The 57671-nt window shown below is 58.7% G+C and carries 49 protein-coding genes, 1 tRNA gene and 1 pseudogene; 30 read left to right on the top strand and 21 right to left on the bottom strand.

The window, feature by feature from the left end:
- Nucleotides 1–64: 64 nt before the first annotated feature.
- The gene (locus PMI18_RS12275) at nt 65–886 is read right to left on the bottom strand and encodes a c-type cytochrome (RefSeq protein WP_007902180.1); all 822 of its coding nucleotides are present in this window, start codon (nt 884–886) and stop codon (nt 65–67) included.
- A 639-nt stretch (nt 887–1525) separates the two neighbouring features.
- Between PMI18_RS12275 and PMI18_RS12280 the strand changes: the two genes are divergently transcribed.
- The 3 genes from PMI18_RS12280 to PMI18_RS12290 all read left to right on the top strand — a co-directional run bounded on the left by PMI18_RS12280 (nt 1526) and on the right by PMI18_RS12290 (nt 5743).
- The gene (locus tag PMI18_RS12280; protein ID WP_007902166.1) at nt 1526–2731 is read left to right on the top strand and encodes an acetyl-CoA C-acetyltransferase; all 1206 of its coding nucleotides are present in this window, start codon (nt 1526–1528) and stop codon (nt 2729–2731) included.
- A 24-nt stretch (nt 2732–2755) separates the two neighbouring features.
- Nucleotides 2756–4900, top strand: coding sequence for a 3-hydroxyacyl-CoA dehydrogenase NAD-binding domain-containing protein (locus PMI18_RS12285; protein ID WP_007902164.1), 2145 nt, complete (start codon nt 2756–2758; stop codon nt 4898–4900).
- A gap of 108 nt (nt 4901–5008) precedes the next feature.
- A complete protein-coding gene (locus PMI18_RS12290) occupies nt 5009–5743 on the top strand; it encodes an amidotransferase (RefSeq protein WP_007902162.1) in 735 nt (244 codons plus the stop codon).
- A gap of 93 nt (nt 5744–5836) precedes the next feature.
- Here the strand turns inward: PMI18_RS12290 and PMI18_RS12295 are convergent, their stop codons facing one another.
- The 3 genes from PMI18_RS12295 to PMI18_RS12305 form a co-directional block, all read right to left on the bottom strand.
- The gene (locus tag PMI18_RS12295) at nt 5837–6808 is read right to left on the bottom strand and encodes a magnesium and cobalt transport protein CorA (RefSeq protein ID WP_007902160.1); all 972 of its coding nucleotides are present in this window, start codon (nt 6806–6808) and stop codon (nt 5837–5839) included.
- Between the two features lie 148 nt (nt 6809–6956).
- A complete protein-coding gene (locus PMI18_RS12300) occupies nt 6957–7679 on the bottom strand; it encodes a lysophospholipid acyltransferase family protein (protein WP_007902158.1) in 723 nt (240 codons plus the stop codon).
- A gap of 214 nt (nt 7680–7893) precedes the next feature.
- Entirely contained in the window at nt 7894–8583 is a 690-nt protein-coding gene (locus PMI18_RS12305) for a crotonase/enoyl-CoA hydratase family protein (RefSeq protein ID WP_007902156.1), read from the bottom strand.
- A 308-nt stretch (nt 8584–8891) separates the two neighbouring features.
- Here PMI18_RS12305 and PMI18_RS12310 point away from each other — a divergent pair.
- Nucleotides 8892–8981 (top strand) — tRNA-Ser (locus PMI18_RS12310).
- Nucleotides 8982–9296: 315 nt separating this feature from the next.
- Nucleotides 9297–9479 carry a hypothetical protein gene (locus PMI18_RS12315; RefSeq protein ID WP_007902153.1) on the top strand — a complete coding sequence of 61 codons (183 nt, stop codon included), beginning with the start codon at nt 9297–9299 and terminating at the stop codon, nt 9477–9479.
- A gap of 57 nt (nt 9480–9536) precedes the next feature.
- Here the strand turns inward: PMI18_RS12315 and PMI18_RS12320 are convergent, their stop codons facing one another.
- Nucleotides 9537–9839 carry an XRE family transcriptional regulator gene (locus PMI18_RS12320; protein WP_007902151.1) on the bottom strand — a complete coding sequence of 101 codons (303 nt, stop codon included), beginning with the start codon at nt 9837–9839 and terminating at the stop codon, nt 9537–9539.
- Nucleotides 9840–9849: 10 nt separating this feature from the next.
- Nucleotides 9850–10191, bottom strand: a complete 342-nt coding sequence (locus PMI18_RS12325) for a type II toxin-antitoxin system RelE/ParE family toxin (protein ID WP_007902150.1) — start codon at nt 10189–10191, stop codon at nt 9850–9852.
- Between the two features lie 377 nt (nt 10192–10568).
- On the opposite strand from PMI18_RS12325, the pseudogene PMI18_RS0129605 reads away from it, so the two are divergent.
- From PMI18_RS0129605 to PMI18_RS30440, 8 genes and pseudogenes are all read left to right on the top strand, one after another.
- Nucleotides 10569–11849, top strand: a pseudogene (locus PMI18_RS0129605) (serine hydrolase domain-containing protein).
- 93 nt (nt 11850–11942) lie between these two features.
- The gene (locus PMI18_RS12330; RefSeq protein WP_007902143.1) at nt 11943–12263 is read left to right on the top strand and encodes a YbjQ family protein; all 321 of its coding nucleotides are present in this window, start codon (nt 11943–11945) and stop codon (nt 12261–12263) included.
- A gap of 146 nt (nt 12264–12409) precedes the next feature.
- Nucleotides 12410–12604: a hypothetical protein gene (locus tag PMI18_RS31565; protein WP_007902142.1), complete on the top strand. Its 195-nt coding sequence runs from the start codon at nt 12410–12412 to the stop codon at nt 12602–12604.
- Between the two features lie 350 nt (nt 12605–12954).
- Nucleotides 12955–13320, top strand: a complete 366-nt coding sequence (locus PMI18_RS12340) for a hypothetical protein (protein ID WP_007902140.1) — start codon at nt 12955–12957, stop codon at nt 13318–13320.
- Nucleotides 13321–13506: 186 nt separating this feature from the next.
- On the top strand, nt 13507–13932 hold the full coding sequence (locus PMI18_RS12345; RefSeq protein WP_007902137.1) for a hypothetical protein: 426 nt from the start codon (nt 13507–13509) through the stop codon (nt 13930–13932).
- Nucleotides 13933–14060: 128 nt separating this feature from the next.
- Nucleotides 14061–14231, top strand: coding sequence for a hypothetical protein (locus PMI18_RS31250; protein WP_007902135.1), 171 nt, complete (start codon nt 14061–14063; stop codon nt 14229–14231).
- Nucleotides 14232–14339: 108 nt separating this feature from the next.
- Nucleotides 14340–14555, top strand: coding sequence for a hypothetical protein (locus PMI18_RS12350; protein ID WP_007902132.1), 216 nt, complete (start codon nt 14340–14342; stop codon nt 14553–14555).
- A gap of 101 nt (nt 14556–14656) precedes the next feature.
- Complete coding sequence (locus tag PMI18_RS30440; RefSeq protein WP_007902130.1) at nt 14657–15022, top strand: hypothetical protein; 366 nt, start codon at nt 14657–14659, stop codon at nt 15020–15022.
- A 154-nt stretch (nt 15023–15176) separates the two neighbouring features.
- Here the strand turns inward: PMI18_RS30440 and PMI18_RS12355 are convergent, their stop codons facing one another.
- Nucleotides 15177–15581: a hypothetical protein gene (locus tag PMI18_RS12355; protein ID WP_007902129.1), complete on the bottom strand. Its 405-nt coding sequence runs from the start codon at nt 15579–15581 to the stop codon at nt 15177–15179.
- A 2-nt stretch (nt 15582–15583) separates the two neighbouring features.
- Nucleotides 15584–20452 carry an RHS repeat-associated core domain-containing protein gene (locus PMI18_RS12360; protein WP_007902127.1) on the bottom strand — a complete coding sequence of 1623 codons (4869 nt, stop codon included), beginning with the start codon at nt 20450–20452 and terminating at the stop codon, nt 15584–15586.
- 263 nt (nt 20453–20715) lie between these two features.
- Between PMI18_RS12360 and PMI18_RS12365 the strand changes: the two genes are divergently transcribed.
- Nucleotides 20716–21411, top strand: a complete 696-nt coding sequence (locus tag PMI18_RS12365; protein ID WP_007902125.1) for an HAD-IA family hydrolase — start codon at nt 20716–20718, stop codon at nt 21409–21411.
- Between the two features lie 183 nt (nt 21412–21594).
- Here PMI18_RS12365 and PMI18_RS12370 read toward each other — a convergent pair whose 3' ends face one another.
- Complete coding sequence (locus PMI18_RS12370; protein ID WP_033036554.1) at nt 21595–22341, bottom strand: 3-oxoacyl-ACP reductase family protein; 747 nt, start codon at nt 22339–22341, stop codon at nt 21595–21597.
- Between the two features lie 124 nt (nt 22342–22465).
- Here PMI18_RS12370 and PMI18_RS12375 point away from each other — a divergent pair, with 124 nt between their 5' ends.
- Nucleotides 22466–23389: a LysR family transcriptional regulator gene (locus tag PMI18_RS12375; RefSeq protein WP_007902118.1), complete on the top strand. Its 924-nt coding sequence runs from the start codon at nt 22466–22468 to the stop codon at nt 23387–23389.
- Between the two features lie 133 nt (nt 23390–23522).
- Here the strand turns inward: PMI18_RS12375 and PMI18_RS12380 are convergent, their stop codons facing one another.
- The 3 genes from PMI18_RS12380 to PMI18_RS12390 form a co-directional block, all read right to left on the bottom strand.
- On the bottom strand, nt 23523–24251 hold the full coding sequence (locus PMI18_RS12380) for an aspartate/glutamate racemase family protein (protein WP_007902113.1): 729 nt from the start codon (nt 24249–24251) through the stop codon (nt 23523–23525).
- A gap of 59 nt (nt 24252–24310) precedes the next feature.
- Entirely contained in the window at nt 24311–25852 is a 1542-nt protein-coding gene (locus tag PMI18_RS12385) for an NCS1 family nucleobase:cation symporter-1 (protein ID WP_007902112.1), read from the bottom strand.
- Between the two features lie 524 nt (nt 25853–26376).
- A complete protein-coding gene (locus PMI18_RS12390) occupies nt 26377–27117 on the bottom strand; it encodes a phosphoadenylyl-sulfate reductase (RefSeq protein ID WP_007902111.1) in 741 nt (246 codons plus the stop codon).
- Between the two features lie 174 nt (nt 27118–27291).
- Between PMI18_RS12390 and thrH the strand changes: the two genes are divergently transcribed.
- Nucleotides 27292–27909 carry a bifunctional phosphoserine phosphatase/homoserine phosphotransferase ThrH gene (gene thrH / locus PMI18_RS12395; RefSeq protein WP_007902109.1) on the top strand — a complete coding sequence of 206 codons (618 nt, stop codon included), beginning with the start codon at nt 27292–27294 and terminating at the stop codon, nt 27907–27909.
- 110 nt (nt 27910–28019) lie between these two features.
- Here the strand turns inward: thrH and pabB are convergent, their stop codons facing one another.
- The 4 genes from pabB to rloA all read right to left on the bottom strand — a co-directional run bounded on the left by pabB (nt 28020) and on the right by rloA (nt 32649).
- A complete protein-coding gene (gene pabB / locus PMI18_RS12400) occupies nt 28020–29357 on the bottom strand; it encodes an aminodeoxychorismate synthase component I (RefSeq protein WP_007902106.1) in 1338 nt (445 codons plus the stop codon).
- Between the two features lie 228 nt (nt 29358–29585).
- Nucleotides 29586–30572: an alpha-L-glutamate ligase-like protein gene (locus tag PMI18_RS12405; RefSeq protein ID WP_007902105.1), complete on the bottom strand. Its 987-nt coding sequence runs from the start codon at nt 30570–30572 to the stop codon at nt 29586–29588.
- A complete protein-coding gene (gene rloB, locus PMI18_RS12410) occupies nt 30572–32107 on the bottom strand; it encodes an osmotic stress tolerance membrane protein RloB (protein WP_007902104.1) in 1536 nt (511 codons plus the stop codon). The genes PMI18_RS12405 and rloB overlap by 1 nt, the downstream gene beginning before the upstream one ends.
- Before the next feature lie 5 nt (nt 32108–32112).
- Complete coding sequence (rloA, locus tag PMI18_RS12415; protein WP_007902103.1) at nt 32113–32649, bottom strand: retropepsin-like aspartic peptidase RloA; 537 nt, start codon at nt 32647–32649, stop codon at nt 32113–32115.
- A gap of 297 nt (nt 32650–32946) precedes the next feature.
- Here rloA and PMI18_RS12420 point away from each other — a divergent pair, with 297 nt between their 5' ends.
- The 6 genes from PMI18_RS12420 (at nt 32947) to prpD (ending at nt 41550) form a co-directional block, all read left to right on the top strand.
- A complete protein-coding gene (locus tag PMI18_RS12420) occupies nt 32947–33669 on the top strand; it encodes a GntR family transcriptional regulator (protein WP_007902102.1) in 723 nt (240 codons plus the stop codon).
- Nucleotides 33666–34556 (top strand): methylisocitrate lyase, encoded by an 891-nt coding sequence (prpB, locus tag PMI18_RS12425; protein WP_007902093.1) that lies wholly within the window; start codon nt 33666–33668, stop codon nt 34554–34556. The genes PMI18_RS12420 and prpB overlap by 4 nt, the downstream gene beginning before the upstream one ends.
- Before the next feature lie 139 nt (nt 34557–34695).
- Nucleotides 34696–35823 (top strand): bifunctional 2-methylcitrate synthase/citrate synthase, encoded by a 1128-nt coding sequence (gene prpC, locus PMI18_RS12430; RefSeq protein WP_007902092.1) that lies wholly within the window; start codon nt 34696–34698, stop codon nt 35821–35823.
- Nucleotides 35824–36031: 208 nt separating this feature from the next.
- The gene (acnD, locus tag PMI18_RS12435) at nt 36032–38626 is read left to right on the top strand and encodes a Fe/S-dependent 2-methylisocitrate dehydratase AcnD (RefSeq protein WP_007902091.1); all 2595 of its coding nucleotides are present in this window, start codon (nt 36032–36034) and stop codon (nt 38624–38626) included.
- Between the two features lie 52 nt (nt 38627–38678).
- Entirely contained in the window at nt 38679–39869 is a 1191-nt protein-coding gene (gene prpF, locus PMI18_RS12440) for a 2-methylaconitate cis-trans isomerase PrpF (protein WP_007902090.1), read from the top strand.
- A gap of 196 nt (nt 39870–40065) precedes the next feature.
- The gene (gene prpD / locus PMI18_RS12445; RefSeq protein WP_007902089.1) at nt 40066–41550 is read left to right on the top strand and encodes a 2-methylcitrate dehydratase; all 1485 of its coding nucleotides are present in this window, start codon (nt 40066–40068) and stop codon (nt 41548–41550) included.
- Nucleotides 41551–41674: 124 nt separating this feature from the next.
- On the opposite strand, the gene ppsR is transcribed toward prpD, so the two are convergent.
- Nucleotides 41675–42493, bottom strand: a complete 819-nt coding sequence (gene ppsR / locus PMI18_RS12450; protein ID WP_007902088.1) for a posphoenolpyruvate synthetase regulatory kinase/phosphorylase PpsR — start codon at nt 42491–42493, stop codon at nt 41675–41677.
- 174 nt (nt 42494–42667) lie between these two features.
- Between ppsR and ppsA the strand changes: the two genes are divergently transcribed.
- From ppsA to PMI18_RS12485, 8 genes are all read left to right on the top strand, one after another.
- Complete coding sequence (gene ppsA, locus PMI18_RS12455; RefSeq protein ID WP_007902087.1) at nt 42668–45043, top strand: phosphoenolpyruvate synthase; 2376 nt, start codon at nt 42668–42670, stop codon at nt 45041–45043.
- A gap of 189 nt (nt 45044–45232) precedes the next feature.
- The gene (locus PMI18_RS12460; RefSeq protein ID WP_007902086.1) at nt 45233–46222 is read left to right on the top strand and encodes an alpha/beta fold hydrolase; all 990 of its coding nucleotides are present in this window, start codon (nt 45233–45235) and stop codon (nt 46220–46222) included.
- Between the two features lie 174 nt (nt 46223–46396).
- Nucleotides 46397–46888 carry a ribonuclease E activity regulator RraA gene (gene rraA, locus PMI18_RS12465; protein ID WP_007902085.1) on the top strand — a complete coding sequence of 164 codons (492 nt, stop codon included), beginning with the start codon at nt 46397–46399 and terminating at the stop codon, nt 46886–46888.
- Nucleotides 46889–46913: 25 nt separating this feature from the next.
- Entirely contained in the window at nt 46914–47909 is a 996-nt protein-coding gene (locus tag PMI18_RS12470; RefSeq protein ID WP_007902082.1) for a zinc transporter ZntB, read from the top strand.
- 63 nt (nt 47910–47972) lie between these two features.
- Nucleotides 47973–48221 (top strand): hypothetical protein, encoded by a 249-nt coding sequence (locus tag PMI18_RS12475; protein ID WP_007902080.1) that lies wholly within the window; start codon nt 47973–47975, stop codon nt 48219–48221.
- 2 nt (nt 48222–48223) lie between these two features.
- Nucleotides 48224–49048 carry a mechanosensitive ion channel family protein gene (locus PMI18_RS12480; protein ID WP_007902078.1) on the top strand — a complete coding sequence of 275 codons (825 nt, stop codon included), beginning with the start codon at nt 48224–48226 and terminating at the stop codon, nt 49046–49048.
- 86 nt (nt 49049–49134) lie between these two features.
- Nucleotides 49135–49725 carry an RNA polymerase sigma factor SigX gene (gene sigX, locus PMI18_RS0129600; protein ID WP_033036550.1) on the top strand — a complete coding sequence of 197 codons (591 nt, stop codon included), beginning with the start codon at nt 49135–49137 and terminating at the stop codon, nt 49723–49725.
- A gap of 107 nt (nt 49726–49832) precedes the next feature.
- Nucleotides 49833–50867: an OmpA family protein gene (locus PMI18_RS12485; RefSeq protein WP_007902075.1), complete on the top strand. Its 1035-nt coding sequence runs from the start codon at nt 49833–49835 to the stop codon at nt 50865–50867.
- A 172-nt stretch (nt 50868–51039) separates the two neighbouring features.
- On the opposite strand, the gene cobA is transcribed toward PMI18_RS12485, so the two are convergent.
- From cobA to nirB, 4 genes are read right to left on the bottom strand one after another with little or no spacing between them, the layout of a single operon-like run.
- Nucleotides 51040–51807 carry a uroporphyrinogen-III C-methyltransferase gene (cobA, locus tag PMI18_RS12490; protein ID WP_007902073.1) on the bottom strand — a complete coding sequence of 256 codons (768 nt, stop codon included), beginning with the start codon at nt 51805–51807 and terminating at the stop codon, nt 51040–51042.
- 10 nt (nt 51808–51817) lie between these two features.
- On the bottom strand, nt 51818–54535 hold the full coding sequence (locus PMI18_RS12495; RefSeq protein WP_007902070.1) for a nitrate reductase: 2718 nt from the start codon (nt 54533–54535) through the stop codon (nt 51818–51820).
- Complete coding sequence (gene nirD / locus PMI18_RS12500; protein WP_007902067.1) at nt 54535–54852, bottom strand: nitrite reductase small subunit NirD; 318 nt, start codon at nt 54850–54852, stop codon at nt 54535–54537. The genes PMI18_RS12495 and nirD overlap by 1 nt, the downstream gene beginning before the upstream one ends.
- Nucleotides 54849–57302 carry a nitrite reductase large subunit NirB gene (gene nirB, locus PMI18_RS12505; protein WP_007902066.1) on the bottom strand — a complete coding sequence of 818 codons (2454 nt, stop codon included), beginning with the start codon at nt 57300–57302 and terminating at the stop codon, nt 54849–54851. Before nirB ends, nirD begins: the two co-directional genes overlap by 4 nt.
- Between the last annotated feature and the right edge of the window lie 369 nt (nt 57303–57671).

Here is a 57671-nt window from a genome sequence, read left to right as displayed (position 1 = left end):
CGGAGCGTCCGTGGAGGCATTCCCACGCAGAGCGTGGGAACGATCACTGACAGGAAGGATGTCTTCAGGGCTTCACCTTGCGCCCCGCCATGTGCTTCAAATACCCCACCAATAACTCCAGATCCCCCTCCGGCAACACCGTCGTCGCGAACGCCGGCATCTTCGCCTGTGGCCACTGACGCAAGCTCTGCGGATCACGAATGTAGCGTTTGAGGAAATCCGCGCCGAAGTACTCGGTCGGGTTGAACGGAATATTCAGGTCCGGCCCGAACTGCGCATCCCCCGCGCCATTGAGTCGATGACACGCCAGGCAGTTCTTCTGAAACAGCGCAAAGCCCTTGTTCACTGGATCGTCCGCCTTCAGCGCAGGGTCGGGCAGCAGGGCAGGGAAGCGCTCGGCCACCGGGGCCATGCGCTTGATGCTCGCTACTTCGAACGGCCATTGCTCGGGGCTGATATTGCCCGTTTGCGGATCGGTCCAGACCAGGTAAAACGGCCCCGCACTGGGCTTGCCCTCTGACAACGGTGGCCACGGCCTGGCCGGGTCTTCAATCGCCAGCCAGGCCCGCGCGCCTTGGGTATTGAGCAACGGTGCGGCGGCCAGTTCGGCGGCAAAACCGTCCAGGGCAACGGCTTGCAGATGATCGTCAGGCTTGATGCCCGTCAACAACGCCGCCAACGGCACGGCGCGATAGCTCATGTCCCGTTTGTAGGAAACGTCGTTAGTGATCGTGATGGTCTGAACCTGAGGATGCTTGAGCAATTGCTCGGTCTGCCAGGTGCGAGAACTCGCGCCCAGCTCAAGATTCAGCTGTGCGGCAGACAGAGGCATGCTGAGCAGCAAGGCCCAAAATAGAATGAGCGTTTTCAAGTGATCGCCGTCCATGTCGTGGAAGTGCCGCAAAGGTTGGCACAGCCACGCTGACCCGGGTAGCGAGCCAATTACATTTTTATCAGGCGAAATGAAAACCCTGATGCTCGATCAGCCAATCACCTTGGTCAGGTTCGGCAAAATCAACAACAGTGTAGTGGCGAATAGAATGAGCCCGGCTTGACGAACTTTCGATTGCTTGAACATGGCTTGACCGCCTTTTTTGTTATTTCCTGATGCCTGCCTGCCTATCTCCATGACGGCAGAGCGCTGCACTTCCTTGTAGGACGAGTGCCTCGGCAAAACCCGACGACAACTTCGTACAGGTTTACCTTAGGGCCCGCGTCACGATTGGCTTAGATCCATTTCGTATGTGCTGAGCACTCATCGCTTTTAAAAAGGCATGAGGCTTATGGCCAGCTTCTTGGGCGCCCGTTTGCTAGACAGCTTGGTGACGGGAATCGGTTTATCCGATAGCAGACTACCGTTCGTCTGAGCGTGACCGTCAACGCCAATGAGCGCTGTGGTCATTGAATCCACGGCTGCTCGGCATAAGGTGAGGGCATAAAGATCAGGGTCACACGGGACTCCTGCAGGAGCCGCCGAAGGCTGCGATCTTTTGATCTTCATTCACCATCAGGTTTCGAGGACGTCATGACCCAGGCTTTGATATTCGACGCGTTACGCACGCCCCGTGGTAAAGGCAAGGCCAATGGCGCCTTGCACAGCGTCAAGCCAGTGAATCTGGTGGCCGGATTGTTGACGGCGCTGCAGCAGCGCACGTCCCTGGACACCAGTCAGGTCGATGACGTGGTGCTCGGCTGCGTGACGCCCATCGGCGATCAGGGCTCCGACATCGCCAAGACCGCCACGCAGGTAGCCGATTGGGACGTCAGCGTGGCCGGCATGCAGCTCAATCGCTTCTGCGCGTCGGGTCTGGAAGCGGTGAACCTCGGTGCGATGAAAGTGCGTTCCGGCTTCGAAGACCTGGTGGTGGTCGGTGGCGTCGAGTCGATGTCCCGCGTGCCCATGGGCAGCGATGGCGGGGCTTGGGCGCTGGACCCGGAAACCAATTTGCACAACCACTTCACGCCCCAGGGCGTGGGTGCGGACCTGATCGCCACGATTGAAGGTTTCAGCCGTCAGGACGTCGATGCCTTCGCGTTGCACTCGCAGCAGAAGGCGGCGCGGGCGCGGGCGAATGGTTCATTCAACAAGTCGCTGGTGCCGGTGCAGGACCAGAACGGCATCATCCTGCTCGATCACGATGAGTTCATTCGTGCCGACTCAACGATGGAAGGCCTGGGCAAGCTCAAGCCGAGCTTCGAAATGATCGGGCAAATGGGCTTCGACGCCACCGCATTGCGGGTTTACAGCCAGGTCGAGCGGATCAACCACGTGCACACGCCGGGCAACAGCTCCGGGATCGTCGATGGCGCGGCGCTGATGCTGATCGGCTCCGAAGCGAAGGGCCGGGCGCTGGGCTTGCAGCCGCGAGCGCGAATCGTTGCCACGGCGGTCACCAGCACCGATCCGACCATCATGCTCACCGGCCCCGCGCCGGCGACCCGCAAGGCGCTGGCCAAGGCCGGGCTACGGGTCGAAGACATCGACCTGTTCGAAGTCAACGAGGCGTTCGCCTCGGTGGTGCTCAAGTTCATCAAGGACATGGCCATCGACCCGGACAAGGTCAACGTCAACGGCGGCTCCATCGCCATGGGCCACCCGCTCGGCGCCACCGGCTGCGCGATTCTCGGCACGCTGCTCGATGAACTGGAAGCCCGGCGTCTGCGCTATGGCCTGGCGACATTGTGTGTCGGCGGCGGCATGGGCATTGCCACCATCATCGAACGCCTCTGAGCCCTGACTTCAAGGAACATTGCCATGACCCAAGCCATCCGTTACGAAAAGGGCCAGGATCAAATCGTTGTCCTGACCATCGATATGCCGGGCCAGAGTGCCAACACCATGAACGCGGTCTACCGCGACGCCATGGCCACCTGCGTCGCCCGATTGGTCGCTGAAAAGGACGCCATTGCCGGCGTCATCATCACTTCGGCCAAGAAAACCTTCTTCGCCGGCGGCGACCTCAATGAACTGATCAAAGTCGGCAAACCCGAAGCCAAAGCCTTTTACGACATGGTGCTGATCCTCAAGGGTCAACTGCGCACCCTGGAAACCCTCGGAAAACCGGTGGTCGCCGCCATTAACGGCGCGGCACTTGGCGGTGGTTGGGAAATCTGTCTGGCGTGCCATCACCGGGTGGCGCTCGACAATCCGTCGGTGCTGCTTGGCCTGCCGGAAGTCACCCTCGGCCTGTTGCCGGGCGGCGGCGGGGTGGTGCGCATGGTCCGTATGCTGGGCATTGAAAAAGCCCTGCCGTATCTGCTTGAAGGCAAGAAAATCCGCCCGCAACAGGCGTTGCAGGCGCGGTTGATCGACGAGTTGGCCGCCGATCGCGATGAACTGATGGCCAAGGCGCGGGCGTGGATTGTCGATCACCCGGACGCTGTGCAGCGCTGGGACGTGAAGGGTTATCAGATTCCTGGCGGCACGCCGTCGGATCCCAAGCTCGCGCCGATGCTTGCTATCACGCCATCGATTCTGCGCAGCAAAACCCAGGGCTGCCTGCCCGCGCCGGAGAAAATCCTCTGTGCTGCGGTGGAAGGCGCTCAAGTGGATTTCGACACCGCGCACCTGATCGAAACCCGCTACTTCACCGAGCTGACCACCGGCCAGGTGTCGAAAAACCTCATTGGCACGTTCTGGTTCCAGCTCAATGAAATCAATGCCGGCGGCTCGCGGCCCCAAGGCATAGCGCCTTGCGTGACGAAGAAAGTCGGCGTGCTCGGCGCCGGGATGATGGGCGCGGGCATCGCGTTTGTCAGCGCATCAGCCGGCATCGACGTGGTGCTCAAAGACATCAACCTCGCCGCGGCAGAGAAGGGCAAGGCCCACTCGGCGACGTTGCTGGACAAGAAAGTTGCGCGTGGTCAGTTAACTCGTGAGCAGCGCGAGGATATTTTGGCGCGAATCCATGCCACCGAAAACGATGCGGATCTGGCCGGTTGCGATTTGATCATTGAAGCGGTGTTTGAAGATCGCGAACTGAAGGCCAAGGTCTCATCAGCCGCGCAAACCGTCGTCGGCCCGGACGCGGTTATCGCCTCCAACACCTCGACCTTGCCGATCAGCGGTTTGGCCACTGCCGTGCCGGACCAGACGAAATTCATCGGCCTGCATTTCTTCAGTCCCGTGGAGAAAATGCCGTTGGTGGAAATCATCAAGGGCGTCCATACCAGCGACGAAACCCTGGCTCGCGGTTTCGATTTCGTCCTGCAAATCAAGAAAACGCCGATTGTGGTCAACGACAGTCGCGGCTTCTTTACCTCGCGGGTGTTCGGCACCTTCACCAACGAAGGCATCGCCATGCTCGGCGAAGGCGTGAGCGCGCCGATGATCGAGACCGAAGCGCGCAAGGCCGGTATGCCCGTCGGACCTCTGGCGATCTCCGACGAAGTTTCCCTCAGCCTCATGAGCCATATCCGCGAGCAAACAGCGAAAGACCTGCGAGCAGAAGGGAAAACCCTGATTGAGCACCCGGCATTCGCCGTGATTGACTTGTTGCTCAAGGAGTTCAAGCGTCCGGGCAAGGCCGCTGGAGGTGGTTTCTACGATTACCCGGCCACAGGGCAGAAGCATTTGTGGCCAGAGCTGAAAAGCCGTTTCGAGAAAGCCGATGGGCAGATTTCACCGCAGGACATACGCGATCGACTGCTGTTCGTACAAGCCATCGAAACCGTGCGCTGTATGGAAGAGGGCGTGCTGACCTCGACGGCGGATGCCAACGTCGGTTCGATCTTCGGCATCGGCTTCGCAGCCTGGACCGGCGGTGCGCTGCAGTTCATCAATCAGTACGGCGTGAAAGACTTTGTCGCCCGCGCCCAATACCTGGCCGAGCAGTACGGCGAGCGCTTCACTCCACCTGCACTGCTGCTGGAGAAAGCCGCCAAAGACGCGTTGTTTTAAGGGGCGTTCTAAGGGACCGATGACGCGTTCCGGGGCTTGCCTTGCCACCGTGTTTCAAGGCAGGCTCTGGGGGTGTGCATTATTCCCTTCACGTGTCAGGTATTTTTTATGTCGTTACGCATCTGCATTCTGGAAACCGACATCCTGCGTCCGGAACTGGTCGATCAATATCAGGGTTACGGGCAGATGTTCCAGCGTCTGTTTTCGCAGCAACCCATCGCTGCCGAGTTCACCGTGTACAACGTGATGCAGGGCGATTATCCCAGCGATGACCTGACCTTTGATGCGTATCTGGTTACCGGCAGCAAGGCCGATTCCTTCGGCACCGACCCGTGGATTCAAACCCTCAAGACGTACCTGCTGAAACGTTATGAGCGCGGCGACAAACTGCTGGGCGTGTGCTTCGGCCATCAACTGCTGGCGCTGCTGTTGGGTGGCAAGAGCGAGCGGGCGACCCAAGGCTGGGGTGTCGGCACCCACAAATACAAACTCGCTGCCAAGGCGCCGTGGATGAGCCCGGTGAGGGAAGAACTGACGCTGCTGATCAGCCATCAGGATCAGGTCACCGCGCTCCCGGAAAACGCCACGGTGATTGCTTCGAGTGATTTCTGCCCGTTCGCCGCGTACCACATCAACGATCAAGTGCTGTGCTTCCAGGGGCATCCGGAGTTCATTCACGATTACTCACGGGCGTTGCTGGATATTCGTCAGGAAGCGCTGGGCGAGCAGATTTATTCGAAAGGTATGGCCAGTCTTGAACACGAGCATCACGGCACTACCGTCGCAGAGTGGATGATGCGGTTTGTGGCGCATAAGCCTGAGGGTGAGTCGGTTAAGCCTTGAAAGCTTCGCGGGCAAGCCTCGCTCCTACAGGGGGTTCGGTGCTCTTGTAGGAGCGAGGCTTGCCCGCGAACTGCGCAGACGCCTCGGTCTCGACTACAACCACCCCGACCGCTTGAAGCTCGTCCACAAACCGACGCACCCAACGGTGATAAATCCCAATACCCCGAAATACCCGTAATGCCAACTCAACTCCGGCATGTTCTCGAAGTTCATCCCGTAGATCCCGGCCACCGCCGTCGGGAACGCCAGAATCGCCGCCCACGCTGCAAACTTGCGCTGCACCACACTCTGGCGTGACGCCTCCAGCAATACCCCGACCTCGATGGTCTGGCTGGCAATGTCCGCCAGGGTCGTCAGGTCTTCCATCTGCCGCGTGACATGAATCTGCACATCACGGAAATACGGGCGCATGTTCTTGTCGATGAACGGAAAACTCAGCTTTTGCAGTTCCTCACCGATCTCCACCATCGGTGCCGCATACCGGCGCAAGCGCAATACATCGCGGCGCAGGCTGTGGAGTTTCTGGATGTCATGCTCGTTCAAGGAGCTGCGCATGACGTTGTGTTCCAGCTCATCGATCTCGGCATGGATCGCTTCACCCACGGGCTGATAGTTTTCAATCACGAAGTCGAGGATGGCATAGAGTACGAAATCTTCCCCGTGCTCCAGCAGCAGCGGCCGCGCCTCACAACGCTGTCGGACATAGGCGTAGGACGCTGAATGACCATTGCGTGCGGTAATGATGTAGCCTTTTCCGGCGAAGATATGAGTCTCGATGAACTCCAGTTTTCCTTCCTTGCGGACCGGCGAATACGTCACGATAAACAGCGCGTCGCCGAACGTCTCCAGTTTCGGTCGGCTGTGTTTTTCCAGGGCATCTTCGATGGCCAGTTCGTGCAGGTTGAACTGGCGTTGCAGGTTGAACAGCTCCTGGGCGTTCGGTTCTTCGAGGCCAATCCACACAAAGTGGCCAGGCTTGGCAGCCCAGGCAGCGCCTTCGTCGAGGGTGATATTGGTGACTTTTTTACCGGCGCTGTAAACCGCAGCAGCAACGACTCTACCCATGATGGTGATTCACTTCTTATTAGCTGCTTTCTATTGGTAAAGACTGGCGGTGCCAGTCAGGATTCAGCTTAACCTTGTCTGCTGCTTGAGAGTCAGCAAAATCCGTAGAGTTCGCAGGCAAAAGAAACCCGCACAGGGCGGGTTTCTTTCAGGCAGCTTGCAGTTGCCGATCCATCGAGTCGATGCACTCGCGCATCTGCTCACGGCACTGGGCAATCAGCATGGGCATGTCATCCAGGCTCAATCCAGCCGTAGGAATCGCCGGCAGCGAACGGATCAGAATCTTCCCACTGCGCCAGCGGTTCAAACGCATGTGTTTGACGTAACTGCTGACACACACCGGCACGATCGGTACCCCGGCGGCAATTGCCATCTGGAACGCGCCTTTCTTGAACGGCAGGAGCTCTTCACCGAGGTTACGGGTGCCTTCCGGGAAGACCCAGATCGAGGTGTCTTCATGCTGCAAGGTGCGAGTCGTGGTCAGCATCGACTGGCGTGCCTTGTGCGCATTGCCGCGGTCAATCAACACATTGCCGGCCAGCCAGAACAACTGCCCGAACAAAGGCACCCACTTCAGGCTCTTCTTGCCAATGCACACGGTACGGCGGGGCACCACGTTGCCGAACACAAACAGGTCGTAGTTGGACTGGTGGTTAGCAATGATCACGCAGCTGTCAGGCTTATCCATCAACGGCCCGACGTCTGCTTTCACCCGCAAACGCAAAATGCACATCGCCGGCCACGCATACAGACGCGCGCATAAACGGCTGTTGTCCGGATTAAACGGCCGGCATAGACCGAGGAATACTCCAAGCACGCCAGCCAGAATAAAGTGCAAGCCCATCAATAACATACGAAACACAAACAGCATTTAAAGGGCCCACCGGGACAAAAGGTGGCGCAGTGTACGGATGTGCACTATTTTCGGCAATTGCCGCTATAGAAGTGGGAGATAACCGATGTTTGAGCGCATGTTTCCGACTTATGGGTCAGAGGCGGTCTAGAGCGGTTGTAAGGTTTTAAACCATACACGTAAGAAAATGCCCGACACGACGGTCGGGCTTTTCGGTGTAACGCGTTCGGGCTTAACCCATATGCTCCTGATCCAGGATGATCGCGTTGTCCAGCGTCTCCAACAGCGCCTTGCGCACTTTCAGCTTGGTGTTCTTGTGGGCGATCATGTTGAGCTTCTTCAACTGACGAGCCGCCGCCAGCGCTGCGCCTTGCAGCTCTTCGGCCGACACCACCACATCAAGGAAGCCGGCATCCACAGCACTCTGCGGATTGAACATCTCGGCATTGATCACTGCACGATGAAACGCCGACTTGCGCAGACGATCACGCGCCAGCTCAATACCGGCGTGGTGCATGGTCATACCGATCTGCACTTCGTTCAAGCCAATGCTAAACGGGCCATCGACACCAATGCGGTAGTCAGCCGACAACAGAATAAACGCACCCTTGGCCACCGCATGCCCAGGGCACGCCACGACCACCGGGTACGGGTGCGACAGCAGGCGACGGGCCAATGTCGAACCGGCTGCCACTAGTGCTCTGGCCTCGTCAGGGCCGGCCGTCATCACCTTCAAGTCGTAACCGCCCGAAAAAATCCCCGGCTGACTGGTAATGATCACCACCGCCCGATCTTCCACCGCCCGATCCAGCGCAGCGTTAAACGCGACAATCACATCCGGCGAGATGGCATTGACCTTGCCATTGCTCAAGGTCAGGGTCGCGATACCGTCTTCGAGATGGTAAGAAATCAACTCACTCATGACGCCAATCCTTCTAATAAAGTAAGGCAGACGTTACCCACCGCCGTAGGCCAGGTAAAGCGCCATGACTGACCACCCGGTCACCCTTTTCCTCGCCCGGCAAGCGCTGCCTGCCACGCCAGCCGTGCATTCCCCTCTATATAGAAGAGGGTGCGAAGCCGGAGATTGGCGGGTTTGCCATGGCACGGCACTCGCCGGAACGACTAAATCGCTAACCGCATGAAAATTCTGCAAAAAAAGTTTGCCATCAGAAAAGCTTTCGACTACATTAGCGCGCCTCGACAGACAGAACATGTTTGACGAGATACGGTGAAGTGTCCGAGTGGCTTAAGGAGCACGCCTGGAAAGTGTGTATACAAGAAATTGTATCGAGAGTTCGAATCTCTCCTTCACCGCCAAATTCGATGTAACCAAAACCCCTGATTTCGAGAGAAGTCAGGGGTTTTGTGGTTTCTGGTGTCTGGATTTCATGCGTGGCGGTATCAGCGAAGGCGCTTTCCGAAATTGATGTAGGGCGATTGTTAGGCGGGTGGGAAGCAATGCTGGAAAGCCAGATGGTTTGGGGCTTTCATCGGTTTTGGCACTTCATATGAGTCGCACTGTGAGGAGTATTGGTTTTGCGCCTTCAGGGTGCAAAATGACTCAAAGGGCAGCAGACAAGAAGCGCCCCATTATCCGTAACGGACGCGCGCACGTTATGCAGGAAATTCCCCATGAAACAGGCCGAGCTGAAAAAGGTTCACGTGGAAATCGTCAAGCTGATGGCTGAACAGCGCAAGCTGAACGCCGAAGCTGACAAGATGACCTATGAAATTTTTTGGTATCCGGTAGGCGTTGCAACTGGCCTGATCGTGACGGTGGCAACTATTACTGCGGTGTTGATCAAGCTTCTCTAGTTCATCAGGACTCGAGCATTGAAACTGGCGTTTTGACATGCAGGCAAGGAACTGGATTTATGCGCGAGATTCGTCGCTCTCAGGAATCAAACGAACCTCTACTCGCTGGCCAAGTGCGCGGGCAGCGCTGGCCAGCGTGGCCAATGTCATGCCTGAGTCATTTTGATCGAGTGCCCGATCCACTGCGGTGCGGCTTGTATGCATCCGCTCGGCAAGGGTTTTCTTGCTGACACGCTGCAGCTTCATAGCCTCAGCAATTTGCCAGGAAATGACTCGCTTGAGAGCTGCGGCAGAAACCTCTTCGGCAAGACCTTGCTCAGCAAGGAAGTCATCGAAGTCAGATCCGATATGCTTGTTCATCTTTTGTGCCTCATAGTCGTGCTTTGCGCTGTTTGGCGGTAGCCATGTCGGGCGCGGGTGTTTTTTGGCTTTTTTTGATGAAGCCATGAAGTAGCACCATGTCGGATCCAACAACTGTAAAAATAATGCGTGCGATGGAGTCGCCAAGATCAATCCTGATTTCCCAGAGCCCGGCATCCAGCTTTCTTACCACCGGCATACCGATGGGCCAACCAAGCTGAACGGTTTTGATGTCTGTACCGACCATCCTTCTATGGTTGCGGGGAAGATCAGCAAGCCAGTCACGCACCGGTTCATTTTCAGCGTCCGTGCGAAAGAAACGGACATTGAGCACAGGTACAAGATCAGTCATAAATATAATGTACCTAAATAGGTGCATGAGGCAAATTTGCCGCTAAGCGTTCGATCCGCAAAGAGGTCTGCGATCAGTAGATGGTTTTAGATAAAAAAGTCGGCGTTCAAGGATTTACTCTCGCGTGTTAGGCGACGCTCAGACTATATGAACCCACCTCAGCCAGAGCAATGCGCGCGCGGCGCGCAACTTCCGAACGATATGTAGGACTTGGCTCCTTTTCGGGTACGACCTTTTCAAGCCGCCCCCAACGCTCCGTTTTCAGGCGAGTTCCGTCGACCTGTTAGACTGCCAAACTCCTTCGAACGGAATCGACCTCTATGCCCAACCCTCGCGCCGTTTCCCCTTGTTTCAGCCAATCGATCACGGCTCTGCTGATGTGCGTCATGTCGTCATTCGCCGCCGCAGCAACTCCCGAAACCTTCCCCGACGCAGCCACCAGCGACCCGGAAAAACTCGGCTGGATGGTCGGCTCCCCACCGCCCGTCGACCGCACCGTGCGTTTCGAGGATGGCAGCTATTTCCAGTTCCCGGCGATGCGTTGGAGTGTCTCGAACTTCCGTCAGCTGATGCCAACGATCAACGTCTCACGAGGCCTTGGTGCACCGGCTCCATTGCTGTCCGCGCTAGATAAAGAGATCGACACAATTGGTTTCGTGCCGCTTGGCACGAAAGCGTCGATGACCTGGGACCAATCCCTCGCGGCCACTTACACCGACGGAATTGTGGTGCTGCACCGTGGAAAGGTTGTGTACGAACGTTACTTGAGTGTGCTGAAACCTGAAGGCCAGCACGCGGCAATGTCGGTGACCAAGTCCGTGGTCGGCACGCTGGGGGCGATGTTGGTGGCTTAAGGGAAGATCGATGCGAACAAGCGTGTCGCCGATTACGTCCCCGAACTGTCGGCATCCGCATTTGGCAGCGCCACGGTGCGCCAGGTCCTGGATATGACGACCGGCCTCAAATACAGCGAAGACTATGCGGACCCCAACGCCGAGGTCCGGGCTCATGCCAAAGCCGGCAGCCCTTTGCCCAAGCCGAAGGACTACACCGGCCCGCGAAGTTACTACGGTTTTTTGCAGACGGTTCAACTACAAGGCGAACACGGCAGCGCGTTTGGCTACAAGACTGTCAATACCGACGTATTGGGCTGGATCATCGCCCGAGTTACCGGCCGCAACGTTGCGCAGTTGTTGTCGGAGCGTATCTGGAGTCGTCTAGGTGCGGAGCAGGATGCCTATTTCACGGTGGATTCCACCGGTACTCCGTTTGCTGGCGGCGGTTTGAACACTGGCTTGCGAGACCTCGCACGCTTTGGCGAGATGCTGCGCAACGATGGCTCGTTCAACGGTTAGCAAATTGTGCCCAAAGCAGTGATTGACGACATCCGTCGTGGCGGCGACAAGCAGGTTTTCGCCAAGGCCGGTTATGACTTGCTGCAGGGCTGGAGCTATCGCTCGATGTGGTGGGTGACGAACAAGGAGGGTGGCGCATTCATGGCGCGTGGCGTTCATGGGCAACGCATCTATATCGACCCGAAGGCCGAGATGGTGATTGTTCGCTATGCATCGCATCCGGTCGCCAGTAACTTGGCCAACGATCCAGTGACGTTGCCGGCGTTTGAAGCGTTGGCGCAGTATCTGTCCACGTTGCCTTGAGTGGTTATCCCAAGCCCGACTGATGCCGGGCTTTTTGTTTTCATCATCTCCACACTTGGGAATAATGCGTGCCTCTATGAAGAAGGAAATCTCATGATCACCACCACAACCCACACCATCGAAGGTCGGCAAATCACTGCTTACCTGGACATCGTCAGCGCTGAGTCGGTGCAGGGCGTTAACGTGATCCGCGATCTGTTCGCAGGCATGCGGGATTTTTTCGGCGGGCGTTCTCAAACTTTGGAGCGGGCATTGAAGGATGCGCGGATTCAGGCCACCGACGAGATCAAGGAGCGGGCGCGGGCGCTTCAAGCGGATGCAGTGGTAGGGCTCGATTATGAGATCAGCATGCCGGCCGGCAAGGGTGGGATGGTGGTGGTGTTTGTGACCGGGACGGCGGTCAAGCTGAGGTAGGACGCCGCGCTGGCCATTCGTCGGGCACGTAACAATCTGAATCACAAGTCCGGGAATGACCGACTAGTCTCAAAATCCTGGGTGGTCGATATTTTTCAGGCAAATAGGGCTTGCCGGTATCGATCCGTTTTGAGAGGAGCGAAGATATGGCTGAGCCGTATATCGAAGACGATGGGGCAGAGTTTCCGATCAATAATTGCGTGCAGTGTGGTCAGACGGACTATGTGCCGAGCTTCGGTGAAGACCGTATCAAAATCAACAAAATAAAATCTACGGTGCCTCGAACTCGAGGGCCGAAATCGAAATTCATGCCCAAGCTGGGTGCGCCTTCCCGGAAGTAAACAGTGACTCGTATGAGCCCCGCCATTGAGCGGGGTTTCTTGTTTTTGAAGGGAAAAAAAGCGTGCTCGGAGGCAGTGCGGGGAAATGTCCTACAACATTGCGAGCACTAGTGGTTTTTTTCACAATCTTTTCACACCTGCCAACGTAGTCTCAGCTCATCCGTTAGAAAGCAGTACCCTGGCCCGTCTCCCCAGCGGGCTTTTTTTTGCCTGTCATAAAACCTTTTCCATAAATGCTGTCCAACCGTCGCCAATGACGAGGTTGTTCCGTGTTTGTGTCTGGACTTTGCCTCCTCTAAAGCATTCAATCTCCGGCCTTTCGGTTTCCCCCTTCTTTTGAGGTTCTCGTTATGCGTTTGACACTGCCTGCTCTGGTTCTGGGCCTTTTGGTTGCTCAAGGTGCGATGGCTGCCGGTGATGGCACTGCCGCGCTCGGTGGTGGTCTGGGTGGCGCACTGGGTAATGTGGTCGGCCAGAAAATGGGCGGCAGCACAGGTGCAGCGATTGGTGCTGGCGTAGCGGGCGCAGCCGGCAGTGCTGTTGCAGCACGCAAAGGCAGCCGCACCAAAGCGGCCATCGGCGGCGGTGTCGGCGCGGCGGGCGGTTCGGTGATCGGCAATAGCCTGGGCGGCAAGACAGGTTCCACCATCGGCGCGGGTCTGGGTGGTGCATTGGGCGGCGGCGTGGGCAGCAATCTGTCCAAAAAGGGTCACTGATCCTGAATGATCCGCTGAAAAAGCCCGGCTCGATGCCGGGCTTTTTCATTTTGGAACGTTTTTCCATAGTGCGGCTCAAATCTCGTACAGTCGGTATTTGCTTTGTTGTTCAATAGACGCAGATGCCAGACTGATGCCTATCCGCGGCACGATCTTCCCCCGATGCGGAAATTAGAGGTTCATATCATGCGTTTGACATTGTCCACGGTGGTTTTAGGACTTTTGATTGCTCAGGGTGCGATGGCTGCCGGCGACGGCACCGCTGCAGTGGGCGGTGGTCTTGGCGGCGCGTTGGGTAACGTGGTCGGCGGTCAACTAGGCGGCAGCACAGGGGCCGCGGTGGGTGCCGGCGTCGGCGGTGCGGCAGGCAGCGCGGTCGGTGCGCGCAAGGGCAGTCGAACAGAAGCGGCTGTTGGCGGCGGTATCGGCGCAGCGGGCGGCTCAGTGATCGGCAATAGCCTGGGCGGCTCTACCGGCTCGACCATTGGTGCGGGCCTGGGCGGTGCAGCCGGTGGCGCGGTGGGCAGCAACCTGGGTAATGACAGCGGCAGCTCGCATTCCGGTGGCGGCAACCACAAACACAAGCATAAAAATAAGTACAAGCATCGCTAACTCGATATCGAGTGACAGTAGAAACCCGGCCCAGTGCCGGGTTTTTCGTTTCTGTCACCAGGACTCTGGAACGTTTGCCTGTAGAACGCCTCGAACTTCATACACCCCTGAACGTTTTGAGGCATGTCATGACTCCGGAAACCGAAGGCATGGAAGATGAAGGTCCGATCAACGATCCTGGCAACGAAGATCCGGGGTCTCTGATGGACGACGCCACGGTGCCGCTCAACGATGCCGATGACGCAGGCGATGTGGGCAATTGCGAGTACGACGAATACGACGAGGAAGACGACGAGTGATCGTGCTTTGCGGTGGGGCCGACCGATCGTCTCTCTGATCGAACCGCGTCTAGGGTGTTGTCCTCGAAATGTCAGGATCTGCTTTTCAGGTCCATTGAGAGGTGCATTATGAACGCTGATCCAAAAGACTCCGATATCGACGATACCCCCGAGTATCCGCTGCCTTCCCCCACCAATCCCCTGAGTCGCGACCAGCGCCCGCCCGACGATGACGACACCGCTGTGGAGCAAGTACCCACCGATGATGTGAAGCGCGGTGACGTGGAAGCCCATCCCGATGACCCGGACATTGCCGGTGACGATCTATCGGGAGAACCGAGCTGAAACCTGCGCAGCGATCCATCGCCGCTCGTCGTTTGTGCGGCATCTTTAAAAAGCGACCGCTGCCAGACATCAGGTAAAGCACTCTTTAAAGGAGGTGCGCCATGATCAGGTCAAAACTGACGACCCTGACAGTGGTCGGCTTATTGTCGATCAGTTCATTGGCGGCGTTTGCTCAATCTACTGGCCGCGATGCGCCGGTCGACAAGGGCGGGATGCCGCCATACTCGGAAATGAATGCGGGCGCCTCGGATGGGAATGTGCCGCCACCGGACACCATTGGTGGTGGGAATGGTGGTGATGCCAGTGGGAGTAGCACCAGCCCGGGGGAGGGAAGTGGGTCGATGAGCGATGGAAGTTCGATGGGGAGTGGTTCTGGAAGTGGGTCTGGAGAGTCAGGTGATTTTGAGATAAATGAGACCGCTGGTGGAGCAGGAAGTGGAGGTGAAACCGGTGGCTCTGGTGGCTAAGTCAGTATTTTTTACTGTACAACTGAGCCCAGCGTCGAGCTGGGCTTTGGATGTTCTGCACAGGCGTTCTTTGCTTGACGCTTTGCCCGATGGGTGTCTTGCGTGAGTTCATGATTCTATATTGGTGGTTGTTTTATTAAGTATTGTTTTCAGGTCATTTTTCCTTTGTAATAATTAATGACTCGATCCAGTTTTTATAGAAGGTTTTTTGCTCTTCAATATTGCTAGTGATGTTTTCGTCTTCGTAGTCGAAAATTCGTACTACGTCCTCTTCTTCGCTAGGTTCTCCAAGTTTAAGTTCGTATGCGACTAAACCGCTAGACATTTGGGACGACATTCGTGAAGGATGAACATTTAATTTGGCTCCTTTGCACAGAAATTTTATCTCAGTATAGTCGGCTCTTAACATGCCAAAGCATACGTAAAGGTCATAGCCTGTATAAATTTTTTTAAAACCACTTTGCATCGTGAATGTAAGTGTCGGTTTTTTTCTGTCGCATTCGATTGTGGCCCTTTCTATGACCCCATGATTGTTTATTAAAATTTCTATTGTACTCATGGTTACTTCCTGAAAGGGTTGGGAATTGAGTAGCCCTTATAGCTACCATCATCATAGACGGGGGTGGCGCCCACGATGTCGTGATTTTTTATTCCTCCCGGGATTGCTATCTCAACCTCACGCCGATGCGGTGACATCATGCCCAATTCTTTATTTACATCGATGCCGTGAATGTTTTTCAGAACATATATATAGCCGTCGGCAAGACCGTAGCCTGTGGCAAATTTTTGTGCCTCTTTTTCGTTTGTCGTAGTGCTGACAAAATAACTTGGAGGGCTTCTGTTATCTGATGCATGTAGATACAGATCTGTACTGTCTCCCAAGGGTTCAAATCCTGCCTCAAAAATTTCCCATGGTTCTCGGTCGTCACCACGGTATAAATAATAGTTCTCTTGTTTTGGATTCGGGGTTCCGGGCTCCCCCTCATCAACCCCCACCTTACCCGCCGGATCCTCATCCCCAAACGACGGTTTCTTACACCCATCCGCCCCTGGACACTCACTCAACCCCAACGGATCAATCCAACCCGCCGGATTGCGCGTGTACTGATAACCGTTTAACCCGCCCGCCAGCTTGCTCGGATCTGGTGTCAGGTACCGCCCGACATCCGGATTGTAGTACCGGTGCCGGTTGTAATGCAGGCCGGTTTCCGCGTCGAAATACTGTCCTTGAAAGCGAAGCGGTTGATCGAGGACCTGGTGGGTGTCGCGGTTCAGGCGGGTGAGGCGGCCATAGGCGGTGTATCGGGCGGCCCAGATGATGTCACCGCTGTAGTCGGTGAGTTCTTGGGGTGTGCCGAGGTGGTCGAGTTGGTAGTAGAACGGGCAGGCTTGACGTGGGCCTTTGCCGTCGAGCATGGCCAGTGGACGGAAGGTGCCGGGTTCGTAGATGTAGCTTCGATGGTGATCCTGGCTGTGTTCGGCGACGAGGTGGTCGCCTTGCCAGAAGAACTCGGTTGTTTTGCCATCGACGGATTTGCTGATACGGCGGCTGAAGGCGTCGTATCGGTAAGTGGCTTGGCTGCCATTGGGCAGGGTGGCGCCGATCAGCCGGTGCTGGCAGTCGTAGTGGTATTCGGTGACGAGTTTTTGCGCGGTGCCGCGACGCTCGCGGATCAGGTTGCCGAAGGCGTCGTAGTCGTAATGTCGATCGCCTTGCATCAGCAGGCGATTACCCAGCACCTTCGCAACGCCAGGACGATCCTGCATCAACAGGTTGCCCGCCGGATCGTGGGCGAAGCTTTCCGGCGATTGGTCACGGGAATGGCGGACGCGGATCAGGCGGTCGAGCGAGTCGTATTGGTAACTGCGCTGGCCGTGGCGGGTGTCGGCGATGTGGTCGAGATTGCCGTTGGCGCTGTAGGCATAGTCGCGACGGTATAGCGGATGTTGATGTTGGCTGACGGCATGGGCCTTCAGCCGGCTCTGGTCGTCGTAGGCGTATTCGCTGAGCAGCAGACCCTGTTGGCGGTTTTGTTCGCGACCGAAGGCAAACTGGTGGCTGGTGAGGCGTGTGCCATTGAGGTCGATGGCCGTCAGTGCGCCGCCCTTGGCGTGGTGATAATCGAGTTTGCTGTTGTCCGGCAGGCGCAGGTGGTTGAGTCGGCCGCACGCGTCGTAGCGGTAACGCAAGGTTCCCCAACTTTGGTGCTCGGTGATCAGCCGGTCCTGGACGTCGTATTCAAATTCCAGCGGATGGTCGTGGCCGTCGTCGACACTGATCAGTCGGCCGAGGCGGTCGTAGCGATACTTGACCTTGACGCCATCGGGCAGGGTCTTGACCAACAGACGTCCAGCCGAGTCGCGCTGATAGCCGGTGATCAGTGGCGAGTCGTCATCGCCGAACTCGGTTTTCTCCTGCAGGTGGCCGTTGAGGTCGTAGGTGTAAGCGGTGCGGCGACCGTCGAAGCCGGTTTCCTGTCGGATCAGGCCGCCGGGCGTGTAGTCCAGACGGTAGTGTTCGCCGGATTCGTTTTCGATGTCCGTGAGCAATAGCTGCGCGTTGTCGTAGCGATAACGCAGTTGCGTGCCGTCGGGGTTGATCCGGCGGCTGACCAGGTGCAAATCGTCGGCGTATTCAAAGCGGGTGACGCGGCCCAGCTCATCGCGTTCGGCGGTGATCTTGCCGTAGGCGTTGTAACTGAAGGTGCGAGTGGCGCCGGTAGGCAGCGTCGTCTGAACCAGTCGACCGACGGCATCCCATTGGTAACGAGTAACGGCACCGTGTTCGTCCTGACTGGTAATCCTTCGGCCCAGTGCATCGTAGGAAAAGCGCCGCTGGCCACCGTCAGGCAAGGTCTCTTCGAGCAACTGCCCCAAGGCGTTCCAGACGAACACATGTCGACTGGTATCCGGGAAGCGGATCGACAGCAAACGCCCCTGAGTGTCGTGGTGATAGTGAGTGACCTGGCCATCCGGATCGGTGGCTTCGGTGACGTCACCCTGAACATTGCGCTGATATTTCCACACCGCTTTGCCGTGATAGCGCGCATGCAGGAAGCCGTTGCGGTATTCGTAGGATGTGGGCTCGTCTTCTGGCGGAGTCAGCGCCACCAACCGTCCGACCCCGTCATAACGGTATTCAGTGACTGCCCCGAGCGGATCCTGCTCGGCCACCAAGCGGCCCTGTTCGTCATAGGCCTTGAGGTGTTCGCCACCGTTCAGCTCAACCTTGCGCACCAGCCGCGCCCGGTCATCGTGGACGTAAACCTCTTCGCTGCCATCGATGTTCTGGACGGTGACACTGCCTTGGTCATCCCAGGTGTAGCGCGCCTCCATCTGCGAAAACGACGCCCAATGCCGGATGCAACGCGCCGCCTTGCCGGACCGTTCCCACTCCCAGAAGAAACTTGCGCCACCGGCCAGTTGCCGCTGCAGGATCACGTGCTGGTCGTCGTAGTCGTAACGCTCGCTTTCACCGGCGGCGTTGGTCGCTTCGATCAAGCGTTGGCGGGCGTCGTAGCGATAGAAAACCGGCGTCTGTTCTGTACGCCAGGCTTCACCCGGGGCATCGGTGGGATGAAACGACTGATATTCAATGGCGACGAGGTGCCTGCGTTCATAGCAAAACAGCAGCGAACGGCCCGCGCCGTTATCCAGGCGTTGAATACGATCCTGACGGTCACGAGTGATGTGGAGGCGGTTGTTGTAGGCGTCGCTGATCGCCGTTAAGCGCCCCCCTCGAAAGTGGTAGAACCGGCTCGTCTCGCCAGCCAGCGCGAGAATCAACTCCTCCGGTTCGCCTCCAAGGTAAATCGCCGCCCGCGAGAGGCTGTTGTGGATCACCGGGCGCTCGACGCTCGGCAGCGGAAACGTCGTACGACGGTTTTCGTGGTCGACCCAGACGACCTGTTTATTGTCCAGCTCCAACCGCTGTGCCAGCGAATGGCTCCAACCCCAGCCCAGTCCGCAATCAATCTCCACCGCGCTGGTGCGGTACAACCGGGTAAAAGCAAACGGCAGTAACCCATCCAGCGAGCCGTCGGTCAGGGTCAGCAGTTCTTCGCCAGTGACCATCGACACCGGGCAGTTGTTGGTGCAGGTCAGTGCCGCGCAATCGGCACTGTCGCCGTTGGGGTTTTTCGCCTGACTCGGCTCATCGTCGTGAGGTTCGTGTCGCCCCAGCCGGGTCATGGCGTTGGACTTGTCGCGAGCAATGGCAACCGGATTGTTCACCTGTACAACTGGAGAGTCGCCGGCACGGATCTGTAATGGAACCGTCGGTGCCGGTTTCAGTGGTGCATTGCGCGCGCTGATCATGAGCGGCTTGAGCGCGCTTGCGTGGGCTGTCAGGTCAGATTTGGCCGTCAGTTCGGCCAGCCGCAAACTGGCCGCCGCCAACCACTGCCGAGCCTGCCGGGACTGGACTTTGTCCAATACTTTGGCGCTCATGCCGAGCTTCAGGCCCGTAGGGCCGGTGAGGCGCACCAGCAGGAAACTGATCAACAGTTCTGTACGAATTTGCGCCACGACTTCGGCGATGTACTGCGGCGGCAGCATCCTCAGCCAACTGGTAAAGGCCGCGAGATGGATGAACATCAACGGTTCATCGCTCAACATCAGCAACACATTGGCGATGGCTTCAGCCGAGGCATTCAGCAACGTCTCAAGCTCGCCTTGGGTCAGGTACTCAAGGAGTTTTTCGCTGTTGGTTTGCAGGTCGGCCAGCAGGGCGTAGACCTGCTTCACCTCATCCCACAAACCCAGCAGCGAACGCTCGAAGCCGCGCCAGTCGGCCTGTTGCAGCAGGCCGTAGCGCTGGGTGAACCCTGCCTCGGAAAACTCTGCCCACAACGGCTGGAATTCACTCGTCCATTCATTGCGCAACCAGCCTTCCAACTCGCCGATCACGCCTTGATAGGAGGCGTAGAGCGCTTTGACGTGATCAACGGAAACATTGGGAAAGAAGGTGATGCGATAACGCTGGCCGCGCCAGCATTCGGGGATTTCGAGGATGCCGCTGGGACCAATGGTTTTGTGGACGGGCTCACCGAACGTCAGTTCACCATTACGCTGCGAGATAACCGGTTCGAGCATCACCGGCGTATTGCCGATCGGCACGAAACGCGCGGCCTCAAACAGGTGCACCAGGGTTAACGGACCGCTGGCGGGGCACATGGCGAGCGTCGAACTGACAGGGGCGGTGGAGTCCTTTGGTGCGCTGAGCCGGACTTCGTTGCCGACCTTGAATGCCTGCTCGACACTCAGCGCCCCACCGGTCCAGAAGTTTTCCGCCCAAGTCTCGTAGTCGTTGAGGCAAAGTCGAAAATCACCGAGCAACGCTTCGACGTTCGGCTGCTCGGGGTTCATGGCGGCGACCACCAGCAGGCCGATGGCATTGTTCAAGGCCAGGACCTTGTCGGGTTCGAACATTCGCAGTCCCTCGCGCTGATTAATCTGGAGCGCAAGACTTTGCGGGGGATCAACGAGGAAAGAAGTCGGGAAAGGAGGTGTTTGGTGTAGGGAAAATCGCTAAATGATCGCAGGCGTCCCGACACAGTTTTTTGTATCCGCCAGGCATTGCCCGTTGCTCTCTGCCAACCGCGCTCGCTATGCTGCTGAACCCTTTAATCCATCACGGACCCGGTTGTGCCTGAGCCGCTCCTGGGATGTCATGAGAAAACGGATCAGATGCGATGAATGCACCCTTGGATGAGTTCGGCCCGATCAAGGCCGTGATTTTCGATATGGACGGCTTGTTGCTGGACACCGAGGGCATTTACACCGAGGTCACGTCCATCATTGCCGGGCGTTATGGCCGGACCTTCGACTGGAGCGTCAAACAGAACATCATCGGTCGTGGCGCGGGTGATCTGGCGCGCTATGTGGTCGAGGCGCTGGACCTGCCGATTACAGCCGAAGAGTTTCTGGTGATCCGCGAACCGCTGATGCGCGAGCGTTTTCCGACGGCGCTGGCGATGCCTGGCGCAGAGGAGCTGGTTCGGCACTTGAAGGCCAACAACATTCCTATTGCGGTGGGCACCAGTTCTTCACGTCAGTCGTTCGGCCAGAAAACCACCTTGCACCGCGACTGGTTTGCGCTGTTCGACTTCATCGTCACCGCGGATGACCCGGAAGTGGGCGCGGCCAAACCGGCGCCGGATATCTTCCTGACGGCGGCGCGGCGCCTGGGTGTCGCGCCTGAGGATTGCCTGGTGTTCGAGGATTCACCGTTTGGCGTCACCGCAGCGAAAGCGGCGGGGATGACGGCGATTGCGATCCCGGATGCGGCGATGGCCGACGAAAAGTACGCACACGCCGATGGCATTCTTCGTACGTTGAAGGCGTTCAAGCCCAGCGCATGTGGCCTGCCGGCACTTGAGTGGGCTTAACACCTATCTGATGTGGGAGCGGGCTTGTGGCGAGGGGGCTTGCCCCCGTTGGGGCGCGAAGCACCCCTGAAACCAGTCACAGCGGTCTTGAATTAGAAAGCGGTTACCTGTTTTACGACTGCTTCGCAGTCGGACGGGGGCAAGCCCCCTCGCCACATAAACCCGCTCCCACAGTGACCTGCATCAGGCGCCGAAACCACCGTCGATGGTCAGGCTGGCACCGGTGATGTAGCCGGCTTCGGGACCAACAAGATAAGCGACGAAGCTGGCGATTTCTTCCACTTTTCCGTAACGACCGACTGCCATCAGCGGGATCAGGCTTTCAGCAAAGTCGCCGCTGGCGGGGTTCATGTCGGTGTCGACCGGGCCTGGTTGCACGTTGTTGATGGTGATACCCCGAGGGCCGAGGTCGCGAGCCAACCCTTTGGTCAGGCCGACCAGCGCCGATTTGCTCATGGCGTACGGGCCACCACCGGCGAAAGGCATGCGCTCGGCATTGGTGCTGCCGATGTTAATGATGCGGCCGCCTTCGGTCATATGTTTGGCCGCTTCCTGGGTGGCGATAAACACGCTGCGTACGTTGATGGCCAAGGTCTGGTCGAAGTCTTCGAGTTTGAAGTCTTCCAGCGCTGCGACGGCCAAAACGCCTGCGTTGTTGACCAGGATGTCCAGGCGACCGAAGGCTTCGACGGTGGCATTAACGGCACTGCGAATGGCGACGGCATCGGCGCTGTCGGCCTTGATGGCCAGGGCTTTGCCGCCGGCGCTGGTGATGCTGTTTTGCAGGTCTTCGGCTTTGGCAGTGGAGCTGACGTAAGTGAAGGCGACGGTAGCGCCTTCGGCGGCCAGGCGTTTGACGATGGCAGCACCGATGCCGCGTGAACCGCCTTGAATCAGAGCTACTTTACCGCTGAGGTGTTGAGTGGTCATGTCGATCTCCAGAAATTCAAGGCGGGCTGCCTTGTTGTTGGAGTCGAGTATCGGCCTCGCAATACGCTCCGGGTAGACCGTCATTGCTATAGTCTGTGTAAACCAAAAGTTTATAGTGGCGCTTATGGAAACCTTCAGCAGTATCGAATGCTTTGTGCGTAGCGCCGAGGTCGGCAGCTTCGCCGAAGCTGCGCGGCGCTTGAGCCTGACGCCGGCGGCGGTGGGTAAGAGCGTTGCCAAGCTGGAGGCGCGACTGGGTGTGCGGCTGTTCCAGCGCAGCACGCGTAGCCTGACACTGACTGAGGCCGGCCAGCTGTTTCTCGACGAAGTCAGCGCCAGTCTGCACACGATCCAGAATGCCGTGGCCAACCTGGCCAGCGCCGAAGGACGTCCCGCCGGCACATTGAAAGTCAGCATGGGCACGGTGTTCGGGCGCTTATACATCGTGCCGTTGCTCGGGGAGTTTCTGCGACGTTTTCCGGCGATCAACCCGGACTGGCATTTCGACAACCGCCAGGTCGACCTGATTGGCCAGGGTTTCGATGCGGCGATTGGTGGCGGATTCGAACTGCCCCAAGGGGTGGTGGCGCGCAAGCTGACGCCCGCCCATCGGGTGTTGGTGGCTTCAGCCGAGTACCTCGCGGGGCGCGAGATGATCGTCGAGCCTGACGACCTCAAAAACCACGATGGCATCTTGATACGCTCGCCGCAGACGGGGCGCGTGCGTTCCTGGCAGTTGACCAGTCGCACTCGGCAACACAGCCCGCTAACGCTCAAGGCGCGGATGACCATGAGCGATTCGGAAGCCGCCTGCGCCACTGCGGCTCAGGGGTTGGGCATTGCGTTGGTGAGCATGCCGTTTGCCGTGGGCTATCTGGATGCGGGGACGTTACAGCGGGTGTTGCCCGACTGGTACGTCGACGACGGCAACATCTCCATCTATTACGCTGAACACAAACTGCTGCCGGGCAAGACCCGGGCGTTTGTCGATTTCATCATTGAGCAGTTTGCAGAGCAGGGGTTGGGGCAGCGGTTTAGTGCTCTATGAACCTGGCTCAAGACCGAGGTGTGGCCATCGCGGGCAAGCCACGCTCCCACAGGGTTTTGTGTCGTTTACAACACTGTGGTACGACACAAAACCTGTGGGAGCGGGCTTGCCCGCGATGAACGATAACGCGGTTCTACCGCCCAAATCTTCCAGGCCAACCAATAATGTTCTTCGGCCGAGGCGTCGCATACGTCCGCACTTTTGACGTCGACAACCCCAACCGTACCAGCGATTCGGCAATGGTCACCGCCGCTGTGACGCCATCCACCACGGGCACGCCGGTGCGCTGACGAATCTGCTCATCCAGCCCGGCCATGCCGCCGCATCCCAGGCAGATCACCTCGGCCTTGTCTTCACTCACCGCCAGTTCCGCCTGCCGAACAATTGCCTCCAGCGCACGTTCTGGATCGGATTCCAGTTCCAGCACCGCCAAACCACTGGCCCGCACCGACGCACAACGGTCCCAGAGGCCGGACAGTTTGAGGCGGTCCTCGATCAGCGGCACGGTGCGGTCCAGGGTGGTGACCACCGAATAGGCGTGCCCGAGGAACATCGCGGTGCTGGCGCCGGCATCGGTGATGTCCACCACCGGTACGTTGAGTAGTTCCTGTAAACCTTCGCGGCCGTGCTCGCCATAACCGGCCTGGATAACCGCATCAAAAGGCTGATCGTAGGACATGACCCGATCCATCACCGCAATAGCAGCCAGATAACTTTCGAAATTGCCTTCGATGGAGTCGGCACCAAAATGCGGGGTCAGGCCAATGATTTCCGTGCCGGGCGCGGCCACGGATTGGGCCTGGCGGGCGATGGCCTGGGTAATGGATTCGGTGGTGTTGACGTTGACCACGAGAATTCGCATGGGAGGTCCTTTTATAGCGAAGTGGTTCTGCGGCCCGACATTGCCGGGCCGCCCGGGGATCAATGGCTGACGTTATCGACCGCGATGGCTTCACCGCTGACATCTGCGTAGTAAGGTTGCCGTTTGGCGATGATCAGGTAGAGCATCCCTGCAATCGCGGCGCCAATCAGCCAGGAGAACGGTGAAATGCTACCGAAACCTGGCACCAGGGCCAGGACAATGGCAATCAGGGCTGCCGGAATGAACGCCGCCACGGCCCGCAAATTGACCCCATGGCTGTAGTAATAATCGCCATTGGGATCTTCGCTGTACAACTGTGGCACGTTGATCCGGCCTTTTCGTACCTGCCAGTAGTCGACCATGATCACCCCGTACAACGGGCCGAGCAGGGCGCCGAGGCCGGACAGGAAATAGACGATCACCAGCGGGCTGTTGTAGAGGTTCCACGGCAGGATCAGCACCGCGATGGTCGCACTGATCAGCCCGGCGCGGCGAAAGGTCAGGTACTTGGGCGCCAGATTACTCAATACGAAGGCCGGGGCTACGAAGTTGGCCATGATGTTCACCGCCACGGTGACAATCAGGAACGCCAGGCAACCGAGTACCAGAAAGAAGGTGTTGGGAATCGACGCGATGATCTCCGTTGGGCTTTCGATGATCCGGCCATTGATCTGAAATTGCGCACCGCACAGTAGGACCGTGATCCCGGCGAATACCAGAATGTTGACGGGCAGGCCCCAGAAGTTACCGACCCGGATGGTCTTGCGGCAGGGCGAAGAGCGGGCGAAGTCACAGAAATTCAGGATCAGCGTGCCGTAGATCGACAGCCACAGGGCGCCGCCGGCAAAGATGTTGCGCCACATCTCGCCACCGCTAAGCGGCTCGCGAATCGACCAGGCGATGGTTGCATTGGCCTGGAAATACATCCACCCGGCAAGCGCGGCGACGGTCAGCAAAATCACCGGGCCGGCGAACGCCTCGTAGCGTCGCACCATCTCCATGCCATAGGCCAGGATCGCCAACTGCACGAACCAGATCGCCACGAAACACACCCAACCCAGGCTCGACAGCCCGAGGATCGAGTCGTGGTCGTAATCGGCGAAGCCGGGGTGCACCGCCGTCAGTAATACACGAAAGACCACTGACGCCAGGTACGTCTGAATCCCGAACCAGGCAATGGCGATAACGGCACGAATCAATGCAGGAATTTGCGCCCCATGGATGCCGAAACTGATCCGGCTGATCACCGGAAACGGTACACCGGTTTTCTGGCCCATGTAACCGGAAAGGTTCATGAAGCCATACACCAGCGCCGCGCCGATTCCCAGGGACAGCAGAATCTGCCAGCCGCCCAGGCCCAGTGCATACAGGCCAATGGCGAAGGAGTAGTTGGCAATGTTGTGCACGTCGTTGGTCCACAACGCGAAGATGCTGTAACGACCCCAACGCCGGCCTTCAGCCTTGGTCGGCGCCAAGTCTTTGTTGTGCAGACGGGGGCTGAGGACTACGGGGGGTTGAAGTGTTTGATCGTGAATGACAGACGTGGAAAGTGAAGAGGGCAGATCCAGCGCGATGTTGTTATTGGGCAGGCTAGTACGCATTCCGGCAGGCTCCAGAAACTCGTGGCCGCGATGACTGTGCATGAGCGTGGGCTCGACAAATCTTCGTCGCGGACGGGAGAACATCATTGGTTACGGGGCATCTGCAGCCTGTACGGGATAGGGCGCTTCAGGCTTGCGGATCTAAAGTGTGTGTATGTTTTAGTATTTATTGTATACAAAACATGCGTTCACTTAAGCCAGATCTGTGCCAGTCAGTGATCTATGGATTACTTGGTTAATTTCGTTTTGTTATTGATTGAAACTAAGTAATTGAAAAATTGGCACTATAAATTGACCGATTGAACAGGTATTTATTTTCGGCGGGGTTTTGTTGGAAAGATCGACTGAGGAAATCAGAGCGGAGGGATGTAACTTTTTGGGGCGTATAAATAAAAGTGCACACAGATATGGCACTTATGGTGACATTTATGTGTACACTTTTTAAGGTCAAAAGATCGCAGGCTTCGCCAGCTCCTACAGGGGAATGGTGCTCTTCTGTAGGAGCTGCCGCAGGCTGCGATCTTTTAAGCTTTGGATTTGCTGATGATATTGCCCGCATGCAGCCCGCATTCTTTCTGCGTGGCTTCTTCCCACCACCAACGACCTTCACGCTCATGTTGGTTCGGCAACACCGGACGGGTGCAAGGCTCGCAGCCGATGCTGATGAAGCCGCGCTCATGCAGGCTGTTGTACGGCAGCTCCAGCATGCGGATGTAGCCCCAGATCTCTTCGCTGGTCATTTGCGCCAGCGGGTTGAATTTGTAGAGGGTGCGTTCCGGGGTGGAGAACGCGGTATCGATTTCCATTACTGCGACCGCGCTGCGGGTGCCCGGGCTCTGGTCCCGACGCTGGCCGGTGGCCCAGGCGGTCACGCCCGAGAGCTTGCGACGCAACGGCTCGATCTTGCGGATGCCGCAGCACTCGCCATGACCGTCCTTGTAGAAACTGAACAGGCCCTTTTCCTTCACGAAAGGTTCGAGCTTGGTGTAGTCCGGCGACACGATTTCGATGTCGATCTTGTAGTGCTCGCGCACCTGTTCAATGAAGCGATAGGTCTCAGGGTGCAAGCGGCCGGTGTCGAGGCTGAACACTTTGACGTTCTTGTTCAGCTTCCAGGCCATGTCCACCAGCACCACATCCTCGGCGCCGCTGAAAGATATCCACAGGTCATCGCCGAACTCGGCGAACGCGAGTTTCAGGATGTCCTGAGCGGATTTGTTGGCATAGGTCGTGGCGAGTTCCACGACATCGAACGATGGGCTCATCAGGGCGGCTTCCTACAGGTCGGTGGCGCTGGGCGCTCTATATGTGCCTGATGGTAACAAAATCCTGCGGCGGCTGGTGCGCCCTCTGCGTTGCACAGAGGAGGGCGAGTCGCTAGAGTTCGGCAGTCCTTTTGCTCGCTCGACTCAATAAACAGTACAAAATGGGAGTGTCTTGTGGAAATTGCCTGTCTGGATCTTGAAGGTGTGCTGGTCCCGGAAATCTGGATCGCCTTTGCCGAAAAAACCGGGATTGACTCCCTCAGGGCCACCACTCGGGACATTCCCGACTACGACGTGTTGATGAAGCAGCGCCTGCGGATTCTCGACGAGCACGGCCTGAAGCTTTCCGACATCCAGGAAGTGATCGCCACGCTCAAGCCTCTGGAAGGCGCCAGTGAGTTCGTCGACTGGCTGCGTGAGCGCTTTCAGGTGGTGATTCTGTCGGACACTTTTTACGAATTCTCTCAGCCGCTGATGCGTCAACTGGGCTTTCCGACCTTGCTTTGCCATCGTCTGATTACCGACGATGCCGGTCGGGTCACGGGCTATCAGTTGCGTCAGAAAGATCCCAAGCGGCAGTCGGTGTTGGCGTTCAAGAGCCTCTATTACCGGGTGATCGCGGCGGGGGATTCCTACAACGATACGACAATGCTGGGCGAGGCCGATGCCGGGATTCTGTTCCATGCTCCGGACAATGTGATTCGTGAGTTTCCACAGTTTCCGGCGGTGCACAGTTTTGTGGAGTTGAAGCAGGAGTTCATCAAGGCTTCGAATCGGGCGTTGAGTTTGTAGTTGTCAGGGAGGGCCCCATCGCGGGCAAGCCCGCTCCCACAGGATGTGTGTTGATCGCATAATTGTGGTTCGACACATAACCTGTGGGAGCGGGCTTGCCCGCGATGCTTTTAAAGGTTTTGCAGTGTATCGAGCAGCACCTTCACCTTGGTTATCGATTCCTGATATTCCGCCTGCCAGTCCGAATCCGCGACGATCCCGCCACCACCCCAGCAGCACACCTGCCCATCCTTGACCAGCAAACTACGGATGGCGATGGAACTGTCCATCTCGCCGCGCACGTCCAGGTACAGCAGAGAGCCGCAGTACAACCCACGACGGGTCGGTTCCAGCTCATCGATGATCTGCATGGCCCTAATCTTTGGCGCACCGGTAATCGAGCCGCCGGGGAAGCTGCCGGCGATCAAGTCCAGCGCATCCTTGTCATCCGCCAGCTCGCCGGTAACGCTGCTCACCAGGTGATGCACGTTCGGATAGCTTTCCAGACTGAACAACTCCGGCACCCGCACAGAGCCGATGCGGCAGGTTCGGCCGAGGTCGTTGCGCAGCAAATCGACGATCATCAGGTTTTCCGCGCGGTCCTTGGGGCTGGCCAGCAGTTCGGCGGCGTTCGCCGCATCCTCAACTGCAGTCAGACCGCGGGGGCGTGTGCCTTTGATCGGGCGGGTTTCGACGTGGCGCTCACTGACTTTGACGAAACGCTCTGGCGACAGGCTCAGCACGGCGTCGCCGTCGGGCAGGCTCTGGAAACCGGAAAAAGGTGTCGGGCACGCCGCCCGCAGCGCGCAGTACGCGGCCCATGGATCGCCCTGGCATTGCGCACGAAAGCGCTGGGCGAAGTTGACCTGATAGCAGTCGCCGGCCTGAATGTACTGCTGAATGCGTTCGAAGGCTTGTCGATAGTCGTCGGCGCTCAGGTCGGCACTCATCGGGCCGTCGAGTTTGAAAGGCTCGGTTTTCTGAGGTGCAGGTTGCGTGAACAGTTCAAGCAGCCGCTGTCGCTCGCTGTCGATCAGCGCCGGGTGGAACACCAATTGGCTGGTGGCCAAGTGGTGATCGCTGATCAGGGCCCAGTCGTACAGTCCAAAACGTGCGTCAGGTAATTGCAGGTCGTCCCGCGCCTGGCTCGGCAGGTTTTCCAGATGCCGGCCGAAGTCATAGCTCAGATAACCGATCAGGCCACCGGCGAAAGGCAGATCGAAAGGAACAGTGGCTTTGCCGAGTCGCGTCAGAGTGTCGCGAAGGCGTTGCAGGAAATGGCTGCCGCTTTCATCCGGTAATACGGCCAGTTGCTCCAGCGGCCAGGCGCTGAGCAGGTCATAACGCCCACGCTCGGCGCTCGGCCGGCCGCTGTCGAGCAGCACGGCACCGGGGGCATGACGAATCGCCGCGAAGTATTCGGCGGGGTTGGCGCGATAGGGCAGCGGGTGTACGGAACAGGTCAACATGGGCGGGGCAGATCAGCCATCGAGGCGGGGGAGCGATTGTAGTCCTCTGCAGGATTTGCTCCTAGAGGGTATGTCGGGGATTGGTAGATTGGCGACAGGGTTGAGGGCTGTTGATCGTTCCCACGCTCCGCGTGGTAATGCCGCCACGGACGCTCTGCGTCCGCCTGTGACGCGGAGCGTCACGGGATGCATTCCCACGCAGAGCATGGGAACGATCAGTGTAAGGGTTCAGCCCTCAACCGCTGGAATATGCCCAAACATTTCCTGAACGAACTCAACGCGTTCCTGCACCGTTTCGGTTATCCCGCGCGCCTTCAATTCTTCCAGCCGCGCTTCGACCGCGTGGGTACGCAACGTCAACCCGCAATCGTTGGCGATCTGAATGTTCAACCCGGGCCGGGCGTTAAGCTCAAGAATCAGCGGCCCTTTCTCCTGGTCGAGCACCATGTCGACACCGATGTAACCCAACCCGCACAGCTCATAGCAGCCGGCCGCGAGCTTCATGAAACCGTCCCAGTAGGGCAGTTGCACGCCGTCCACTGCGTTGGTGGTGTCCGGGTGTTTGTTAATGATGTTGTTCAGCCAGGTGCCGCGCAATGTCAGGCCGGTGGCAAGGTCGACACCGACGCCGATGGCGCCTTGGTGCAGGTTGGCCTTGCCGCCAGACTGGCGGGTCGGCAGGCGCAACATGGCCATCACCGGATAGCCCATCAGCACGATGATGCGAATGTCCGGTACACCTTCATAGCTGATGCTTTTGAAGATCTGGTCCGGGGTCACGCGGTATTCGATCAGTGCGCGGTCACGGTGACCACCCAGGGAGTACAGGCCGGTCAGAATGCTGGAGATCTGGTGCTCGATTTCCTCGTGACTGATGATCTTGCCCGACACCGTGCGATAGCGACCCTCGAAGCGGTCGGCGATCACCAGAATGCCGTCGCCGCCGGCGCCCTGGGCCGGTTTGACCACGAAATCGGTACGCCCGCCGATGATCTCGCTGAGGTTGTCGATTTCTTTCTCGGTGGAGATCACGCCGTACAGCTCCGGCACATGAATGCCGGCGGCGATTGCGCGCTCCTTGGTGATGATCTTGTCATCGACGATCGGGTACAGGCTGCGCTTGTTGTACTTGAGCACGTAGTCTGCGTTGCGCCGATTGATCCCCATGATGCCCCGGGCCTCCAGGGCTTTCCAGGTCTTCCAGAGACCGAACATCAGGCGTCAGCCTTCTTGAGGAAAGCCTTGAAGCGCACCAGCTCGGTCAGGCGGTAACCGCGATAGCGACCCATGGCCAGCATGAAGCCCACCAGAATCAGCAGGATCGCCGGGAAGGTGAACACGAAGTACACCAGCTCAGGCACGCTCATGATCAGGTGCGCCAAAGAGGCGGCGAACAGGGTACCGATCGCCACTTTCATGGCATGGCCGCCCCCGCGCTCTTCCCAGGTGATCGACAGGCGTTCGATGGTCATGGTCAGAATCACCATCGGGAACAGCGCCACTGACAAGCCGCGTTCCAGGCCGAGTTTGTGGCTGAACAGGCTGATCGCCGCGATCAGCACCACCACGAAGGTCAGCACCACCGATAGCCTCGGCAGCATTTGCAGCTTCAAGTGTTCAAGATAGGAGCGCAGCGACAGGCCCAATGTCGTGATGATCGTAAATAGCACGATGCCGAAACCGAGCTGGGTTTCCCGGAAGGCGAGGGCGATCAGCACCGGAGTAAAGGTGCCGAGTGTCTGAATGCCGATCAGGTTGCGCAGGATCAGGATCACCAGCACGCCGATCGGGATCATCACCATGATCATGAAGGTTTGCTGGGTTTCCAGCGGTAGACCGTACAGCGAGTAATCAAGGAAGTTGGCGTCGGAGTTTTCGTCGGTCAGCTTGGCCAGGCGAATGGCGTTCATTTCGCTGTTGTTCAGGCTGAAGGTGACGTTGGCTTTTTTGCCGCCATCGACGGTGATCAGGTTTTCGTCGCCGGTCCACCACAGCAAACGGTCGGTGGGCAGGCCCTGTTCGCCGGTTTCCGGGTTGAAGTACAGCCAGTCGGTGCCGTTGAAGCTGCGCAACCAGAGCTCAGGCATCTGCGGCTGATCGGCCACCAGGCGAATGGTGTGGACCTTTTCCACCGGCACGTGGGCGATGGACAGTACCAACTCGACGATTTTGGCTTTGTTCACGGTGGACGGATCGCCGGCCAGCAGCAATTTCACGTTGTCGTCGTTAAGGTTGTTGACGCGCTTGATGGCTTCGCCGATGAAGGTTTCGACGTCGGCCGAGTGTTGGCGGATCGGCGCGAGCAGGGCTTCGGCGGCGATTTTTTCCGGGCCTTCGACGGCGATGCTGTCGCGGAAGGTCGGGCCTTTGATCTTGGATTTTTCGCCGCTGTAGCGCTTGGTCAGCACCAGTCGGTAATAAAGGGTCTGATTGCCTTTGGCCCGACGCGCCGACCAGGTGACTTTGCGGTTGCCATCGACACGGTTCACCGCCACGCCGTAATTATTGGAAATGAAACTCTCGTTGAGGCTCACGTAGTCGCGGCTCAGCGGCGGCACGAACATCTGGATCTTGATCGGGTCTTTGGCATTGGCGACGAACTCGACCTTGGCGTCGATGTTCCACAAGTCGTCGGTAGCGTCTTCGGTCACCGGAATTCCGAGCACGAAAATCTGATAGGCCGTAACTGAAATGCCCAGCACCACCAGGATGGCGATCAGCAGTTTCAGATGGAGGGTAAGAGAGCGCATTGGAATTACTCTGCGGTATGTGCGTCGGTGGCGCAGGCGGGTTTGCCAGCAGCGTATTTAAGACTGGGGTCGACCAGCGCATCGAAGCGTTTGAGCGCTTCGGAGCCGATCAGGAGCGGGTATTGGAAGGCACTGCGGTCGGTCAAGTTCACTTCGATGCTGCGTAAAGCCGAACCCATGCAGATATCCAGCTCGATGACCGGACGGGCGGTGTATTTCTTGCCTTCTTCCGGGTCGTAGTCACCGGCCCGGCGCTTGATCTTGCTGACACGGGCCAGCGGTCGTTCGATCGGGTGCGAATGCGCGGCGTCGATAGCCAGATAGAAGCGCACCCAGGATTCGCCATTGCGTTTGAAACGTTTGATGTCGCGGGCGCTCAACGAAGCGGTTTTCGCCCCGGTGTCGAGTTTGGCGGCGACTTCCAGGTTGATGCCATCCAGCGAAGCGTACTCATTGAGGCCGTACACAGTCTTTTCCCCTGCCGCGGCGAAACCTGGCAGGCCAAAAAGACAAAGGAATGTGGTGAAGGGCTTGAGTCTCATAAATCCTGGTGCGCAGCGGTCCGTTCTTCAATTCAAGGCCCTGGCATTGCTGCACAAGCTCCCTCGTATGCCTATCCGTTTTTTATGACAGGCAATGCAGATGACAAGCAAATGCGGGCGGCATTCTAGCACGGTGGGTTTATGGCGCCAGCGTTGGCCGACGGCTATAACTTGAGGTGTTGCTTCCTTATGGTGCAGAGGGTTATTAGACGATTGTCGACAATATCGAATTATCCTTTGACGTAACCGGCCATATTCGTTAGTTTTTGCGGCATTGGTTTTCAAGGTGTCGACAATATGCTGGATCAACTCGATCCCCCGGTCACAGTTCAGGACGACTCGGAAACACTTTCCGAAAACGTCTTCCGACGCATTCAGGCGGCCATCGTCAAAGGCGAGATCGCCCCGGGCAGCAAGATCTCCGAGCCGGAGCTGGCGCGCACCTACGGCATTAGCCGCGGGCCGCTGCGTGAGGCCATTCACCGTCTGGAAGGCCAGCGCCTGCTGGTTCGCGTGCCGCACGTCGGCGCGCGGGTGGTGTCGCTGAGCCACGCCGAACTGCTGGAACTCTACGAAATTCGCGAATCCCTGGAAGGCATGGCGTGCCGTCTGGCGGCTGAACGCATGACGGTCGAAGAAATCGACGAACTGCGCCGGGTCCTCGAAACCCACGAGCGCGATGCGGCGTTTCAGGCCGGTGTCGGTTACTACCAGCAGGAAGGCGATTTCGACTTTCATTACCGGATCATCCAGGGCAGCGGCAACCGCACCCTGACCCAGATGCTGTGCGGTGAGCTCTATCAGCTGGTGCGCATGTACCGCATCCAGTTTTCCACCACGCCCAATCGGCCGCGCCAGGCGTTTGCCGAACACCACCGAATTCTCGATGCCATCGCCGACCGTGACGGTGAATTGGCCGAGTTGTTGATGCGCCGTCACATCGGCGCCTCCAAACGCAATATTGCCCGTCACTACCAGGACGGCGCTAACCCGACAGCCACTGAACGAGGTGAGTCATGAGTTCCAACAAGAGCACTCCAGGCCAGCGTTTCCGCGATGCGGTCGCCAGCGAACATCCGCTGCAAGTGGTTGGCACGATCAACGCCAACCACGCACTGCTGGCCAAGCGCGCCGGTTTCAAGGCTATTTACCTGTCGGGTGGCGGGGTAGCTGCCGGCTCCCTCGGCGTGCCGGACCTGGGGATTACCGGTCTGGATGACGTGCTGACCGACGTGCGTCGCATCACTGACGTCTGCGACTTGCCACTGTTGGTGGACGTGGACACCGGTTTCGGTTCCTCGGCGTTCAACGTCGCCCGTACCGTGAAGTCGATGATCAAGTTCGGCGCGGCGGCGATTCACATCGAAGACCAGGTCGGCGCCAAGCGCTGTGGTCACCGTCCTAATAAAGAGATCGTCTCGCAGCAGGAAATGGTCGACCGCATCAAAGCCGCCGTCGATGCTCGCACCGATGACAGCTTCGTGATCATGGCGCGCACTGATGCGCTGGCGGTGGAAGGTCTTGAATCTGCGCTGGATCGCGCCGCGGCGTGCATCGAGGCCGGTGCCGACATGGTGTTCCCGGAAGCGATCACCGAGCTTGAGATGTACAAACTGTTCGCCAGCCGCGTGAAAGCGCCGATCCTGGCCAACATCACCGAATTCGGCGCGACGCCGCTGTACACCACCGAGCAACTCGCCGCTGCCGACGTGTCGCTGGTGCTGTACCCGCTGTCGGCGTTCCGTGCCATGAACAAAGCCGCGGAAAACGTCTACACCGCGATCCGTCGCGACGGCACGCAACAGAACGTGATCGACACCATGCAGACGCGCATGGAGCTTTACGATCGCATCGATTACCACACCTTCGAGCAGAAGCTCGATGCGTTGTTTGCAGCGAAGAAATAATGAAAGCCCTGTAGGAGCGAAGCTTGCTCGCGAAGACGGACTGACATTCAAAATCAATGTCGTCTGAGACACCGCTTTCGCGAGCAAGCTTCGCTCCTACAAGTTTCCCTGACAAATTCAAGAAAAACTGGAGACAGCAATGGCCGAAGCAAAAGTACTCAGTGGCGCCGGGCTCCGTGGCCAGGTTGCCGGGCAAACCGCACTGTCCACCGTGGGCCAGTCGGGCGCCGGCCTGACCTATCGCGGCTACGATGTTCGCGAACTGGCGGCTGATGCACAATTCGAAGAAGTGGCTTACCTGCTGCTATACGGCGAGCTGCCAACCAAAACGCAACTGGCTGCCTACACCGAGAAACTGAGCAAGCTGCGCGACCTGCCGCAAGCGCTGAAAGAAGTGCTGGAGCGCATCCCCGCCGACGCCCATCCGATGGACGTGATGCGCACCGGTTGCTCGTTTCTGGGCAACATCGAGCCGGAGAAAGACTTCTCCGAGCAGCACGACAAAACCGACCGCCTGTTGGCCGCGTTCCCGGCGATCATGTGCTACTGGTATCGCTTCAGTCACGACGGTAAACGCATCAATTGCGTGACCGACGAAGCCTGCATCGGCGGCCATTTCCTGCACCTGTTGCACGACAAGAAGCCGAGCGAGTTGCACGTCAAGGTGATGAACGTTTCGCTGATCCTCTACGCGGAACACGAGTTCAACGCCTCGACCTTCACCGCCCGGGTGTGCGCCTCGACGCTGTCGGATCTGTATTCCTGCATCACGGCGGCCATCGGCTCCCTGCGCGGCCCGCTGCATGGCGGCGCCAACGAAGCGGCGATGGAAATGATCGAGCGCTTTTCGTCGCCGGAAGAGGCGATCAAAGGCACTCTCGGCATGCTCGAGCGCAAGGACAAGATCATGGGCTTCGGCCACGCGATCTATAAGGACAACGATCCGCGCAACGAGGTGATCAAGGCCTGGTCGAAAAAACTCGCCGACGAAGTGGGCGACACGGTGCTGTTCCCGGTGTCCGAAGCCATCGACAAGACCATGTGGGAACAGAAAAAACTGTTCCCGAACGCCGACTTCTACCATGCGTCGACGTACCACTTCATGGGCATTCCGACCAAGTTGTTCACGCCAATCTTCGTCTGCTCGCGCCTGACCGGCTGGGCTGCACACGTGTTCGAACAGCGCGCCAATAACCGCATCATCCGTCCGAGCGCCGAATACGTCGGCGTCGAACAGCGCAAGTTCGTGCCAATCGAACAACGCTGACCGGGGGAGGGCGCTGACGCTGGCTACTGAAGAAACCGAGACCCCTGTAGGAGCGAAGCTTGCTCGCGAAGACGGACTGACATTCAACATCAATGTCGACCGACAGACCGCTTTCGCGAGCAAGCTTCGCTCCTACAGGGGATCGGTTTCAGTTCAGTAGCTGTGCCAGGCGCCCACCCTTTGTAACCACCGTGACCGAGTCCTGACGATGAACACAAAATTCCGCAAACCGCTGCCCGGCAGCCATCTGGATTATTTCGACGTCCGCGCGGCGGTCGATGCCATTTCGCCTGGCGCCTACGACACCCTGCCGTACACCTCCCGCGTGCTGGCGGAAAACCTCGTGCGTCGCTGCGACCCGGCCACGCTCACCGAATCCCTGAAGCAATTCATCGAGCGCAAACGCGATCTCGATTTCCCATGGTTCCCGGCCCGCGTGGTGTGCCATGACATTCTTGGCCAGACTGCCTTGGTCGACCTTGCCGGCCTGCGCGACGCCATCGCCCTGCAAGGCGGCGATCCGGCGCAAGTGAACCCGGTGGTGCCGACTCAGTTGATCGTCGACCACTCGCTAGCCGTTGAGCGCGGTGGCTTCGACCCGGAAGCGTTCGAGAAGAACCGCGCCATTGAAGACCGTCGCAACGAAGACCGTTTCCACTTCATCAACTGGACCAAAAAGGCCTTCAAGAACGTCGACGTGATCCCACCGGGCAACGGGATCATGCACCAGATCAACCTGGAGAAAATGTCGCCGGTGATTCAGGTGCGCGACGGCGTGGCGTTCCCCGACACCTGCGTCGGCACCGACAGTCACACCCCGCACGTCGATGCGCTGGGCGTGATCGCCATTGGTGTTGGTGGTCTGGAAGCGGAGAGCGTGATGCTTGGTCGCGCATCGTGGATGCGTCTGCCGGAAAGCGTCGGTGTCGAGCTGACCGGCAAGCTGCAGCCGGGCATCACCGCCACCGACATGGTGCTGGCGCTGACCGAATACCTGCGCAAACAAAAAGTCGTTGGCGCCTGGCTGGAGTTCTTCGGTGAAGGTGCTTCGGCGCTGACCTTGGGCGACCGTGCGACCATTTCCAACATGGCCCCGGAATACGGCGCCACGGCTGCAATGTTCTACATCGATCAGCAGACCATCGACTACCTGAAACTCACCGGCCGTGAAGACGAGCAAGTGCAGCTGGTCGAGAATTACGCCAAGCAGACCGGTCTCTGGGCCGACAGCCTGAAAGGCGCGCAGTACGAGCGCGGGCTGAGCTTCGATCTGTCTTCGGTGGTGCGCAACATGGCCGGCCCGAGCAACCCGCACGCCCGTGTCGCCACGTCCGATCTCGCCGCCCAAGGCATCTCCGGCCAGTGGGACGACGTGCCGGGCCAGATGCCGGACGGCGCGGTGATCATCGCCGCCATCACCAGTTGCACCAACACCAGCAACCCACGCAATGTCATTGCCGCCGGCCTGCTGGCGCGCAACGCCAACAAGCTCGGGCTGACCCGCAAGCCGTGGGTCAAATCCTCGCTGGCGCCGGGTTCGAAAACCGTGGCGCTGTACCTGGACGAAGCCGGCCTGACCACCGAACTGGAGCAACTCGGCTTCGGCGTCGTGGCGTTCGCTTGCACCACCTGCAACGGCATGTCCGGCGCACTTGACCCGGTGATTCAGCAAGAGATCATTGACCGCGACCTGTACGCCACCGCTGTGCTGTCAGGCAACCGCAACTTCGACGGCCGGATTCACCCGTACGCCAAGAACGCGTTCCTCGCTTCACCGCCATTAGTGGTGGCTTACGCCATCGCCGGGACCATCCGTTTCGACATCGAGAAAGATGTACTGGGCGTAGTCGATGGCAAGGAAATCCGCCTGAAAGACATCTGGCCGAGCGACGAAGAAATCGACGCGGTGGTCAAGGCTTCGGTGAAACCGGAACAGTTCCGCCAGGTGTACATCCCGATGTTCGCCATCCACGAAGACACCGGTCCCAAGGTCACGCCGCTGTATGACTGGCGCGAAATGAGCACCTACATCCGTCGTCCACCGTACTGGGAAGGCGCGCTGGCCGGCGCGCGTCCGCTCAAGGGCATGCGCCCGCTGGCGGTGCTGCCGGACAACATCACCACTGATCACCTGTCGCCTTCCAACGCGATCATGCTCGACAGCGCCGCTGGTGAATACCTGGCGAAAATGGGCCTGCCGGAAGAAGACTTCAACTCCTACGCCACTCACCGCGGCGACCATTTGACCGCGCAACGCGCGACCTTCGCCAACCCTAAACTGTTCAACGAAATGGTCCGGGAAAACGGCAAGGTCAAGCAGGGTTCCCTGGCGCGGGTCGAGCCGGAAGGCAAGGTCATGCGCATGTGGGAAGCCATCGAAACCTACATGGAGCGCAAGCAGCCGCTGATCATCATCGCCGGCGCCGACTATGGCCAGGGTTCGTCCCGCGACTGGGCAGCCAAAGGTGTGCGTCTGGCGGGTGTGGAAGCGATCGCCGCTGAAGGTTTCGAGCGCATCCATCGCACCAACCTGGTGGGCATGGGCGTGTTGCCGCTGGAGTTCCAGCCGGGCACCGACCGTCACACCCTGGCCATCGACGGCAGCGAAACCTACGACGTGATCGGCGACCGCACTCCGCGTGCGACGCTGACGCTGGTGATCAATCGCAAGAATGGCGAACGCGTCGAAGTGCCGGTGACCTGCCGCCTCGACACCGCTGAAGAAGTGTCGATCTACGAGGCCGGCGGCGTGTTGCAGCGTTTCGCTCAGGACTTCCTCGAAGAATCGGCGGTTGCCGTTTAACACGACGAGCCGCGCGGGGGGTTAAGCCCCGCGCTGGCCAATAAGGATCTATATGGCTCACACACCCCAGATCAAGATTCCTGCTACCTACATGCGCGGCGGCACCAGCAAAGGCGTGTTCTTCAGCCTGAAAGACCTGCCCGAAGCGGCACAGATTCCCGGCTCGGCTCGCGATGCGTTGTTGCTGCGAGTGATCGGCAGTCCCGACCCATACGACAAGCAAATCGACGGCATGGGCGGTGCGACGTCCAGCACCAGCAAAACCGTGATCCTGTCGAAAAGCCTCAAGGCCGACCATGACGTCGATTACCTGTTCGGTCAGGTCTCCATCGACAAGCCTTTCGTTGATTGGAGCGGCAACTGCGGCAACCTGTCGGCGGCGGTCGGTTCGTTCGCGGTCAGCAATGGCCTGGTGGACGCCAGCCGCATTCCGCACAACGGCGTGGCGATGGTGCGCGTATGGCAGGCCAACATTGGCAAGACCATCATCGCCCATGTGCCGATCACCAACGGTGAGGTCCAGGAAACCGGCGATTTCGAACTCGACGGCGTGACCTTTCCGGCGGCCGAAGTACAGCTCGAATTCATCGACCCGGCGGCGGAAGAAGAGGGTGAAGGGGGGTCGATGTTCCCCACCGGCAATCTGGTGGATGACCTCGAAGTGCCGGGCGTCGGTACGCTCAAGGCGACCCTGATCAACGCCGGCATTCCGACCATTTTCATCAATGCCGAAGACATCGGTTACACCGGCACCGAGTTGCAGGGCGCGATCAACGGCGACCTGAAGGCCCTGGCGATGTTCGAAACCATCCGCGCTTACGGCGCGTTGCGCATGGGGCTGATTCAGCATCTGGACGAAGCGGCCAAGCGTCAGCACACACCAAAGGTGGCGTTCGTCGCCAAACCGGCGGATTACATTGCCTCCAGCGGCAAAAAGATCGCCGCTACCGATATTGATTTGCTGGTGCGCGCGCTGTCCATGGGCAAACTGCACCACGCGATGATGGGCACGGCAGCGGTGGCCATCGGCACGGCGGCGGCAATTTCCGGCACGTTGGTGAACCTGGCGGCGGGCGGCATCGAACGCAACGCCGTGCGCTTCGGTCATCCCTCAGGCACGTTGCGCGTGGGGGCCGAGGCCAGCCAGGTCAACGGTGAATGGACTGTGAAAAAAGCCATCATGAGCCGCAGTGCGCGGGTGTTGATGGAAGGTTACGTCCGTGTGCCGGGGGATTCTTTCTAACCCGACACTGAACCAATGTGGGGCTTGCTCGCGAAGGCGTCATAACATTCAACATCGATGTCGACTGTCAGTGCGCTTTCGCGAGCAAGCCCGCTCCCACAGTTAATTGCATTTCAATAACAAGAATAGCGTCACCAACTAAGATTGATCCTGAACCGAGGTCCCATCAGCGAACCACTGACCGAGTGAATCGAACATGAGCGCCAACGTCGACCTGAACAACCGCCCCGACTACGACACGGTCCTGCAGGACATCGCTGACTACGTCCTCAACTTCAAAATCGAATCTCCGGAAGCGCTGGATACCGCCCGCAATTGCCTGATGGACACCCTCGGCTGCGGTCTGCTGGCGCTGCGTTTTCCCGAATGCACCAAGCACCTGGGCCCCATCGTCGAAGGCACGGTCGTTCCCTTCGGTGCTCGCGTGCCAGGGACCAGTTACCGTCTCGATCCGGTCAAGGCCGCGTGGGACATCGGTTGCATCGTCCGCTGGCTCGATTACAACGACACCTGGCTCGCTGCTGAGTGGGGTCATCCGTCCGATAATCTCGGCGCCATTCTCGCGGTGGCTGACCACCTGTCGCAAAAACGCCTGGCCAATGGCGATGCACCGCTGACCATTCGCGTGGTGTTGGAAGCGATGATCATGGCGCATGAGATTCAAGGCGTGATTGCGCTGGAAAATTCCTTCAATCGTGTCGGGATCGATCACGTCATCCTGGTGAAAGTCGCCTCTACCGCCGTTACCGCCAAGCTCATGGGCGCCAATCGTGAGCAACTGCTGTCAGCGTTGTCCCATGCCTTTGCCGACGGCCAGGCGCTGCGCACTTACCGGCATGCGCCCAATGCCGGGTCGCGTAAATCCTGGGCGGCAGGGGATGCGTCCAGTCGTGGCGTACGTCTGGCGGACATTGCGATGCGCGGGGAGATGGGTATTCCCGGTGTGTTGACCGCCAAACAATGGGGTTTCTACGACGTGTTGTTCAGCCACACCAACAACGACCTGGCGCTCAAGCCTGAAGACAAACGTGCCTTCAGCTTTTCCCGGCCATTCGGCAGCTATGTGATGGAAAACGTGCTGTTCAAGATCAGCTTTCCCGCCGAGTTTCACGCGCAAACTGCCTGCGAGGCCGCCGTCACCTTGCACCCCTTGGTCAGGAATCGCCTGCACGAAATCGACAGGATCGTTATCACCACCCACGAATCGGCGATCCGCATCATCTCCAAGGTCGGCCCGCTGGCCAACGCCGCGGACCGCGACCACTGCATCCAGTACATGACCGCCGTCCCCCTGGTGTTCGGTAATCTGGTGGCCGAGCAATACGAAGACGACTTCCACGCGGTGCATCCGATTATCGATGTACTGCGCGATAAAATGGTCATCGTCGAAGACCCGCGCTTCACCCGCGAATACCTGGAGCCGGATAAACGCTCTATCGCCAATGCGGTGCAGGTGTTCTTCAAGGACGGCTCCAGCACCGAGAACGTGGTGGTGGAGTACCCGATCGGCCATCGCCGCCGCCGCGCCGAGGGTATTCCGTTGTTGGAGGACAAGTTCAAGGCCAATCTGGCGACACGCTTCACGGCTCAGCGCAGTGCCGAGATTATTGCGTTATGCAAGAACCAGGCTGCACTTGAGGCGACTCCGGTGAACCGGTTTGTGGATTTGTTTGTGATTTAAAGGACCGCGTTATCGTTCTTCGCGGGCAAGCCTCGCTCCTACAGGTATGCGTCGGTGCAGAATATTGCGCGCGGCCGTAGGAGCGAGGCTCGCCCGCGAAGGCGGCCTGACAGGCGCTAAAGAACTACTTGAACCGCCGCTCCACACCTTTCTCCACCAGAATCTTCGCCGAAATCTCTTCTACCGAAAAATGCGTGGAATTGATGTGGGCAATGTTCTCGCGGCGAAACAGATTCTCCACCTCGCGCACTTCGAATTCGCACTGCGCGTAGCTCGAATAGCGGCTGTTGGGCTTGCGCTCATTGCGAATCGCGGTGAGGCGGTCCGGGTCGATGGTCAGGCCGAACAGCTTGTGATGATGGGCGCGCAGGGCGGTTGGCAGTTGCAGGCGCTCCATGTCGTCTTCGGTCAGCGGGTAATTGGCCGCGCGGATGCCGAATTGCATGGCCATGTACAAACACGTCGGGGTTTTACCACAGCGCGACACACCCACTAGTATCAGGTCAGCTTTGTCGTAATAGTGGGTGCGGGCGCCGTCGTCGTTGTCGAGGGCGAAGTTCACCGCCTCGATGCGCTCCATGTAATTGGAGTTGCCGCCGATGGAGTGGGATTTGCCGACGGTGTAGGAAGAATGCTCGGTCAGTTCCTGTTCCAGCGGGGCCAGGAAGGTCGAGAAAATGTCGATCATGAAACCATTCGAGGTCGCGAGGATCTCACGAATGTCCTGATTGACAATGGTGTCGAAAATAATCGGACGAAAACCATCGTTTTCGGCGGCTTTGTTGATTTGTTGTACCATGGCCCGCGCTTTATCCGCGTTGTCGATGTAGGGCCGCGTGATTTTGCTGAAGGTAATGTTTTCGAACTGCGCCAACAGGCTTTGACCGAGGGTTTCGGCCGTAATGCCCGTGCCATCGGAGATAAAGAAAGCAGATCGTTTCATTTGCACCTTGGGCCTTAAGCTAGTAACGATTCTTGGATATAGTAGGCGCGATTTGTCGGCCGCCAGTGGCCAGCATTCTCACTTATTTTCCAGGTCCAGGCCATACAGCCGGCAAATGCTCCCCCGAGTCGCCGGCTTCTGAGCTTTTCCAACACAGTTAGTGGAGAGATCACCTTGGTAGAGTACGTAGTTTCCCTCGATAAGCTCGGCGTCCATGATGTAGAGCATGTGGGGGGCAAGAACGCATCCCTGGGCGAGATGATCAGTAACCTTGCAGGTGCCGGTGTATCGGTACCCGGTGGCTTTGCCACGACAGCTCAGGCATATCGTGATTTCCTGGAGCTGAGCGGTCTGAACGATCAGATTCACGCCGCCCTCGACGCGCTGGATGTCGACGATGTCAACGCCCTGGCCAAAACCGGTGCCCAGATCCGTCAATGGATCATGGAAGCCGAATTCCCCGAGAAGCTCAACGCCGAGATCCGCACCGCGTTCGCCACGCTGTCGGCCGGCAACCCTGACATGGCCGTGGCCGTGCGCTCTTCCGCTACCGCCGAAGACTTGCCGGACGCTTCTTTCGCCGGTCAGCAGGAAACCTTCCTGAACATCCGTGGTGTCGAAAACGTTATTCGCGCCGCCAAAGAGGTGTTCGCCTCCCTGTTCAACGATCGTGCGATTTCCTACCGCGTCCACCAGGGCTTCGACCACAAGCTGGTGGCCCTGTCGGCCGGCGTGCAGCGCATGGTCCGCTCCGAAACCGGCACCGCCGGCGTGATGTTCACCCTCGATACCGAATCGGGCTTCCGTGACGTAGTGTTCATCACCGGCGCTTACGGCCTGGGTGAAACCGTCGTACAAGGCGCGGTGAACCCGGATGAATTCTATGTCCACAAAGGCACGCTGCAAGCCGGTCGTCCGGCCATCCTGCGTCGCAACCTGGGCAGCAAAGCCATCAAGATGATTTACGGCGAAGTGGCCACGGCTGGTAAATCGGTCAAGACCATCGACGTCGACAAGGCCGATCGTGCACGTTTCTGCCTGAGCGACGCCGAAGTCAGCGAGCTGGCCAAACAAGCGATGATCATCGAGAAGCACTACAAGTGCCCGATGGACATCGAATGGGCCAAAGACGGCGACGACGGCAAGCTCTACATCGTGCAGGCCCGTCCGGAAACCGTGAAAAGCCGCACCCAGGCCAACGTCATGGAACGTTACCTGCTGAAAGAAACCGGCACCGTGCTGGTGGAAGGTCGCGCCATTGGCCAGCGCATCGGCGCCGGCAAAGTGCGGATCATCAAGGACGTGTCCGAGATGGACAAAGTCCAGCCGGGCGATGTTCTGGTTTCCGACATGACCGACCCGGACTGGGAACCGGTGATGAAACGCGCCAGCGCCATCGTCACCAACCGTGGCGGTCGTACCTGCCACGCGGCGATCATCGCCCGTGAGCTGGGTATTCCGGCCGTGGTCGGTTGCGGCAACGCCACCCAGCTGTTGAAAGACGGCCAGGGCGTGACCGTTTCTTGCGCTGAAGGCGACACCGGTTACATCTTCGAAGGCGAACTGGGCTTCGACATCAAGAAAAACTCCGTGGATGCCATGCCGGATCTGCCGTTCAAGATCATGATGAACGTCGGCAACCCGGACCGCGCCTTCGACTTCGCGCAACTGCCGAACGCCGGTGTGGGCCTGGCCCGTCTGGAATTCATCATCAACCGCATGATCGGCGTGCACCCCAAAGCGCTGTTGAACTACGACGGCCTGCCACAGGAAATCAAGGACAGCGTCGACAAGCGCATCGCCGGTTACAACGACCCGGTCGGCTTCTATGTCGAGAAACTGGTCGAGGGTATCAGTACCCTGGCGGCAGCGTTCTGGCCGAAAAAGGTCATCGTGCGTCTGTCGGACTTCAAGTCCAACGAATACGCGAACCTGATCGGCGGCAAACTCTACGAGCCGGAAGAAGAGAACCCGATGCTGGGCTTCCGTGGCGCTTCGCGTTACATCAGCGAATCGTTCCGCGACTGCTTCGAGCTCGAATGCCGCGCCCTCAAGCGCGTGCGCAACGAGATGGGCCTGACCAACGTCGAAATCATGGTGCCGTTCGTTCGCACCCTGGGCGAAGCGAGCCAGGTGGTCGATCTGCTGGCCGAAAACGGTCTGGCCCGTGGCGACAACGGTCTGCGCGTGATTATGATGTGCGAACTGCCGTCCAACGCGATCCTGGCTGAAGAGTTCCTCGAGTTCTTCGACGGCTTCTCTATCGGCTCCAACGACCTGACCCAGCTGACACTGGGCCTGGACCGTGACTCCGGGATCATCGCGCACCTGTTCGACGAGCGTAATCCAGCGGTCAAGAAGCTGCTGGCCAATGCTATTCAGGCCTGCAACAAAGCCGGCAAGTACATCGGTATTTGCGGTCAGGGCCCTTCGGACCACCCTGATCTGGCCAAGTGGCTGATGGAGCAGGGCATCGAAAGCGTTTCGCTGAACCCTGATTCCGTACTGGAAACCTGGTTCTTCCTGGCTGAAGGTCAGGCTCCGGCCTGATGGTGTGGACGGGCCGCTCTCTGTGGGAGCGAGCCTGCTCGCGATGGTCGTAAACGATAACGCGTACTTGCTGGATAAACGCGTTGTTCTGACGTCCTTCGCGAGCAGGCTCGCACACTGGCCGGCTCTTTCAGATATTCAAGTAGGGCGGGCTCCTCTGGATGCCGCCCTTTTTTGTGCAAGAGCATTATGCAAAGCAGCAGCAACCTATTTCCTGTCGCCCTGATCAGCGCCGAACGGCGCGGTGATCTGAGCGAAGATGTCTATCGTTTGAAACCCGGTAACAGCCCCGACGGCACCGTCGAACTGGCTGTGACGCGCCTCGGTCTGGCCGATGAGCCGGCGGTGCGTGGCGTGCCGGTGATTCTGTTGCACGGCAGCTTTTCCAATCGACGGTTCTGGTTTTCTCCCAAAGGTCTGGGGTTGGGGGCTTATCTGACGCGTCTGGGCTTCGACGTGTGGATCCCGGAAATGCGTGGTCATGGTCTGTCTCAGCGCAATCAGGACTATCGTAAAAACCGCGTCGCCGACTACGCGCGTTACGATTTGCCGGCCATTGGCGCGTTCGTGCGCGAACAGAGCGGCCAGGTCCCACACTGGATCGGTCATTCGCTGGGCGGCATTACGCTGGCGGCTGCGCTGGGTGGGGAATACATCGGCGAGCCTGTCGTCGCATCCGCGGCGTTTTTTGGCACGCAGGTCAGCCGCACCTACTGGCCGTTGAAGTTTCCGCCGGTGGAGTGGAGCGGGCGCTTCATCCTCAAGCGGTTTGCCCAACTGTCGGGCTCACGGCTCAAGCGCGGCCCGGAGGACGAGCCGATCGGCCTGGCCCTGGAAAGCATGCGCTGGTACGGGCTGTTCGGCCGTTTTGGCGATGCCGACAAGGACTGGTGGGCGGGTCTGGCCGCGGTTCAGTTGCCAGTGCTGGCCGTGAGCGCCGCGGGCGATCATCAGGACCCGACGTGGGCCTGCCGCAAGCTGTTCGATCAGGTTGGCTCCGAGCACAAGCAATTCATCACCCTTGGCCGCGAGCAAGGCTTTGGCGATAATTTCGGTCATGTGGAAATGCTTGTCAGCAAGTCTGCGCAGACTGAAGTGTGGCCATTGGTGGCGCGTTGGCTGGCAGATCAACAGACGCCTTTGCTGGGTGGAAAGCCGGATTTGGCCGCAGCCGTTTGAAGCTGATGCTCTAACAAGGGCATTTCGCTCTGAACGGCTTGCGGCTAAGATATGACGCATTAAGCGGTTCTGGTCACTTTTGGTGATTGACTCGATCGGCGCGTTTGCGGCCGTTCAGCCTTGGCCCGCGTATGCTGCCTACTCGATTGTCTTCCTTTTTACAGGAGTTTCTCGATGAACCATTACCTCACGCCTGACCTGTGCGATGCCTACCCGGAGCTGGTGCAGGTGCTGGAACCGATGTTCAGCAATTTCGGGGGCCGTGATTCTTTCGGCGGCGAAATCGTGACCATCAAATGTTTCGAAGATAATTCGCTGGTCAAGGAGCAAGTCGCGCTCAAGGGTAACGGTAAAGTGCTGGTGGTCGACGGTGGCGGTTCCCTGCGCCGGGCGCTGTTGGGCGACCTGCTGGCCGAGAAAGCCGCCAGTAACGGTTGGGAAGGGCTGGTGATCTACGGTTGCATTCGCGACGTCGACGTCATCGCGCAAACCGACCTGGGGGTTCAGGCCCTGGCCAGTCACCCGATGAAAACCGACCGGCGCGGTGTGGGTGAACTCAATATTGCCGTGACCTTCGCGGGTGTGACCTTCCACCCGGGTCACTATGTTTATGCGGATAACAACGGCGTGATCATTTCGCCAAGCCCGCTGAAGATGCCTGAATAAAGCGCGTTTCATTAAAGGGGTGAGGATGTTCGAGGAAGAAAACGCGCAGTGGGGGCTGGTGCATGCCCTGGTGCTGGACGGTAAAGGCGGTGCGCGTTCGATAGCCCGGACTGAACTCGATGACTTGCAGTTGCAGGCCCATGAAAGCCTGTGGTTGCACTGGGATCGTAGTCACCCGCAAACCCAGACCTGGCTGCGTAAATACAGCGGTCTGAGTGAATTTAGTTGCGACTTGTTGCTGGAAGAGAACACCCGGCCGCGCCTTTTGCCGCTGCCGGACGCCGAGCTGTTGCTGTTTTTGCGCGGGATCAACCTCAATCCAGGTGCCGAGCCGGAAGACATGGTCTCGGTGCGGATCTTCGGTTCGGGCCAGCGGGTGATTTCCCTGCGTCTGCGACCGTTGCGCGCCACCGATGAGTTGCTGGCGCAACTGGCTGAAGGGGAAGGGCCGAGAACCGCCTCCGAACTCATTCTTTATATGGCGCAGTACCTCACTAACAAAGTGCAGGATCTGGTCAGCTGCCTCTCGGAAATCGTCGATGAGGAAGAAGAAAAGCTGGATACCGACGAACGGTATACACCGGAGCATGGGGCCGTTTTGCAGATCCGTCGCAGGGCGGCCGCACTGAAACGTTTTCTGGCTCCGCAACGGGATATTTTCGGTCAGCTGACGCGGATAAAACTACCGTGGTTCGTTGAAGACGATGGCGATTACTGGAACGAATTGAACAACAGCCTGACCCGTTATCTCGAGGAACTGGAATTGACCCGGGAACGCGTGGGGCTGGTCCTGGAGGCCGAAGACCGGCGTCTGAGCGTGCGGATGAACCGTACGATGTACCGCTTCGGGATCATCACCGGAATTTTTTTGCCGATGAGTTTTCTGACCGGTCTTTTGGGTATCAACGTCGGCGGCATTCCGTTCTCCACGAGCCCTTATGGCTTCCTGATCGCCTGCTTGCTGGCAGGCTCGGTAGCGCTGGGGCAGTGGTGGCTATTCCGACGTTTGCGCTGGTTCTGATGATGAGTCATGTGACCCGACCAAATTTGACCGCGTCTTTCACAGATATCACGAGAGGTGCGTATGCACGATCCGTTTGAACAGTCTTTGCGTGACATGCTCAAAGCTTCGCCGTCCAGCCGTGACGACGATGCCTGCCTGGGCCGCGTGCTGAAAACCGCCAACCGCCAAGTCGGTGCCGGCGATCTGTTCAGCCTGCTGGGCCGCTGGTTGCCCGCGCTGATGATCGCCCTGAATAACGGATCGGCCCATATCTCGCCGGTTTCCCGTCTTCGTAAACCTACCGCTCGCACTGCTGATAAGGCTGATTGAATATGGAACTTGATCTCTGGACTCAGAGCCTCGTCACTGCAATGACTGCGTTATGGACCAAGGTTGCAAACTTCATTCCGAACCTGTTTGGCGCACTGGTTGTGCTGTTGCTGGGTTTTGTCGTGGCCAAACTGCTGGACACGTTGCTCTCCAAATTGCTTGCCAAACTGGGCCTCGATCGCCTGATGGGCGGTACCGGGCTGACCAAATTGCTGTCCCGCGCCGGCCTTCAGGTGCCTATCTCGACGTTGATCGGCAAGATCGTCTATTGGTTCGTTCTGCTGATTTTTCTGGTTTCAGCCGCAGAATCCCTTGGACTTGAACGAGTTTCGGCTACGCTGGACATGTTGGCGCTGTATTTGCCGAAAGTATTCGGCGCTGCGCTGGTGCTGCTGGTGGGTGTCTTGCTGGCGCAACTGGCCAATGGGCTGGTGCGTGGCGCGGCAGAAGGCGTAGGGCTTGATTACGCCGCGGGCCTGGGGCGAATTGCCCAAGGCCTGGTGATCATCATCAGTATTTCGGTTGCGATCAGCCAGTTGGAGGTCAAGACTGACCTGCTCAACCATGTGATCGTGATCGTCTTGATTACCGTTGGTCTGGCGGTTGCGCTGGCCATGGGCTTGGGAAGCCGGGAAATTGCCGGTCAGATTCTTGCGGGAATCTATGTGCGTGAGTTGTATCAGGTTGGGCAACAAGTGCGTGTTGGCGAGGTCGAAGGTCAGATCGAAGAGATCGGCACGGTTAAGACCACCGTGCTGACCGACGAGGGTGAGCTAGTCTCTCTCTCGAATCGGATTCTCTTGGAGCAGCATGTGAGTAGCCGCTAACCCGGCAAATCCTGCTAATGTATGCCGCCGCAAAATGCCCTGAAGGGCTGCGGCGGACATTGACCTGACTGTCGGCCAGACTTGTTTTGAATAAAGCTCAATCGCTCTCCACGCGCTACGACCCCCGCGAGCTCTCTGATGAGGAGTTGGTCGCGCGCTCGCATACCGAGCTGTTTCACGTAACGCGCGCTTACGAAGAACTGATGCGGCGTTACCAGCGAACATTATTTAACGTTTGTGCACGGTATCTCGGGAACGATCGTGACGCAGATGATGTCTGTCAGGAAGTGATGTTGAAGGTGCTATACGGCCTGAAGAACTTCGAGGGCAAATCGAAGTTCAAGACGTGGCTATATAGCATCACGTACAACGAGTGCATCACGCAGTATCGGAAAGAACGGCGAAAGCGTCGCTTGATGGACGCTTTGAGTCTGGACCCCCTTGAGGAAGCGTCTGAAGAAAAGACGCCGAAACCCGAGGAGAAGGGCGGACTTGATCGCTGGCTGGTGTATGTGAACCCGATCGACCGTGAAATTCTGGTGCTACGATTTGTCGCAGAGCTGGAATTTCAGGAGATCGCAGACATAATGCACATGGGTTTGAGTGCAACAAAAATGCGTTACAAACGCGCTCTAGACAAATTGCGTGAGAAATTTGCAGGCGTTGCTGAAACTTAGTTCGGCGCAAATATCTCTTACGTGTAGGCAAGTTCTGATAGACTTGCCGCCGAGTTGTCCCCCGGTTTGCGGGACTGCTTCACAATCACCAGATGGGGATTTAACGGATGAAACTGAAAAACACCTTGGGCTTGGCCATTGGTTCTCTTATTGCTGCCACTTCGTTCGGCGCTCTGGCACAAGGCCAAGGCGCAGTTGAAATCGAAGGCTTCGCTAAGAAAGAAATGTTCGATAGCGCTCGTGACTTCAAGAACAACGGCAACCTGTTCGGCGGTTCGATCGGTTACTTCCTGACCGACGACGTTGAACTGCGTCTGGCCTACGACGAAGTGCACAACGCACGTGCTGAAGATGGCCGTAACATCAAGGGCTCCAACACCGCTCTGGATGCTCTGTACCACTTCAACAACCCGGGCGACATGCTGCGTCCGTACGTATCGGCTGGCTTCTCCGACCAAAGCATTGGTCAGAACGGCAAAAGCGGTCGTAACGGTTCCACCTTCGCCAACGTTGGTGGCGGTGCCAAGCTGTACTTCACCGACAACTTCTACGCCCGTGCTGGCGTTGAAGCTCAATACAACATCGACCAGGGCGACACCGAGTGGGCTCCTAGCGTCGGTATCGGTGTGAACTTCGGTGGCGGCTCCAAGCCTGCTGCTGCTCCAGTTCCAGCACCAGCTGAAGTTTGCGCTGACAGCGACAACGATGGCGTTTGCGACAACGTTGACAAGTGCCCGGACACCCCAGCCAACGTAACTGTTGACGCTGATGGCTGCCCAGCAGTTGCTGAAGTTGTTCGTGTTGAGCTGGACGTGAAGTTCGACTTCGACAAGTCGGTAGTCAAGCCTAACAGCTACGGCGACATCAAAAACCTGGCTGACTTCATGAAGCAGTACCCATCCACCACTACTACTGTTGAAGGTCACACTGACTCCGTCGGTCCTGACGCTTACAACCAGAAACTGTCCGAGCGTCGTGCAAACGCCGTTAAGCAAGTTCTGACCAACCAGTACGGTGTTGAATCGTCCCGCGTTCAGTCTGTTGGCTACGGCGAATCCCGCCCAGTTGCTGACAACAAAACTGACGCTGGTCGCGCTGTAAACCGTCGCGTAGAAGCGCAGGTTGAAGCTAGCGCTAAGTAATTAGCTCGCAGCTCTGGAAAAGCCCGGCTTAGGCCGGGCTTTTCTTTGTCTGCGATTTGGGTTTCAGCGAGGTTTTGGCGGTGTTCCGAAAAGATCGAAGCCTGCGGCAGCTCCTACAGGGATAAATGCCAAATCCATGTAGGAGCTGCTGCAGGCTGCAATCTTTTGATCCTTACAAGGATAAACACCGAGCCAATGCAGGAGCTGCCGCAGGCTGCAATCTTTTGATCTCGTCGCAGGCCGCCACCGCGCCGATCACCAGAATCGCCGGGCTTTTGAGCTGGAAGTCACTGGCATCGTCTTCCATGGCTGCCAAGTCGCTCCGACATTCCCGCTGGTGCGGCAGGGAAGCATTTTCGATCATCGCCACAGGCGTATCGGCAGCCATTCCGCCGGCCAGCAGTTGCTCACGAATTTCACTGAGCTTCGCCACGCCCATGTAGATCACCAGCGTGGTGCCCCCTTGAGCCAGGGCCTGCCAGTTCAGGCTGCTGTCATCCTGAGTGTGCGCCGTGACCAATGTCACGCCACGCGCGACGCCCCTTAGCGTCAGCGGAATATCGCATTGGGTCGCGCCGGCAAGGCCAGCGGTGATGCCATTGACCAGTTCAACCTCTACGCCACGCTCACGCAGCCACTGCGCTTCTTCACCGCCGCGCCCGAAGATGCACGGATCACCGCCCTTGAGCCGCACCACGCATTTGCCGTGGCGGGTATAACGCAACATCAGGCGATGAATGAAGGCTTGAGGCGTGGAGCGACAGCCACCGCGTTTACCCACAGGAATGATTCGCGCGTTTGGACAATGCTCCAGCACCGCCTCATTGACCAGATCGTCGATCAGCACCACGTCCGCTTCGCGCAACGCTCGAACCGCCTTGAGGGTCAGCAATTCAGGGTCGCCAGGACCCGCACCCACCAGCCAGACTTTTGCGCTCATAGTGTTTTCCTCACGAGATGACGGCGACTGGCTGCGCGGTGGCGGCCAGCAAACGCTTGATTTCCGGGACGCAGGAGCCGCATTGCGTGCCACAACCCAGTTCTTGTTTCAAACCCTGCAAATCCAGGCCACGACCAATGCCGGCACACACCGCGTTCTGGCTGACGTTCATGCAGTTGCACAGGGTTTTGGTGCCCGATGCCGGACCGCCAGTGCTGCCCGGTGGCGCGCTCAAGGGTGCCAGCAGCCAACGGCGTAGCTGTTCGTCGGCGCGACCTTCGAGCCACAGACTTTGCAGCCAGTGTTGGGCCAGCGTTTCACCGGCCAGGCGAATCGCGGTGATCCGACCGTTCTCGATCCGTACCCGCTTGCCGATCGAACGCCGAGGATCGTCGTAGGCCAATACTGGGCCTTCGTTGAGCCCCAGGCATTGATCGATATCACGCAACAACTGCGGCTCCGGGGCGGCGGCGCTGGCGGCACGTATCAGCAGCGCAGGACGCTCACGGCCGGTCAGGCTGAGGCTAGCGTAGGAAAACGCCTCGCAGAGCGGTCGCAGCGTCTCCAAGTGTTGTTGAACATCGCCCTCTATCAGGGCGAAAAGCTGCCAAGGCAATTGCACAGGCTCGAGTCGCACACCGCTGTGTTTGAGTTCCGGTTGTTTCGACAAGGGGTCGAAGGCGGGAAGGGTGAGGGTATTCACGCCGCCCTTGAGAAAGCGGTCGCCCCAATGCATCGGCAGGAACGCCTGGCCCGGCCGTACGCTGTCATCGCTGCTGACCGGCACGATCACCGAGCCCCGGCGACTTTTCAGATTGATCAGATCGCCAGGTTGCAGGCGATGCCGACGCAGTTCATCCGGGTGCAGGCTCAACACGGCTTCACAGACATGGCCGAATAGCTGCGCGGCGGTGCCGGTGCGGCTCATGCCGTGCCATTGATCGCGCAGGCGGCCGGTGATCAGGGTCAGGGGGAAGCGCGCATCGCGTTGTTCCTTGGCGGCGCGATACGGGTCGGTGATGAACTGTGCACGCCCGCTGGCGGTCGGGAAAACTCCGTCGAGATACAGCCGCGCCGTGCCTTCGCGGGCCCCGGCGGGGAAGGGCCATTGCTGCGGGCCGAGCTGGTCGATCAGCGCATGGCTGATGCCGGAGAGGTCGAGGTCGCGGCCGCGAGTCAGGTGTTTGTATTCGTCGAAGACCTGCGCCGGGGTTTCAAAGGCAAACAGGCTGGTGGCTCCAGGGCGCAGATGTTTTTCCAGGCGCTGTGCGAAATCCACGGTGATCGACCAGTCGGGCCGTGCTTCACCGGGTGCGCCGATGGCCTGACGGACGTGGGAAACGCGCCGTTCGGAGTTGGTGACCGTGCCGTCCTTTTCACCCCAGCTGGCGGCGGGCAGCAGCAAGTCGGCGAACGCGGCGGTTTCGGTGGTGCGAAAGGCTTCCTGCAACACCACGAACGGACAGGCTTGCAGTGCCTCGCGCACAGCGGTCTGGTCCGGCAGCGACTGTGCAGGGTTAGTGCAGGCGATCCACAGGGCTTTGATCTTGCCGCTGCGCATCTGCTCGAACAACTCGATGGCCGTTAGGCCGGTGTTCGCGGGCAGTTGATCAACGCCCCAGTAGTCAGCCACTTGCGCGCGGTGTTCGGCATTGGCCGCTTCGCGATGGCCTGGCAGCAGGTTCGACAAACTGCCGGTTTCCCGGCCGCCCATGGCATTCGGCTGACCCGTCAGCGAGAAAGGTCCTGCACCGGGCCGGCCGATTTGTCCGGTGGCCAGGTGCAGGTTGATCAACGCGCTGTTCTTCGCGCTGCCGGCAGTGGACTGATTCAGCCCCATGCACCACAGCGACAGAAAGCTCGGTGAAGTGCCGACCCATTGCGCGCATTGCTGCAGTTGCTCGACGCTGATGCCGCAGAGTTGCGACACCATTGTCGGGGTGTAATCGCGCACCAGGTTTTTCAGTTCGGGCAGGCCTTCGGTGTGGGCCTTGATGAAGTCGCGGTCGACCCAGTCTTCCCACATCAACAGGTGCAAAACCCCATGGAACAAGGCGACATCGGTGCCAGGCAGAATCGCCAAGTGCATGTCAGCCAAATCGCAGGTGTCGGTGCGCCGTGGGTCGATGACGATGACTTTCATCTGTGGGCGGCGGGATTTTGCTTCTTCCAGGCGACGAAACAGGACCGGGTGGGCGTAGGCCATGTTGCTGCCGACGATCATCACGCAGTCGCTCAGTTCCAGGTCTTCGTAGTTGCAAGGCGGGGCGTCGGCGCCGAGGCTGCGCTTGTAGCCGACCACGGCTGAAGACATGCACAGTCGTGAATTGCTGTCGATGTTGTTGGTGCCCACCAGCGCTCGCGCCAGCTTGTTGAAGGCGTAGTAGTCCTCGGTCAGCAGCTGCCCGGAGATATAGAACGCAACGCTGTCCGGGCCATGCTCGGCGATGGTTTCGGCGAAGACGTTGGCGGCGTGATCGAGGGCAGTGTCCCAGTCGGTGCGGCTGCGGGCCAGGCCTTTGCCCAGGCGCAGTTCCGGGTACAACGCCCGTGCCGCCAAGTCGCCGGTCAGGTGCAGGGTCGAACCTTTACTGCACAATTTGCCGAAGTTGGCCGGGTGCGCCGGATCGCCGCTGACGCCGAGGATGCGCTCGCCATCGTGTTCGATCAGCACGCCGCAGCCGACCCCGCAGTAGCAGCAGGTGGAGGCAGTGATTTGACGGTCCATCAGCTTGCTTCCCGCAGGGCCAGCAGCACCCGGCCATTCTCGACCCGTGCCGAATGATGGTGGGCGCAGCCGATATCCGGGGCCTGGGCTTCACCGGTCTCCAGATCGATCTGCCAGTTGTGCAGCGGGCAGGCCACTCGTTTGCCGTAGATCAAACCCTGGGACAACGGCCCGCCCTTGTGCGGGCAGCGATCGTCGAGGGCGAAAACCTCATCGTCGCTCGTACGAAAAATCGCGATGTCGCCTTTCGGGCCAGCGATGATCCGCGAGCCAAGGGTGTTGATCTCTTCCAGTGCGCAGATATCCAGCCAGTTCATGCCTGCACCTCCAGGTTCTTCACGGGAATGACCTCGAATTCTTTTTTCAGCAGCGGCTGTTCGAGGCGTTCCTTCCAGGGGTCCTGCTCGAACGACAGGGAAAATTGCAGGCGATCATTCAATGCCTTGCGCCGCTGCGGGTCTTCCAGCACGGCTTTCTTGATGTGTTCCATGCCAACCCGTTGCAGGTAGTGCACGGTGCGCTCGAGGTAAAAGGCTTCTTCGCGGTACAGCTGCAGGAACGCGCCGTTGTATTCACGTACTTCTTCGGCGGTTTTCAGTTTGACGAAGAACTCCGCGACTTCGGTTTTGATCCCGCCGTTGCCGCCGATGTACATCTCCCAGCCCGAATCCACGCCGATAATTCCCACATCCTTGATGCCCGCTTCCGAGCAGTTGCGTGGGCAACCGGAGACGGCCAGTTTCACTTTGTGCGGCGACCACATGTTAAACAGGTCGTGCTCAAGCTCGATGCCCAGTTGCGTGGAGTTCTGGGTGCCGAAGCGGCAGAACTCGCTGCCGACGCAGGTCTTCACGGTACGGATGGATTTGCCGTAGGCGTGGCCGGACGGCATGTCCAGGTCTTTCCAGACGCCCGGCAGGTCCTGCTTTTTGATCCCCAGCAAGTCGATGCGCTGGCCGCCGGTGACCTTGACCATCGGCACGTTGTACTTGTCGGCCACGTCGGCAATGCGCCGCAGCTCTGAAGGATTGGTCACACCGCCCCACATCCGCGGGACTACAGAGTAAGTGCCGTCTTTCTGAATGTTGGCGTGGGCGCGTTCGTTGATCAGGCGCGATTGTGGATCGTCCTTGGCTTCGCCCGGCCAAGTGGAAATCAGGTAGTAGTTGAGCGCCGGACGGCACGTGGCGCAACCGTTCGGGGTGCGCCAGTTCAGGTAGCTCATGGTGCCGGCGATGGTCAGCAGATGCTGGTCGCGGATGGCTTGGCGGATTTGCCCGTGGTTGAGGTCGCTGCAACCGCAGATGGCTTTTTCGCTTTTCGGTTTGACGTCCGCCGCACCGCCCACGGTGTTGATCAGGATCTGCTCGACGAGGCCGGCGCAGGAGCCGCAAGAACTGGCGGCCTTGGTGTGTTTTTTCACGTCATCAACGCTGAACAGGCCATGTTCCTGGATGGCCTTGACGATGGTGCCTTTGCACACGCCATTGCAGCCGCAGACTTCGGCGGTGTCGGCCATGCTCATGGCCTTGTCCTGGCCTTGATGTCCTACATCGCCAAGAGCGTTTTCGCCGAACATCAGGTGATCGCGGATCTCGCCGATGGCATGGTTCTCACGAATCTGCCGGAAATACCAACCGCCATCTGCCGTATCGCCGTACAGACAGGCGCCGACCAGCACGTCATCCTTGATCACCAGTTTCTTGTAGACCCCGCCGATCGGGTCGGAGAGGGTGATGGTCTCGGTGCCTTCGCCGCCCATGAAGTCGCCGGCGGAAAACAAGTCGATGCCGGTGACTTTCAATTTGGTTGACGTCACCGAGCCCTTGTAGGTGGCGAAACCCAGTTGGGCGAGGTGGTTGGCGCACACCTTGGCCTGTTCGAACAGTGGCGCGACCAGGCCGTAGGCGATGCCACGGTGGCTGGCGCATTCGCCGATGGCGTAGACCCGAGGGTCGTAGGTTTGCAGGGTGTCGTTAACCAGAATCCCGCGGCTACAAGGGATGCCGGATTTTTCCGCGAGCTCGGTGTTGGGACGAATACCGGCGGCCATCACCACCAGGTCGGCAGGGATGATGTCGCCGTTCTTGAACTCAACCGAGCCAACCCGGCCATTGCCGGCATCGTGCAGGGCCTGGGTCTGTTCGCACAGGCGGAAATGCAGGCCGCGGGCTTCCAGGGCGGTCTGCAGGAGTTGGCCACTGGTTTTGTCCAGTTGCCGTTCCAGCAGCCATTCGCCGATGTGCACCACGGTGACGTGCATACCGCGCAGCATCAGGCCATTGGCGGCTTCAAGGCCCAGCAGGCCGCCGCCGATGACCACGGCGTGCTTGTGGGTCTTGGCGGTGTCGATCATCGCCTGGGTGTCGGCAATATCGCGGTAGCCGATCACGCCCTGCAAGGTATTACCGGGGATTGGCAGGATGAACGGGGTCGAACCGGTGGCAATCAGCAGGCGGTCGTATTCGGCCTCGGTGCCGTCTTCGGCGATGACCCGACGTTTGACCCGATCGATCTCCACCACTTTACGGTTGAGCAGCAGCTTGATGTTGTTTTCCAGGTACCAGTCCAGATCGTTGAGCACGATTTCTTCGAACGTCTGCTCGCCGGCCAGTACGGGCGACAGCAGGATGCGGTTGTAGTTGGTATGGGGTTCGGCGCCGAAGACCGTGATGTCGTACAGCTCATTACTCAGCTTGAGCAGTTCTTCCAGGGTACGAACCCCGGCCATGCCGTTGCCGATCATCACTAGTTTTAATTTTTTCATCAGGTTCTCCGGGGAGCTCGGGCCTGCCTCATCAGGGCATTCAGGCCTTGCTCGACAAAATTTTGCGCAAACAAAAAAAGGCGTCCCGCTAGTTAACTAGCGAGGACGCCTTTGTCCTTGTCCCGTTCTCTCGGGCAGCGCAGCCTTCTACGTTGAAGGTTGGGCTTTATGTATGTTGGGAAAGGTAATGCAGTGGTTGTGCCAAGTCGCACAAATGCGGAATTTATGGGCTCTCAGCACGGGAGGAGGGTGTTTGTGTGCACCGGTTCAAGGCGCGATGCCCGGTTTTGAAGCAGAAAAAGATCAAAAGATCGCAGGCTTCGCCAGCGCCTACAGGAGATCGTGGGCACCCGTAGGAGCTGCCGAAGG

The sequence above is a fragment of the Pseudomonas sp. GM102 genome, assembly GCF_000282555.1.
GTDB lineage: Bacteria > Pseudomonadota > Gammaproteobacteria > Pseudomonadales > Pseudomonadaceae > Aquipseudomonas.
The sequence above is the reverse complement of the archived record's forward strand: the minus strand, read 5'-3'. Positions and strand labels throughout refer to the sequence as shown.

Excerpts from the sequence above, each read along its gene's own strand:
- PMI18_RS12275 (WP_007902180.1), bottom strand. The coding sequence starts at position 886 with ATGGACGGCGATCACTTGAAAACGCTCATTCTATTTTGGGCCTTGCTG.
- PMI18_RS12280 (WP_007902166.1), top strand. The coding sequence starts at position 1,526 with ATGACCCAGGCTTTGATATTCGACGCGTTACGCACGCCCCGTGGTAAA.
- PMI18_RS12285 (WP_007902164.1), top strand. The coding sequence starts at position 2,756 with ATGACCCAAGCCATCCGTTACGAAAAGGGCCAGGATCAAATCGTTGTC.
- PMI18_RS12290 (WP_007902162.1), top strand. The coding sequence starts at position 5,009 with ATGTCGTTACGCATCTGCATTCTGGAAACCGACATCCTGCGTCCGGAA.
- PMI18_RS12295 (WP_007902160.1), bottom strand. The coding sequence starts at position 6,808 with ATGGGTAGAGTCGTTGCTGCTGCGGTTTACAGCGCCGGTAAAAAAGTC.
- PMI18_RS12300 (WP_007902158.1), bottom strand. The coding sequence starts at position 7,679 with ATGCTGTTTGTGTTTCGTATGTTATTGATGGGCTTGCACTTTATTCTG.
- PMI18_RS12305 (WP_007902156.1), bottom strand. The coding sequence starts at position 8,583 with ATGAGTGAGTTGATTTCTTACCATCTCGAAGACGGTATCGCGACCCTG.
- PMI18_RS12315 (WP_007902153.1), top strand. The coding sequence starts at position 9,297 with ATGAAACAGGCCGAGCTGAAAAAGGTTCACGTGGAAATCGTCAAGCTG.
- PMI18_RS12320 (WP_007902151.1), bottom strand. The coding sequence starts at position 9,839 with ATGAACAAGCATATCGGATCTGACTTCGATGACTTCCTTGCTGAGCAA.
- PMI18_RS12325 (WP_007902150.1), bottom strand. The coding sequence starts at position 10,191 with ATGACTGATCTTGTACCTGTGCTCAATGTCCGTTTCTTTCGCACGGAC.
- PMI18_RS12330 (WP_007902143.1), top strand. The coding sequence starts at position 11,943 with ATGATCACCACCACAACCCACACCATCGAAGGTCGGCAAATCACTGCT.
- PMI18_RS31565 (WP_007902142.1), top strand. The coding sequence starts at position 12,410 with ATGGCTGAGCCGTATATCGAAGACGATGGGGCAGAGTTTCCGATCAAT.
- PMI18_RS12340 (WP_007902140.1), top strand. The coding sequence starts at position 12,955 with ATGCGTTTGACACTGCCTGCTCTGGTTCTGGGCCTTTTGGTTGCTCAA.
- PMI18_RS12345 (WP_007902137.1), top strand. The coding sequence starts at position 13,507 with ATGCGTTTGACATTGTCCACGGTGGTTTTAGGACTTTTGATTGCTCAG.
- PMI18_RS31250 (WP_007902135.1), top strand. The coding sequence starts at position 14,061 with ATGACTCCGGAAACCGAAGGCATGGAAGATGAAGGTCCGATCAACGAT.
- PMI18_RS12350 (WP_007902132.1), top strand. The coding sequence starts at position 14,340 with ATGAACGCTGATCCAAAAGACTCCGATATCGACGATACCCCCGAGTAT.
- PMI18_RS30440 (WP_007902130.1), top strand. The coding sequence starts at position 14,657 with ATGATCAGGTCAAAACTGACGACCCTGACAGTGGTCGGCTTATTGTCG.
- PMI18_RS12355 (WP_007902129.1), bottom strand. The coding sequence starts at position 15,581 with ATGAGTACAATAGAAATTTTAATAAACAATCATGGGGTCATAGAAAGG.
- PMI18_RS12360 (WP_007902127.1), bottom strand. The coding sequence starts at position 20,452 with ATGTTCGAACCCGACAAGGTCCTGGCCTTGAACAATGCCATCGGCCTG.
- PMI18_RS12365 (WP_007902125.1), top strand. The coding sequence starts at position 20,716 with ATGAATGCACCCTTGGATGAGTTCGGCCCGATCAAGGCCGTGATTTTC.
- PMI18_RS12370 (WP_033036554.1), bottom strand. The coding sequence starts at position 22,341 with ATGACCACTCAACACCTCAGCGGTAAAGTAGCTCTGATTCAAGGCGGT.
- PMI18_RS12375 (WP_007902118.1), top strand. The coding sequence starts at position 22,466 with ATGGAAACCTTCAGCAGTATCGAATGCTTTGTGCGTAGCGCCGAGGTC.
- PMI18_RS12380 (WP_007902113.1), bottom strand. The coding sequence starts at position 24,251 with ATGCGAATTCTCGTGGTCAACGTCAACACCACCGAATCCATTACCCAG.
- PMI18_RS12385 (WP_007902112.1), bottom strand. The coding sequence starts at position 25,852 with ATGCGTACTAGCCTGCCCAATAACAACATCGCGCTGGATCTGCCCTCT.
- PMI18_RS12390 (WP_007902111.1), bottom strand. The coding sequence starts at position 27,117 with ATGAGCCCATCGTTCGATGTCGTGGAACTCGCCACGACCTATGCCAAC.
- pabB (WP_007902106.1), bottom strand. The coding sequence starts at position 29,357 with ATGTTGACCTGTTCCGTACACCCGCTGCCCTATCGCGCCAACCCCGCC.
- PMI18_RS12405 (WP_007902105.1), bottom strand. The coding sequence starts at position 30,572 with ATGTTCGGTCTCTGGAAGACCTGGAAAGCCCTGGAGGCCCGGGGCATC.
- rloB (WP_007902104.1), bottom strand. The coding sequence starts at position 32,107 with ATGCGCTCTCTTACCCTCCATCTGAAACTGCTGATCGCCATCCTGGTG.
- rloA (WP_007902103.1), bottom strand. The coding sequence starts at position 32,649 with ATGAGACTCAAGCCCTTCACCACATTCCTTTGTCTTTTTGGCCTGCCA.
- PMI18_RS12420 (WP_007902102.1), top strand. The coding sequence starts at position 32,947 with ATGCTGGATCAACTCGATCCCCCGGTCACAGTTCAGGACGACTCGGAA.
- prpB (WP_007902093.1), top strand. The coding sequence starts at position 33,666 with ATGAGTTCCAACAAGAGCACTCCAGGCCAGCGTTTCCGCGATGCGGTC.
- prpC (WP_007902092.1), top strand. The coding sequence starts at position 34,696 with ATGGCCGAAGCAAAAGTACTCAGTGGCGCCGGGCTCCGTGGCCAGGTT.
- acnD (WP_007902091.1), top strand. The coding sequence starts at position 36,032 with ATGAACACAAAATTCCGCAAACCGCTGCCCGGCAGCCATCTGGATTAT.
- prpF (WP_007902090.1), top strand. The coding sequence starts at position 38,679 with ATGGCTCACACACCCCAGATCAAGATTCCTGCTACCTACATGCGCGGC.
- prpD (WP_007902089.1), top strand. The coding sequence starts at position 40,066 with ATGAGCGCCAACGTCGACCTGAACAACCGCCCCGACTACGACACGGTC.
- ppsR (WP_007902088.1), bottom strand. The coding sequence starts at position 42,493 with ATGAAACGATCTGCTTTCTTTATCTCCGATGGCACGGGCATTACGGCC.
- PMI18_RS12460 (WP_007902086.1), top strand. The coding sequence starts at position 45,233 with ATGCAAAGCAGCAGCAACCTATTTCCTGTCGCCCTGATCAGCGCCGAA.
- rraA (WP_007902085.1), top strand. The coding sequence starts at position 46,397 with ATGAACCATTACCTCACGCCTGACCTGTGCGATGCCTACCCGGAGCTG.
- PMI18_RS12470 (WP_007902082.1), top strand. The coding sequence starts at position 46,914 with ATGTTCGAGGAAGAAAACGCGCAGTGGGGGCTGGTGCATGCCCTGGTG.
- PMI18_RS12475 (WP_007902080.1), top strand. The coding sequence starts at position 47,973 with ATGCACGATCCGTTTGAACAGTCTTTGCGTGACATGCTCAAAGCTTCG.
- PMI18_RS12480 (WP_007902078.1), top strand. The coding sequence starts at position 48,224 with ATGGAACTTGATCTCTGGACTCAGAGCCTCGTCACTGCAATGACTGCG.
- PMI18_RS12485 (WP_007902075.1), top strand. The coding sequence starts at position 49,833 with ATGAAACTGAAAAACACCTTGGGCTTGGCCATTGGTTCTCTTATTGCT.
- cobA (WP_007902073.1), bottom strand. The coding sequence starts at position 51,807 with ATGAGCGCAAAAGTCTGGCTGGTGGGTGCGGGTCCTGGCGACCCTGAA.
- PMI18_RS12495 (WP_007902070.1), bottom strand. The coding sequence starts at position 54,535 with ATGGACCGTCAAATCACTGCCTCCACCTGCTGCTACTGCGGGGTCGGC.
- nirD (WP_007902067.1), bottom strand. The coding sequence starts at position 54,852 with ATGAACTGGCTGGATATCTGCGCACTGGAAGAGATCAACACCCTTGGC.
- nirB (WP_007902066.1), bottom strand. The coding sequence starts at position 57,302 with ATGAAAAAATTAAAACTAGTGATGATCGGCAACGGCATGGCCGGGGTT.